Annotated in this window: 54 protein-coding genes, 1 tRNA gene, 1 pseudogene and 1 riboswitch (1 of these 57 running past the window's edge); of the genes and pseudogenes, 25 read left to right on the top strand and 31 right to left on the bottom strand. The window is 71.0% G+C overall.

Features of this window, described 5'->3' with window-relative positions:
* Positions 1-511 carry the 3' portion of an RdgB/HAM1 family non-canonical purine NTP pyrophosphatase gene (gene rdgB / locus AB0N90_RS10770; RefSeq protein ID WP_361668632.1) on the top strand. 92 nt of this gene lie to the left of the window's left edge, so only the last 511 of its 603 coding nucleotides appear in the window; the start codon falls outside the window, past its left edge; the stop codon is at positions 509-511.
* A gap of 52 nt (positions 512-563) precedes the next feature.
* Here the strand turns inward: rdgB and AB0N90_RS10765 are convergent.
* The 4 genes from AB0N90_RS10765 to bcp all read right to left on the bottom strand — a co-directional run bounded on the left by AB0N90_RS10765 (position 564) and on the right by bcp (position 2,595).
* Positions 564-639 (bottom strand) — tRNA-Leu (locus AB0N90_RS10765).
* A 25-nt stretch (positions 640-664) separates the two neighbouring features.
* The gene (locus AB0N90_RS10760) at positions 665-1,330 is read right to left on the bottom strand and encodes an HNH endonuclease signature motif containing protein (RefSeq protein WP_365194858.1); all 666 of its coding nucleotides are present in this window, start codon (positions 1,328-1,330) and stop codon (positions 665-667) included.
* The gene (locus tag AB0N90_RS10755) at positions 1,327-1,983 is read right to left on the bottom strand and encodes an HNH endonuclease (RefSeq protein WP_365194856.1); all 657 of its coding nucleotides are present in this window, start codon (positions 1,981-1,983) and stop codon (positions 1,327-1,329) included. The genes AB0N90_RS10760 and AB0N90_RS10755 overlap by 4 nt, the downstream gene beginning before the upstream one ends.
* Positions 1,984-2,127: 144 nt before the next feature.
* Positions 2,128-2,595 carry a thioredoxin-dependent thiol peroxidase gene (gene bcp / locus AB0N90_RS10750; protein WP_361668639.1) on the bottom strand — a complete coding sequence of 156 codons (468 nt, stop codon included), beginning with the start codon at positions 2,593-2,595 and terminating at the stop codon, positions 2,128-2,130.
* Between the two features lie 103 nt (positions 2,596-2,698).
* Between bcp and AB0N90_RS10745 the strand changes: the two genes are divergently transcribed.
* The 3 genes from AB0N90_RS10745 to AB0N90_RS10735 all read left to right on the top strand — a co-directional run bounded on the left by AB0N90_RS10745 (position 2,699) and on the right by AB0N90_RS10735 (position 3,961).
* The gene (locus tag AB0N90_RS10745) at positions 2,699-3,025 is read left to right on the top strand and encodes a DUF3618 domain-containing protein (protein WP_037651488.1); all 327 of its coding nucleotides are present in this window, start codon (positions 2,699-2,701) and stop codon (positions 3,023-3,025) included.
* A 75-nt stretch (positions 3,026-3,100) separates the two neighbouring features.
* The gene (locus tag AB0N90_RS10740; RefSeq protein WP_085564939.1) at positions 3,101-3,460 is read left to right on the top strand and encodes a co-chaperone GroES; all 360 of its coding nucleotides are present in this window, start codon (positions 3,101-3,103) and stop codon (positions 3,458-3,460) included.
* Positions 3,461-3,537: 77 nt separating this feature from the next.
* Positions 3,538-3,607, top strand: a riboswitch (guanidine-III (ykkC-III) riboswitch).
* A gap of 36 nt (positions 3,608-3,643) precedes the next feature.
* Positions 3,644-3,961, top strand: coding sequence for a multidrug efflux SMR transporter (locus AB0N90_RS10735; protein ID WP_085568544.1), 318 nt, complete (start codon positions 3,644-3,646; stop codon positions 3,959-3,961).
* A gap of 8 nt (positions 3,962-3,969) precedes the next feature.
* On the opposite strand, the gene AB0N90_RS10730 is transcribed toward AB0N90_RS10735, so the two are convergent.
* Positions 3,970-6,810: a transglycosylase domain-containing protein gene (locus tag AB0N90_RS10730; protein ID WP_365195774.1), complete on the bottom strand. Its 2,841-nt coding sequence runs from the start codon at positions 6,808-6,810 to the stop codon at positions 3,970-3,972.
* Positions 6,811-7,732: 922 nt separating this feature from the next.
* Between AB0N90_RS10730 and AB0N90_RS10725 the strand changes: the two genes are divergently transcribed.
* From AB0N90_RS10725 to AB0N90_RS10710, 4 genes are read left to right on the top strand one after another with little or no spacing between them, the layout of a single operon-like run.
* Positions 7,733-8,533 carry an ABC-2 family transporter protein gene (locus AB0N90_RS10725; protein WP_365194853.1) on the top strand — a complete coding sequence of 267 codons (801 nt, stop codon included), beginning with the start codon at positions 7,733-7,735 and terminating at the stop codon, positions 8,531-8,533.
* Between the two features lie 49 nt (positions 8,534-8,582).
* On the top strand, positions 8,583-9,347 hold the full coding sequence (locus AB0N90_RS10720) for an ABC transporter permease (RefSeq protein WP_365195771.1): 765 nt from the start codon (positions 8,583-8,585) through the stop codon (positions 9,345-9,347).
* A 6-nt stretch (positions 9,348-9,353) separates the two neighbouring features.
* Entirely contained in the window at positions 9,354-10,316 is a 963-nt protein-coding gene (locus AB0N90_RS10715) for an ATP-binding cassette domain-containing protein (RefSeq protein WP_365194850.1), read from the top strand.
* A 9-nt stretch (positions 10,317-10,325) separates the two neighbouring features.
* Complete coding sequence (locus AB0N90_RS10710; RefSeq protein ID WP_365194847.1) at positions 10,326-10,985, top strand: DUF1707 domain-containing protein; 660 nt, start codon at positions 10,326-10,328, stop codon at positions 10,983-10,985.
* A 25-nt stretch (positions 10,986-11,010) separates the two neighbouring features.
* On the opposite strand, the gene AB0N90_RS10705 is transcribed toward AB0N90_RS10710, so the two are convergent.
* The 3 genes from AB0N90_RS10705 to AB0N90_RS10695 all read right to left on the bottom strand — a co-directional run bounded on the left by AB0N90_RS10705 (position 11,011) and on the right by AB0N90_RS10695 (position 12,564).
* Entirely contained in the window at positions 11,011-11,397 is a 387-nt protein-coding gene (locus AB0N90_RS10705) for a hypothetical protein (RefSeq protein ID WP_365194844.1), read from the bottom strand.
* Between the two features lie 74 nt (positions 11,398-11,471).
* Positions 11,472-12,209: a ribonuclease PH gene (gene rph, locus AB0N90_RS10700; RefSeq protein ID WP_365194841.1), complete on the bottom strand. Its 738-nt coding sequence runs from the start codon at positions 12,207-12,209 to the stop codon at positions 11,472-11,474.
* Positions 12,210-12,330: 121 nt separating this feature from the next.
* Positions 12,331-12,564 carry a glucose PTS transporter subunit EIIB gene (locus tag AB0N90_RS10695; RefSeq protein ID WP_037651475.1) on the bottom strand — a complete coding sequence of 78 codons (234 nt, stop codon included), beginning with the start codon at positions 12,562-12,564 and terminating at the stop codon, positions 12,331-12,333.
* Between the two features lie 211 nt (positions 12,565-12,775).
* On the opposite strand from AB0N90_RS10695, the gene AB0N90_RS10690 reads away from it, so the two are divergent.
* The 5 genes from AB0N90_RS10690 to AB0N90_RS10670 all read left to right on the top strand — a co-directional run bounded on the left by AB0N90_RS10690 (position 12,776) and on the right by AB0N90_RS10670 (position 19,440).
* Positions 12,776-14,068 (top strand): PTS transporter subunit EIIC, encoded by a 1,293-nt coding sequence (locus tag AB0N90_RS10690; RefSeq protein ID WP_365194838.1) that lies wholly within the window; start codon positions 12,776-12,778, stop codon positions 14,066-14,068.
* Between the two features lie 190 nt (positions 14,069-14,258).
* Positions 14,259-15,524, top strand: coding sequence for a PTS transporter subunit EIIC (locus AB0N90_RS10685; protein WP_365194836.1), 1,266 nt, complete (start codon positions 14,259-14,261; stop codon positions 15,522-15,524).
* 236 nt (positions 15,525-15,760) lie between these two features.
* Positions 15,761-15,955, top strand: coding sequence for a hypothetical protein (locus AB0N90_RS10680; protein WP_365194834.1), 195 nt, complete (start codon positions 15,761-15,763; stop codon positions 15,953-15,955).
* A 63-nt stretch (positions 15,956-16,018) separates the two neighbouring features.
* Positions 16,019-18,142: an ABC transporter transmembrane domain-containing protein gene (locus AB0N90_RS10675; RefSeq protein WP_365194831.1), complete on the top strand. Its 2,124-nt coding sequence runs from the start codon at positions 16,019-16,021 to the stop codon at positions 18,140-18,142.
* Positions 18,139-19,440 carry a glycosyltransferase gene (locus AB0N90_RS10670; protein ID WP_365194829.1) on the top strand — a complete coding sequence of 434 codons (1,302 nt, stop codon included), beginning with the start codon at positions 18,139-18,141 and terminating at the stop codon, positions 19,438-19,440. Before AB0N90_RS10675 ends, AB0N90_RS10670 begins: the two co-directional genes overlap by 4 nt.
* A gap of 81 nt (positions 19,441-19,521) precedes the next feature.
* On the opposite strand, the gene AB0N90_RS10665 is transcribed toward AB0N90_RS10670, so the two are convergent.
* Complete coding sequence (locus AB0N90_RS10665) at positions 19,522-20,274, bottom strand: MBL fold metallo-hydrolase (RefSeq protein WP_365194826.1); 753 nt, start codon at positions 20,272-20,274, stop codon at positions 19,522-19,524.
* Positions 20,275-20,521: 247 nt separating this feature from the next.
* Between AB0N90_RS10665 and AB0N90_RS10660 the strand changes: the two genes are divergently transcribed.
* On the top strand, positions 20,522-21,049 hold the full coding sequence (locus AB0N90_RS10660; protein ID WP_365194824.1) for a type II toxin-antitoxin system PemK/MazF family toxin: 528 nt from the start codon (positions 20,522-20,524) through the stop codon (positions 21,047-21,049).
* Positions 21,050-21,066: 17 nt separating this feature from the next.
* Here the strand turns inward: AB0N90_RS10660 and AB0N90_RS10655 are convergent, their stop codons facing one another.
* The 8 genes from AB0N90_RS10655 to clpS form a co-directional block, all read right to left on the bottom strand.
* Positions 21,067-21,501 (bottom strand): hypothetical protein, encoded by a 435-nt coding sequence (locus AB0N90_RS10655; protein ID WP_361668665.1) that lies wholly within the window; start codon positions 21,499-21,501, stop codon positions 21,067-21,069.
* A gap of 168 nt (positions 21,502-21,669) precedes the next feature.
* Entirely contained in the window at positions 21,670-23,757 is a 2,088-nt protein-coding gene (locus AB0N90_RS10650; protein ID WP_365194822.1) for a putative Ig domain-containing protein, read from the bottom strand.
* 281 nt (positions 23,758-24,038) lie between these two features.
* Complete coding sequence (locus AB0N90_RS10645; RefSeq protein ID WP_361668669.1) at positions 24,039-24,989, bottom strand: cysteine synthase; 951 nt, start codon at positions 24,987-24,989, stop codon at positions 24,039-24,041.
* A 5-nt stretch (positions 24,990-24,994) separates the two neighbouring features.
* Complete coding sequence (locus tag AB0N90_RS10640; protein ID WP_085564952.1) at positions 24,995-25,339, bottom strand: MoaD/ThiS family protein; 345 nt, start codon at positions 25,337-25,339, stop codon at positions 24,995-24,997.
* A 187-nt stretch (positions 25,340-25,526) separates the two neighbouring features.
* On the bottom strand, positions 25,527-25,949 hold the full coding sequence (locus AB0N90_RS10635) for a M67 family metallopeptidase (RefSeq protein ID WP_365194818.1): 423 nt from the start codon (positions 25,947-25,949) through the stop codon (positions 25,527-25,529).
* Positions 25,950-26,093: 144 nt separating this feature from the next.
* Positions 26,094-27,527 (bottom strand): amino acid permease, encoded by a 1,434-nt coding sequence (locus AB0N90_RS10630; protein ID WP_361668675.1) that lies wholly within the window; start codon positions 27,525-27,527, stop codon positions 26,094-26,096.
* 327 nt (positions 27,528-27,854) lie between these two features.
* Positions 27,855-28,460: a DUF2017 domain-containing protein gene (locus AB0N90_RS10625; protein WP_365194817.1), complete on the bottom strand. Its 606-nt coding sequence runs from the start codon at positions 28,458-28,460 to the stop codon at positions 27,855-27,857.
* A 12-nt stretch (positions 28,461-28,472) separates the two neighbouring features.
* A complete protein-coding gene (clpS, locus tag AB0N90_RS10620) occupies positions 28,473-28,790 on the bottom strand; it encodes an ATP-dependent Clp protease adapter ClpS (RefSeq protein WP_361668679.1) in 318 nt (105 codons plus the stop codon).
* 56 nt (positions 28,791-28,846) lie between these two features.
* Here clpS and AB0N90_RS10615 point away from each other — a divergent pair, with 56 nt between their 5' ends.
* Both AB0N90_RS10615 and AB0N90_RS10610 read left to right on the top strand, forming a co-directional pair.
* The gene (locus AB0N90_RS10615) at positions 28,847-30,193 is read left to right on the top strand and encodes a nicotinate phosphoribosyltransferase (protein WP_365194814.1); all 1,347 of its coding nucleotides are present in this window, start codon (positions 28,847-28,849) and stop codon (positions 30,191-30,193) included.
* A gap of 84 nt (positions 30,194-30,277) precedes the next feature.
* A complete protein-coding gene (locus AB0N90_RS10610; protein WP_361668686.1) occupies positions 30,278-30,871 on the top strand; it encodes an isochorismatase family protein in 594 nt (197 codons plus the stop codon).
* A 4-nt stretch (positions 30,872-30,875) separates the two neighbouring features.
* Here AB0N90_RS10610 and AB0N90_RS10605 read toward each other — a convergent pair whose 3' ends face one another.
* Both AB0N90_RS10605 and AB0N90_RS10600 read right to left on the bottom strand, forming a co-directional pair.
* Positions 30,876-31,196, bottom strand: a complete 321-nt coding sequence (locus AB0N90_RS10605) for a hypothetical protein (protein ID WP_361668688.1) — start codon at positions 31,194-31,196, stop codon at positions 30,876-30,878.
* Positions 31,197-31,317: 121 nt separating this feature from the next.
* Positions 31,318-33,675, bottom strand: a complete 2,358-nt coding sequence (locus AB0N90_RS10600; RefSeq protein ID WP_365194812.1) for an immune inhibitor A domain-containing protein — start codon at positions 33,673-33,675, stop codon at positions 31,318-31,320.
* Between the two features lie 317 nt (positions 33,676-33,992).
* On the opposite strand from AB0N90_RS10600, the gene AB0N90_RS10595 reads away from it, so the two are divergent.
* On the top strand, positions 33,993-34,232 hold the full coding sequence (locus tag AB0N90_RS10595) for a hypothetical protein (RefSeq protein ID WP_037651448.1): 240 nt from the start codon (positions 33,993-33,995) through the stop codon (positions 34,230-34,232).
* Positions 34,233-34,242: 10 nt separating this feature from the next.
* On the opposite strand, the gene AB0N90_RS10590 is transcribed toward AB0N90_RS10595, so the two are convergent.
* Positions 34,243-34,980 (bottom strand): RDD family protein, encoded by a 738-nt coding sequence (locus tag AB0N90_RS10590; protein ID WP_365194809.1) that lies wholly within the window; start codon positions 34,978-34,980, stop codon positions 34,243-34,245.
* 89 nt (positions 34,981-35,069) lie between these two features.
* Positions 35,070-36,662 (bottom strand): RDD family protein, encoded by a 1,593-nt coding sequence (locus AB0N90_RS10585; protein WP_365194806.1) that lies wholly within the window; start codon positions 36,660-36,662, stop codon positions 35,070-35,072.
* 245 nt (positions 36,663-36,907) lie between these two features.
* Here AB0N90_RS10585 and AB0N90_RS10580 point away from each other — a divergent pair, with 245 nt between their 5' ends.
* Positions 36,908-37,321 carry an SsgA family sporulation/cell division regulator gene (locus AB0N90_RS10580; protein WP_086809963.1) on the top strand — a complete coding sequence of 138 codons (414 nt, stop codon included), beginning with the start codon at positions 36,908-36,910 and terminating at the stop codon, positions 37,319-37,321.
* Between the two features lie 29 nt (positions 37,322-37,350).
* Here AB0N90_RS10580 and AB0N90_RS10575 read toward each other — a convergent pair whose 3' ends face one another.
* Positions 37,351-38,775 carry an FAD-linked oxidase C-terminal domain-containing protein gene (locus tag AB0N90_RS10575; protein WP_365194805.1) on the bottom strand — a complete coding sequence of 475 codons (1,425 nt, stop codon included), beginning with the start codon at positions 38,773-38,775 and terminating at the stop codon, positions 37,351-37,353.
* 92 nt (positions 38,776-38,867) lie between these two features.
* Between AB0N90_RS10575 and AB0N90_RS10570 the strand changes: the two genes are divergently transcribed.
* Positions 38,868-40,358: a tetratricopeptide repeat protein gene (locus tag AB0N90_RS10570; protein ID WP_365194802.1), complete on the top strand. Its 1,491-nt coding sequence runs from the start codon at positions 38,868-38,870 to the stop codon at positions 40,356-40,358.
* A gap of 101 nt (positions 40,359-40,459) precedes the next feature.
* Here AB0N90_RS10570 and hppD read toward each other — a convergent pair whose 3' ends face one another.
* Positions 40,460-41,608 carry a 4-hydroxyphenylpyruvate dioxygenase gene (gene hppD, locus AB0N90_RS10565; RefSeq protein WP_365194799.1) on the bottom strand — a complete coding sequence of 383 codons (1,149 nt, stop codon included), beginning with the start codon at positions 41,606-41,608 and terminating at the stop codon, positions 40,460-40,462.
* A gap of 122 nt (positions 41,609-41,730) precedes the next feature.
* On the opposite strand from hppD, the gene AB0N90_RS10560 reads away from it, so the two are divergent.
* The 3 genes from AB0N90_RS10560 to AB0N90_RS10550 all read left to right on the top strand — a co-directional run bounded on the left by AB0N90_RS10560 (position 41,731) and on the right by AB0N90_RS10550 (position 43,091).
* Positions 41,731-42,198 carry an Lrp/AsnC family transcriptional regulator gene (locus AB0N90_RS10560; RefSeq protein WP_037651437.1) on the top strand — a complete coding sequence of 156 codons (468 nt, stop codon included), beginning with the start codon at positions 41,731-41,733 and terminating at the stop codon, positions 42,196-42,198.
* A gap of 96 nt (positions 42,199-42,294) precedes the next feature.
* Positions 42,295-42,879: a helix-turn-helix domain-containing protein gene (locus tag AB0N90_RS10555; protein WP_365194796.1), complete on the top strand. Its 585-nt coding sequence runs from the start codon at positions 42,295-42,297 to the stop codon at positions 42,877-42,879.
* Between the two features lie 26 nt (positions 42,880-42,905).
* Positions 42,906-43,091, top strand: coding sequence for a hypothetical protein (locus AB0N90_RS10550; protein ID WP_365194794.1), 186 nt, complete (start codon positions 42,906-42,908; stop codon positions 43,089-43,091).
* 17 nt (positions 43,092-43,108) lie between these two features.
* Here AB0N90_RS10550 and AB0N90_RS10545 read toward each other — a convergent pair whose 3' ends face one another.
* The 7 genes from AB0N90_RS10545 to AB0N90_RS10515 all read right to left on the bottom strand — a co-directional run bounded on the left by AB0N90_RS10545 (position 43,109) and on the right by AB0N90_RS10515 (position 50,550).
* A complete protein-coding gene (locus tag AB0N90_RS10545; protein WP_361668714.1) occupies positions 43,109-43,900 on the bottom strand; it encodes a S16 family serine protease in 792 nt (263 codons plus the stop codon).
* 168 nt (positions 43,901-44,068) lie between these two features.
* Complete coding sequence (locus AB0N90_RS10540) at positions 44,069-44,710, bottom strand: helix-turn-helix domain-containing protein (protein WP_365194791.1); 642 nt, start codon at positions 44,708-44,710, stop codon at positions 44,069-44,071.
* A gap of 302 nt (positions 44,711-45,012) precedes the next feature.
* Positions 45,013-46,803, bottom strand: a complete 1,791-nt coding sequence (locus AB0N90_RS10535; protein WP_365194788.1) for a DEAD/DEAH box helicase — start codon at positions 46,801-46,803, stop codon at positions 45,013-45,015.
* Between the two features lie 112 nt (positions 46,804-46,915).
* Entirely contained in the window at positions 46,916-47,341 is a 426-nt protein-coding gene (locus AB0N90_RS10530; protein ID WP_365195770.1) for a type II toxin-antitoxin system death-on-curing family toxin, read from the bottom strand.
* Positions 47,342-47,415: 74 nt separating this feature from the next.
* Positions 47,416-47,616, bottom strand: coding sequence for a hypothetical protein (locus AB0N90_RS10525; RefSeq protein WP_365194785.1), 201 nt, complete (start codon positions 47,614-47,616; stop codon positions 47,416-47,418).
* Between the two features lie 42 nt (positions 47,617-47,658).
* Positions 47,659-49,107: an MFS transporter gene (locus AB0N90_RS10520; protein WP_365194783.1), complete on the bottom strand. Its 1,449-nt coding sequence runs from the start codon at positions 49,105-49,107 to the stop codon at positions 47,659-47,661.
* A gap of 168 nt (positions 49,108-49,275) precedes the next feature.
* Entirely contained in the window at positions 49,276-50,550 is a 1,275-nt protein-coding gene (locus AB0N90_RS10515; protein WP_365194780.1) for a helix-turn-helix transcriptional regulator, read from the bottom strand.
* 253 nt (positions 50,551-50,803) lie between these two features.
* Here AB0N90_RS10515 and AB0N90_RS10510 point away from each other — a divergent pair, with 253 nt between their 5' ends.
* Genes AB0N90_RS10510 through AB0N90_RS10500 form a run of 3 tightly spaced genes read left to right on the top strand, consistent with a single transcriptional unit; the run spans position 50,804 to position 54,199 of the window.
* A complete protein-coding gene (locus AB0N90_RS10510) occupies positions 50,804-51,826 on the top strand; it encodes a dTDP-glucose 4,6-dehydratase (protein ID WP_365194778.1) in 1,023 nt (340 codons plus the stop codon).
* The gene (locus AB0N90_RS10505) at positions 51,819-53,045 is read left to right on the top strand and encodes an ATP-grasp domain-containing protein (protein ID WP_365194776.1); all 1,227 of its coding nucleotides are present in this window, start codon (positions 51,819-51,821) and stop codon (positions 53,043-53,045) included. The genes AB0N90_RS10510 and AB0N90_RS10505 overlap by 8 nt, the downstream gene beginning before the upstream one ends.
* Positions 53,042-54,199: a DegT/DnrJ/EryC1/StrS family aminotransferase gene (locus AB0N90_RS10500; protein ID WP_365194773.1), complete on the top strand. Its 1,158-nt coding sequence runs from the start codon at positions 53,042-53,044 to the stop codon at positions 54,197-54,199. The genes AB0N90_RS10505 and AB0N90_RS10500 overlap by 4 nt, the downstream gene beginning before the upstream one ends.
* Positions 54,200-54,261: 62 nt before the next feature.
* On the opposite strand, the pseudogene AB0N90_RS10495 reads toward AB0N90_RS10500, so the two are convergent.
* Positions 54,262-54,515, bottom strand: a pseudogene (locus AB0N90_RS10495) (hypothetical protein); the annotation flags it as partial.

Genomic DNA, 54,515 nt, shown 5'->3' with positions numbered 1-54,515 from the left:
CGGCGCCGATGCCTACCCCGAGATTCCCGACGTCAAGGAGACCGGCGTCACCTTCGCCGAGAACGCCCTGCTCAAGGCCCACGCCCTGGCGCAGGCGACCGGGCTGCCGGCGATCGCCGACGACTCCGGCCTGTGCGTGGACGTCATGAACGGCGCCCCCGGCATCTTCTCCGCCCGCTGGGCCGGCCGGCACGGCGACGACAAGGCCAACCTCGATCTGCTCCTCGCCCAGATCGCCGACATCGCCGAGGAACACCGCGCGGCCCACTTCGCCTGCGCCGCCGCCCTGGCCCTGCCGGACGGCACGGAACGCGTGGTCGAGGGCCAACTGCGCGGCACCCTGCGGCACGACCCCGCCGGCACGAACGGCTTCGGCTACGACCCGATCCTCCAGCCCGACGGCGACACCCGCACCTGCGCCGAACTGACCGCCGACGAGAAGAACGCCATCAGCCACCGCGGCAAGGCGTTCCGGGCACTGGTGCCGGTGGTGCGGGAGCTGCTCGGCTGACTTTACGAATCGGCCCCGCACCTTGGAAACGAAGGTGCGGGGCCGATTCTGCTGGTGCGCCCGGTCGGATTCGAACCGACAAACACGACCACCTAAAGATCGCCGCTCGGCCGTTGGCGTACGGGCGCGTGGACCGCGCTCCACTGTACTGTGCTACGCCGTTCGGCGTCCGCCCCCTCTGCACCAGGTACTGGTCGTTGCGTGGCAGTTGGGGCACAGCAGCCGTAAGTTCTCCTGCCGATCGTCGGACCAGTTTCCGTCGATGTGGTCGACCTCCAGCGTCATGGGATCTCCGAGCCACTCAGAACCGACGCCGCACTCGGTGCACTGCTCCGGTACGCCCACCTCGCGCAGCGCGCGACGCAGCAGGCGGGTGCGTGTCCGACGTCGGCCGTCGTGCTTGACCAGGATGTCCTCGGGGCGCTTCGCGCGCACTGTGCCGGTCCTGCCTCTGTGATGCGCCTGCCCCAGGAAGTGCGCGGTGGAGATGCCCGCCTCGGCGATCCATCTTCGCAACAGCGCGCGCTGTACGCAGGTATCCGAGCGCCGAAGGCGGCGCAGCGTCCCGGCGATGGAGATCGACTCGGCCACCGCCGCACGCAGTTCCTGGGCGGCAGGGCGGCCCTTGCGCCCGGTCAGGGCGCCGCGGTGGTCGAAGTGCGAAATGTCGATCCCGAAGTGGGCGAAGCGCCTGGCGAGGTGGCGGCGCGCATTGACGTACGGCCGGGTGCCGAAGAAGGCCATCACCTCGTCCAGGCTCGTGCACTGCTCGGCGGCCTCTGCCAGCCGCTCACGGGTGTACCGCACGCCGCTGCTCATGGGGCGCCCGGCGTCGTGTGACGCCCCTTGCCCCGACCCCGGTAATTGTCCGTGACCGAATGGCAGTTGGGACAGAGGAACCGGAGGTTCTCGATGCGGTTGTCCCGCCAGTTGCCGTCGATGTGGTCGACCTCCAGGGGCAGCGGGCGGCCCCGCCACACCGGATCCGTGCCGCAGCGAGCGCAGCGTTCCGGCACCCCGAGGGTCGTCATCGCCCGCTTGAGGCGGTCGCCCTGGATGCGCCGGGCCTGGCCGGCAGGCTGCTCGGCGAGCAGAGCCTCCGGTGTGCGGGCACGGCAAGCCTTCCCTCGCTGCGTCGGCATCCGGAAGTGCGAGGTATCGATCCCGTACGCCTTGATCCTGCGGCTGATGTGCGTGTGGTGGCCGCCGACGACTTCCAGACCGAGACGGCGCAGCACCTCGCACATGTTCGTGGAGGCGGCGACGGCTTCCTCAAGCAGTTCCTTCGTCCATTTCACCCCCTCCCGCTCGAAGTGAGAGACGTCGACGCCGAGTTTCTTCATCCGCCCCAGGAGGTACCGCCGCGTCGAACTCCCCGGATCCACCCCCAGCCTCTCCAACGCCTCCGACAACGTCCGTGCCCCGCGAGCCGCCTCCTGCAGCCGCTCCCTGGTGTACGCGCTGGTCCTCATCGAGCCCCCCTCCGGTCCGGGCAGGTGTTCGTAGCCCGCATGGATCAACGAACCGGCTGTCGGACGGTCACGGGGGGAGACGGAAAGCGGCCCGCGCCAGAACGAGCTGGTGCGGGCCGCCGTCGAAGGCAGAGGTGGAACGGATCAGATACCCAGATCCTTGATGATCTTGGCTACATGGCCGGTCGCGCGGACGTTGTAGAAGGCGTGGGAGATCTTGCCGTCCTCGTCGACGACGAACGTGGAGCGGATGATGCCCATGTAGGTCTTGCCGTAGTTCTTCTTCTCGCCGAAGGCGGCGTAGGACTCGGCGGCCTTCTTGTCGGGGTCGGCGACGAGGGTGACCTTGAGGGACTCCTTCTCGCGGAACTTGGCAAGCTTGTCCGGGGTGTCCGGGGAGATGCCGATGACGTCGTAGCCGGCGCCGGCCAGCAGGTCGAGGTTGTCGGTGAAGTCGCAGGCCTGCTTGGTGCAGCCCGGGGTAAGCGCCGCGGGGTAGAAGTACACGATGACCTTGCGGCCCTTGTGGCCCGCGAGGGAGACCTCGTTACCGTCGGCGTCCGGAAGGGTGAAGGCGGGGGCCACGTCCCCCGGCTGGAGTCGCTCGCTCATCGGACCAGCGTAACCGGGGCCCCTTGCGGTGCGGCGCGGGCAGGAGCTGACAGACTGTCCGGAACAGGACAGCAGGATTTCGGCAGACTTCGGAGGCCGTACGGTGGCGGACACGGCGGACACCAGAACCCCGGCGCAGATCGAGGCGGACATCAGGCGCCGCCGCGAAGTGCTGGCCGAGACGCTCGACGAGATCGGGGTGCGGGTGCACCCGAAGACGATCGTCGGAGATGTGAAGGCCAAGGCCGTGGCCAATATCGACCACACCGTCGGACGTGCGTATGTGCAGGTCAACCGGGTGGTGAGCGAGGTCAGGGCGCAGTTCACGGATGAGGATGGCCGGCTGCGCGCGGAGCGGGTCGTGCCGGCCGCGCTCGTGGTCGTCGGGGTGGTGGGCCTCGTCGCCCTGTCCCGGCGGCGCGGGCGCTGACCCCGCGGGCGACCGGGTGCGGACGATGGCCACCCAGGGGGCCACGGGTGCGTGGAAGGCAGGTAGGTTCGAGGCGTGAGCGCCAAGAGACACGAGCAGAGCACCCCGCAGCACGACAAGCTGCCCATCCGGATGCTGCACGACCGGGTGCTGGTCAAGCAGGAGACCGGTGAGGGCGAGCGGCGGTCGGGGGGCGGCATCCTGATTCCCGCCACCGCGGCGGTCGGACGCCGGCTGGCCTGGGCCGAGGTCGTCGCGGTGGGCCAGAACGTACGGACCGTGGAGCCCGGCGACCGCGTCCTGTTCGACCCGGAGGACCGGGCCGAGGTCGAGGTGCGGGGCACGGCGTACGTGCTCATGCGCGAGCGCGACCTGCATGCCGTGGCCGCGGACCGGTTCGAGGGCTCGGAGGACTCGACCGGGCTCTATCTGTGAGGCCGCGGCAGAGGCCGTAGGGCCCAGAACCATGAGGAAGAGGGCTGGTGACCATGGTCACCAGCCCTCTTCCTCATGGTTTTGCTAGGTTCGGGAGTGAGCCCGACGAGACGCGCCGTACCGGGATGCAGGCAAAGACGACGCACCGGAAGAGAAACGTCGTACGTCTCGGAGGTGGCCGTCGTGGCCTGGGTTCTGCTTGTCGTGGCCGGTCTGCTGGAAGTGGGCTGGTCGATCGGGATGAAGTACAGCGAGGGTTTCACCCGGCCGGTGCCCAGTGTGCTCACCGGTGCCGGGATCGTCGCCAGCATGGTGCTGCTGTCGTACGCGGCCCGGTCCCTGCCCATCGGTACCGCCTACGGGGTGTGGGTCGGTATCGGCGCGGCCGGGGCGGCGGTGCTCGGCATGGTGGTGCTCGGTGAGCCGGTCACCGCCGCCCGGATCTTCTTCGTGTGTCTGCTGCTGGTCGCCGTGGTGGGGCTGAAGGCGACCAGCGGCTGACGCTCGGCTCAGGTGCCGGGGCCGCCGCCGGGGTTGCCCCCGGCGATGGTGCCGGTGCCGCCGCCCGCGGCCGTGCCGCCGCCTCCTGTCGCCGTACCGCCGCCGCCCGGGGCGCCGCCCGCCCCGGCGGCGCCGCCGGTGGTGGGATCGCCGCCCGTGCCGCCGCCGACGGTGGCCGGGTCGGGGCCGGTCGTGCCGCCGCCCGTGGTGTCGCCGCCGGTGGTGTCATCGCCGGTCGTCGCGCCGCCGTCGGTCGGGGTGCCGGTGGTGCCGCCGTCGGTGGGGCTGCCGCTCGGCGATCCGCCGGGCTCGGTGGAGCCGCCGGTGTCGCCGCCGTCCGTGCTGGCGGACGCGCTGGGGTCGCCGGGGCCGGGCGGCTGCGGCTGGTCCGCGCCCTCCTGGAGCTGGAGGTCGAAGGACGAGGCCGGGGTGTTCTTCAGCGCGTCGTGGGTGTACTGGGCCCAGATCTGGGTGGGCGGGCCGCCACCGTTCATACGGGCCTGGCCGAGCGCGCCGTACAACGGCATGTGCTTGGCCGTCACCGGGTCCTGGCCCATCACGGAGACGACCGTGGCGAGGTCGGGGGTGTAGCCGGCGAACCAGGCGGCGGTGTCGTTCTCCGCGGTACCGGTCTTACCGGCCGCCACCCGGCCCGAGGCCTGCGCGGCGGTGGCGGTGCCGCCCTGGACCACGCTCTTCAGCATGGCGGTGGTGGTGTCGGCGGCGGCGCGGCTGACGGCCTGCTTGACGGTGTTGTCGGGCAGCTTGACCTCGTCGGTGCCGTTGCGGGTGATCTTCTTGACCATGGTGTACGTGCCGTGCTTGCCGTGGTTGGCGAGCGTGGCGTACCCCTCCGCCATGTCCAGGACGCTGGCGGTGGCGGGGCCGAGCGCGATGGACGGGTAGGGCTGGAGGTCCGGGGTGTCGGCGGGGATGCCCAGGTCGATCGCGGTCTGCTTGACCTTGCTCGGGCCGACGTCGACGGCCATCTGCGCGTACACCGCGTTCACCGACAGGTCGGTGGCCTTGGTGACGGTGATCTGGCCGTACGACTTCTGGTCCTCGTTCTGCGGGGCGTACGCGCCGCCGCTCCAGCCCTGTACGGGGCGCTCGTTGGTGCCGTCGTACTGGGTGTTCGGGGTGATGCGGCGGCCGTCCTGGGTGGTGGACCCGTTCTGCACCGCGGAGGCGAAGACGAACGGCTTGAAGGTGGAGCCGACCTGGAAGTCACCGCGGGTCGCGCCGTTGGTGTACTGCTTCACGTAGTCGATGCCGCCGTACATGGCGACGACCTGGCCGGTCTTGGGGTCGACGGAGGCGCCGCCCGCGCGGACGTAGTTGTCGGCCTTGAAGGTCTTCTTGTCCAGCTTGGAGACCAGCTGGTCGTTCACGGCCTTGACGAAGGCGTCCTGCTTGCTCTTCTGGATGGTGGTGGTGATGCGGTAGCCACCGGCCTCCAGCTGGTCGGAGTCGAGGATGTGGTTCGCGATCAGGTAGTGCTTGACGGCGTCCACGAGGTAGCCGCGCTGGCCGGACATGCCGGTGGACAGCGTCTGCTCCTTCGGCATCGGGAACTTCATCCCGGTGCGCTCGGACTGGCTGAGCCAGCCCTGCTTGACCATGCCGTCCAGGACGTAGTTCCAGCGGGCCACGGCCGCGGACTTGTTCTCCGGGTGCGCGACGACGTCGTACTCGCTGGGCGCGTTGACGAGCGCGGCGAGGTAGGCGGCGCGGGCCGGGTCGAGGTCCTTGGCGTCGCGGCCGTAGTAGGCCTGGGCGGCGGCCTGGATGCCGTAGGCGTTGCGCCCGAAGTAGCTGGTGTTGAGGTAGCCCTCCAGGATCTCGTCCTTGGACTTGTTCCGGTCGAGCTTGATCGAGATGAAGAACTCCTTGGCCTTACGGGTGACCGTCTGTTCCTGGGCCAGGTAGTAGTTCTTCACGTACTGCTGGGTGATCGTGGAGCCGGACTGCTTGCCCTTGCCGGTCGCGGTGTTCCAGGCGGCGCGGAGCATCGCCTTGGGGTCGATGGCGGACTCGGTGTAGAAGTCGCGGTCCTCGGCGGCCAGTACGGCGTGCTGGGCGTTCTTGGAGATCTCGGCGAGGGTGACCTTCTCCCGGTTCACCTGGCTGTCGCGGGTGTCGCGGGCGATCTGGGAGCCGTCGGCGTAGAGGTAGACGTTCGCCTGCTTGGTGGCGAGGGCGTTGGCGGGCGGGATGTTGACGAGCGAGTAGCCCACGAAGAACAGGCCGACGACCGCGAGCACCAGGAGGACGAAGGTGCCGAGCACCATCTTCCAGGTCGGCACGAGGCGCCGCCATCCGGTGCGCTTGGGCTTCTTGGCCTTCTTCTTGCCCTTGCCCTTGCCGTCGTCCGCTCCGTTGCCGGTGGCGGCGTCCGAGGCGGCGGGGGGCGTCTGGCCGGGGGTCGGTCCGGTGCCGGTACGGGGGCCGGAGGCGGCGCCGGCGGCAGCGTTCGCGGCGTTCGCGGCACCGGCGAATCCCGCGGCACCCGCGGCACCGGCCGTGCCCGCCGCCTTCGCGGTGCCGGCGGCGCCCACGGCACCTGCGACACCCGCGGCGGCCGCGCCCGCCGCGCGGGGGGAGGGGCGCCGGGAGCCGGTCGTGTGGCCGGTGGGTCCGCTCGCGTTCGACCCGGTCGTGGACGTGCCCGCCGTGGCGGGGCCGCCGGGCTCGCCCTTGCGCGGGGCGTTGACGCGGCGGAGCACCTGGGTCGTCTCGGGTGCGGGGGTGTCCTGCCCCGGCTTGCCGGGCTGACCGGGCTGACCGGGCTTGCCGGATCCCTTCGCGGGGTCCTGGGGTTCCCGGGGCGGCGTGATCCGGCGCAGCACCTGGGTGCTCTCGGCCGGCTGCTCGGGGGTACGGGCGCCCGGGACCTGCGGCTTGCCGGTGCCGGTGGGCCTGCCGGTCCCGTCGCGCTCGGCGGTGCCCTCGCCCTCGGCGGCCGGGGCCGCGCCCTTGTCGGTGCGGGCGTCGCGCGCCGCCTGGCGGGCGCGGGCGACGGAGGCCGTACGGTCCTGGGGCGCGGGCACGGAACGGCGCGCCGCGTCCGCGGCCGCCGCCCCGGAGTCCCGGGTCGCCCCTCGGTCACCGGTGGGCGCGTCCTCGCCCTGGGTCTTGCCCGCGCCCCGGGTGCCGTCGGCGCCCTGTGTCTTCCCGGCCGATCCGGCCGTGCCGGAGCCCTCGGTCCGCGCGGCGCGCTCGCCGGACCCGGCCCGGTCGCCGCCCTCGGTCCGGGACGCGTCGGACTTCCCAGCGCGCCCCTCGGCCCGCTGGGGCCCCTCGGGCTTCCCGGCGGTCCGCTCGGACCCCTCGGCCCGCTCAGCGCCCTCGGGCCTCCCGGTCTTCCCGGATCCCTCGGGCCGCCGCGCTGCCTCGGCCGTCTCCGACTCCTCGTCCCTCCCCGATTCCTCGGTGTCCTTCACTCGGCCGGCCCCCTCCGACGGGGTGGTGGGAGCTCCCGGCGTCGGGGTCCCGGGCCTCGCAGCCGGCAGCGGCTCATCCGGTGCCACGCCTTCCTTCGGCTGCTGCGGCTGTGGCTCGTCGCTCATGTCGTGCACGGACTCCTGTTTCGCGTCGTACGTTCCCGTACGCCTCGTACGCCTTCTGCGCCCCCCGTTTGAAGACTCTCGCACCTGGCGTTCCGTTCCCGGATTCCGGCACGCTTCGGCCACAAAATGCGTGGCAGGCCGCCGGGCCTCCGGACTAGGCTCCTGCGCTTCGGTGTCGAGCGGTCCGAGGAGGTCGACTGACGTGGGCGCGGGACGGTTGTACGCGGCCGTCGCGTTGGGGGGATTCAGACGGTACGCGACGTATAAGGCCGCCACTGCGGCAGGGGTCTTCACCAACACGGTCTTCGGGCTCATTCTCGTCTACACCTACAAGGCCCTATGGGACCTGAAACCGCATCTGGGGGGATACGACCAGGCGCAGGCCGTCACCTATGTGTGGCTGGGTCAGGCCTTCCTGTCGACGCTCGCGATCAGCGGCGGGGGCGTCGAGGACGAGCTGATGGAACGCATCCGCACGGGGGACGTGGCGATCGATCTGTACCGGCCGGCCGACCTCCAGCTGTGGTGGCTCTCCGCCGACCTGGGCCGGGCGTTCTTCCAGCTGCTGGGGCGGGGCGTGGTGCCGTTCGTCTTCGGCGCGCTGGTCTTTCCGGCGTACCTGCCGGCGGACCCGGGCACCTGGGCCGCGTTCCTGCTGGCCGTGCTGCTGGCGATGCTGGTGGGCTTCGGTATCCGCTATCTGGTGGCACTGAGCGCGTTCTGGCTGCTGGACGGCACCGGGGTGAGCCAGATGACGTGGCTGCTCGGCTACTTCTGCTCGGGGATGCTGCTGCCGCTGAACGTGTTCCCGGGGGCGCTCGGCACCGTCGTACGCGCCCTGCCCTGGTCCTCGCTCCTGCAGGCGCCCGCGGACATCCTGCTCGGACACGGGGATCCGCTGCGCACGTATCTGTTCCAGGGGGCGTGGGCCGTGGCGCTGCTGGGCGCCGGACGGCTGCTCCAGTCGGTGGCGACGCGGCGGGTGGTGGTGCAGGGTGGCTGAGCGCGGGCGGCTCGCGGAGGGGGTGCGGGCGTACGGGCTGATCGCCGGGATGTGGATCCGGTCGACGATGGCGTACCGGGCGTCGTTCGCCATGACCACGTTCGGGAGTTTCGCGGCGACCTTCTTCGACTTCGTCGCGATCATGCTGATGTTCTCGCGGGTGCGTGCCCTCGGCGGCTGGACGCTGCCCGAAGTGGCCTTCCTGTACGGCCTGTCGGCGGTCTCCTTCGGGCTTGCGGACCTGGTGATCGGCTCGATGGACCGGCTGGGCAAGCGGCTGCGGGACGGCACGCTGGACGCGCTGCTGGTGCGGCCGGCACCGATACTGGCGCAGGTCGCGGCGGACCGGTTTGCGCTGCGGCGCCTCGGCCGGGTGACCCAGGGCTCGCTGGTGCTGGGCTGGGCGCTGACCCGGCTGGACGTCGACTGGAGCGTGGGCCGGCTGCTGCTGATGCCGGTGGCGCTGCTCGCGGGCTGCGGGATCTTCTGCGCGGTGTTCGTTTCGGGGGCGGCCTTCCAGTTCGTGGCGCAGGACGCGGCCGAGGTGCAGAACGCGTTCACGTACGGCGGTACGACGCTGCTCCAGTACCCGCCGACGGTGTTCGGCAGGGAGCTGGTGCGCGGGGTGACGTTCGTGCTGCCGCTGGCCTTCGTCAACTGGCTGCCCGCGAGCTACCTCCTCGGGCGGCCGTATCCGCTGGACCTGCCGGGCTGGGTGGCCTGGACGACCCCGCTGGTGGCGGCGGGCTGCTGCGCGCTGGCCGGGCTGGCCTGGCGGGCGGGACTTCGTTCGTACCGGAGCACAGGGAGCTAGGACCACATGGACGACTTCATCGTGCTGGAAGAGGTGGAGAAGGTCTTCTCGGTGCGCCGCAGGACCGGTTTCCTCAAGCGGGAGCGGCACGAGGTGCGGGCGGTGGACTCGCTGTCGTTCACCGTGGCGCGCGGGGAGATGGTGGGCTACATCGGGCCGAACGGCGCCGGGAAGTCCACCACGATCAAGATGCTGACCGGCATCCTGACGCCGAGCGGCGGCCGGCTGCGGGTCGCGGGCATCGACCCCTCGCGGGAGCGGGCGCGCCTCGCGCGGCGCATCGGGGTGGTGTTCGGGCAGCGCACCACGCTGTGGTGGGACCTGCCCCTGCTCGACTCCTACCGGCTGGCCCATCGCATGTACCGCATCCCGGACGCCCGTTACCGGGAGAACCTGGACCGCCTGGTCGAACTCCTGGAGCTGCGCGCCCTGTTGGACACCCCGGTGCGCCAGCTCTCGCTGGGGCAGCGGATGCGCGGGGACATCGCGGCGGCGCTGCTGCACGACCCGGAGGTGCTGTACCTGGACGAGCCGACGATCGGCCTGGACGTCGTCTCCAAGGCCAAGGTGCGGGGATTCTTGCGGGAGTTGAACGCCGCGAGCGGTACGACGGTGCTGCTGACCACCCATGACCTCCAGGACATCGAGCAGCTGTGCTCCCGGGTGATGGTGATCGACCACGGCCGGCTGATGTACGACGGTCCGCTCACGGGGCTGCACGAGGCCGGGGAGAGCGAGCGGACCCTGGTGGTGGACCTGGAGCGGGAGCTGCCGCCGGTGGCTGTGCCGTCGGCGCGGGTGGTGCGGGTGGAGGGGCCCCGGCAGTGGCTGGCGTTCCCGGCGGGGCAGTCGGCCGCGCCGCTGGTCGCGGATCTCGCGGCGCGGTATCCGCTGGTGGACCTGTCGGTGCGGGAGCCGGACATCGAGGCCGTCATCGCGAAGATGTACGCGGAGAAGGCGGTCTCGTAGGCTGCTGCCATGACCGACGACGCACGTCCCGAACTCCGCGCCTCCGACACCGACCGGGAACGGGTCGCCGAGGTGCTGCGCGACGCCCTCGCCGAAGGGCGCCTCGACATGGGCGAGTTCGAGGAGCGGCTGGAGGCGACGTACGCGGCGCGTACGTACGGCGAGCTGGTCCCGATCACCCGCGATCTGCCCGCGGGCTCGGCCCCCGCGCCGGTCTCCTTCAGCAAGGCGCCGGTTCAGGACGACGGCTGGGCCTCCCGCATCGTCGGCGGCGAGGGCTCCTCCTCGGGCGGCATCGCCATCCTGTCCGGCTTCGAGCGCAAGGGCCGCTGGACCGTGCCCAAGCGCTTCAGGTGCTTCGCGTTCCTGGGCGGCGCCAACCTCGACCTGCGCGACGCGAACTTCGCCGACGCCGAGGTGGAGATCAACATCGTGGCCCTGCTGGGCGGCGCCCAGATCACCGTGCCGCCGGGCGTCGAGGTCGTCGTGCGCGGTCTGGGCATCATGGGCGCGTTCGAGCACCCGCGGGACGAGGGCCTCTCAGAGCCGGGCGCCCCGCGGGTGGTCATCGGGGGCTTCGCGTTCTGGGGCGGGGTGGGGGTGGAGCGCAAGGCGAGCAAGCGGTCGCTGAAGCGCGCCGAGAAGGAGCGCAAGGAGCTGCGCGACTAGAGGGCCCTGTCCGACCCGCGGCCGGCTACTTCGCGCACCCCTTCGTCAGCTCCCCCGCCGCATCCGTCACCGGCCCCACGTCGGGCGTCCGGTCACCGTTCTTGATGGCCGTACGAACACCGCCCACCGCCTTGTTCAGATCGTCCACCGCCTTGTTGACGTCGGTGTCGGCCGTCTTGTCGCCGATCTTCCGCACGTTCTTCTCGATCGCGTCGAGCGCGGAATCGGCCCGCCCGGGGTCGTGCGCGGCGTTCTCCACCGCCTGCTGAAGATCCGTGACGCTGTCGGCGATGGTGTCGGCGGTGTGCACACAGTCCATCGCCTTGTGCACGGCGCCGCAGCCGCCGACGAGGCCTGCGGTGAGCGCGGCGGTCGCCATGACGGCGGCGAGACGGCCTCGGCTGGCGGCCATGATGATGTTCCCCTCCCCGGATGTCCCTCTACTGCGTAGAGGTAGGACGCGGGGAGGGGCCGCCGGGTTGCCCGTCAGGAGGCGAGCGCGGCTTCCAGGGCCGCCCGCTGGTGCGCGGCCAGCGCGTCGCAGCCGCCGACGGCGAGGTCGAGCAGCGCGTTCAGCTCGTCGCGCGCGAACGGTTCGGCCTCGGCGGTGCCCTGGACCTCGACGAAGCGGCCGTCGCCGGTGCAGACGACGTTCATGTCGGTCTCGGCGCGCACGTCCTCCTCGTAGCAGAGGTCGAGGAGGGGGACGCCGCCGACGATGCCGACGGAGACCGCGCTCACCGTGCCGGTCAGCGGCTGCCGCCCGGCCTTGATCAGCTTCTTGCCCTGCGCCCAGGCGACGGCGTCGGCGAGGGCGACGTACGCGCCGGTGATGGCCGCCGTACGCGTGCCGCCGTCGGCCTGGAGGACGTCGCAGTCGAGGACGATGGTGTTCTCGCCGAGCGCCTTGTAGTCGATGACGGCGCGCAGCGAGCGGCCGATGAGGCGGGAGATCTCGTGGGTGCGGCCGCCGATGCGGCCCTTGACCGACTCGCGGTCGCCGCGGGTGTTGGTGGCGCGGGGCAGCATGGAGTACTCCGCGGTGACCCAGCCCTCGCCACTGCCCTTGCGCCAGCGCGGGACGCCCTCGGTCACGGAGGCGGTGCAGAAGACCTTGGTGTCACCGAAGGAGACGAGGACGGAGCCCTCGGCGTGCTTGCTCCATCCGCGTTCGATGGTGACCGGGCGGAGCTGATCGGGGGTACGGCCGTCGATGCGAGACATGGCATGGAGCCTAGCCGTAGATACGGAAGGGGCTCCTCCCGCGTCGGGAAGAGCCCCTTACCGGTGAATCCCGGCGGAACCCGCAGCGGAACCCGTACGGGTCCCGCACGGATCCCGGGGTTCACATCATGTCTTCGATCTCCGCGGCGATCGGGTCGGCGTCGGTGCCGATGACGACCTGGACGGCGGTGCCCATCTTGACGACGCCATGGGCACCGGCGGCCTTCAGGGCGGCGTCGTTCACGAGCGAGGGGTCCGACACCTCGGTGCGCAGGCGGGTGATGCAGCCCTCGATCTCCTCGATGTTGTCGATCCCGCCGAGGCCGGCGACGATCTTCTCAGCCTTGCTGGCCATGTTGCTTCTCCCCTGATCCGAACCGCTTTGTCGCAGTAACCCACAGTTGGCCCATCTTCGCGAGCGGTCATGCCGTCCGTGCCGAAAGATGGCGTTCACGACAGCGGAACCGTCCGGGCAACTGGTCTACACCAGCGGAGGGACGGTCGCCAAACCACGGTCGCGGCACCGCGCCCGAGTCGAGTGGCCGCCGAGTGGCCGGAGGACGCCCATGAGCGAGGGGAGCGCGACGGGGGGCGCGGCACGGGAGCGCTGGGGCCGGCTGTTCCAGGGGCTGCAGAAGATGGGGCGCAGCCTCCAGTTGCCGATCGCGGTGCTGCCGGCGGCGGGGCTGCTGATCGGGCTCGGGCAGCAGGGCGTGGTGGGCGCGGACGGGCTGGGCTGGACGACGGTCGCGAAGGTGATGCGGGGTGCGGGCGGGGCGCTGCTGGACGGTTCGCTGGGGCTGCCGCTGCTGTTCTGTGTGGGCGTGGCGATCGGGATGGCGAAGAAGGCGGACGGCTCCACGGCGCTCGCGGCGATCGCGGGCTTTCTCGTCTACTACGGGGTGCTGCACCAGTTCCCGCAGGACTGCCCGGCCGGTTCGACGGCGCTGGCGGGGGTCGGCTGCCGGGCCGGGGACGGGACGGTTGCGGCGTTCACCTTCCAGAATCCGGGGGTCTTCGGCGGGATCGTGCTGGGGCTGCTGGCCGCGTTCCTGTGGGCGCGGTTCCACCGGACGCGGCTGGTGGACTGGCTGGGCTTCTTCAACGGACGTCGGCTGGTGCCGATCCTCATGGCGTTCGCGGCCATCCTCTTCGCGGCGCTGTGCCTGTGGGTGTGGCCGCCGATCGGCGCGGGGCTGGAGAGCTTCAGCCACTGGCTGCACGCGGCGGGGGCGTGGGGGGCGGGGCTGTTCGGTGTCACCAACCGGGCGCTGCTGGTGGTGGGCCTGCACCAGTTCCTGAACGTGCCCATCTGGTTCCAGTTCGGCAGCTACACCCAGCCGGACGGGACGGTGGTGCACGGTGACATCAGCATGTTCCTGGCGGGTGATCCGCATGCGGGGCAGTTCACCTCGGGCTTCTTCCCGATCATGATGTTCGCGCTGCCGGCCGCGGCGCTGGCGATCACGCACTGTGCCAAGCCGCATCGCCGCAAGGAGGTCGGCGGGCTGATGCTGTCGGTGGCGCTGACGTCGTTCGTCACCGGGATCACCGAGCCGATCGAGTACTCGTTCATGTTCATCGCGCCGGTCCTGTACGCGATCCACGCGGTGCTGACCGGGGTGTCGATGGCGGTGACATGGGCGCTCGGGGTGCACGACGGTTTCAGCTTCTCGGCGGGGCTGATCGACTACGTCATCAACTGGCACCTGGCGACCAAGCCATGGCTGATCATCCCGATCGGCCTGTGCTTCGCGGTGGTCTACTACGCCGTCTTCCGCTTCGCCATCACCCGCTTCGACCTCAAGACCCCGGGCCGCGAGCCGGAGGCGGAGGTCGAGGACGTGACCGGACTCTGACCTCCCCGGCCCGCCCGTGCGGCGTCGGCCTCGCCCTGCACGGCGCGTAGCGCTCCGGTCGCGGAATTCGTGGTTCCTTATGGCACCTTCATCGTGCTACAACAGGTCTACACCAGTGAGTGGTGTAGACCAGAGACGCTGCCGTCCCCTTCCATGGTTCCCGGGCGGCGCCTTGCCTACTGGAGGAACAGTGACCACGGCGACCACCGCTCCGGCGGCCGAGAAGAAGAAGGGCGCCGGCGTGATGGCTGTGCTGCAGCGCATCGGCCGCAGCCTGATGCTGCCGGTGGCGGTGCTGCCGGCCGCCGCCCTGCTGGTCCGCCTCGGCAACACCGACATGCTGGGCCGCTCGGACTTCCCGGCGTTCCTGACGAAGATCGCGTCCTTCATGTCGGCGGGCGGCAACGCCATCCTCGACAACATGCCGCTGCTGTTCGCGGTCGGCATCGCGATCGGCTTCGCCAAGAAGTCGGACGGCTCGACAGGGCTCGCCGCGGTGGTCGGCTACCTGGTCTTCAAGAACGTGCTGGGCACGTTCACCGACAAGAGCCTGCCGAAGGTGGCCACCGCCGTCGACGGCAAGGTCGTCATGGTGGACGCCACGGCGGACGCCAAGGTCCTCGGCGGTGTGGTGATGGGCCTCGTCGTCGCCCTCATATACCAGCGGTTCTACCGCACCAAGCTGCCCGACTGGGCGGGCTTCTTCGGTGGCCGCCGGCTCGTCCCGATCCTCTCGGCCTTCGCCGGTCTGGTGCTCGGTGTCGTCTTCGGTTACATCTGGCCGGTCCTCGGTACGGGTCTGCACAACTTCGGCGAGTGGCTGGTCGGGTCGGGCGCGATCGGCGCGGGCATCTTCGGTGTCGCCAACCGTGCGCTGCTCCCGATCGGCATGCACCACCTGCTGAACTCCTTCCCCTGGCTGCAGGCCGGCGAGTACCACGGCAAGAGCGGCGACATCGCCCGCTTCCTGGCCGGTGACCCGACCGCGGGTCAGTTCATGACCGGCTTCTTCCCGATCATGATGTTCGGCCTGCCGGCCGCCTGCCTCGCCATCGTGCACTGCGCCCGCCCCGAGCGCCGCAAGGTCGTCGGCGGCATGATGCTCTCGCTCGCGCTGACGTCCTTCGTCACCGGCGTCACGGAGCCCATCGAGTTCACGTTCATGTTCATCGCCCCGGCCCTGTACGCGATCCACGCGGTGCTCACCGGTGTCGCGCTGGCGCTGACCTGGGCGCTGGGCATGAAGGACGGGTTCGGCTTCTCCGCCGGCGCGATCGACTTCCTGCTGAACCTGGGCATCGCGAGCAACCCATGGGGCCTGGCCCTGGTCGGCCTCTGCTTCGGCGCCGTCTACTACGTCGTCTTCCGCTTCGCCATCACCAAGTTCAACCTGCCCACCCCGGGCCGCGAGTCCGACGAGGAACTCGCCGAACTCGCGAAGGCCGAGGCCAAGTAAGGCTCCCGGAAACCACTTCCGCGCCGAATTCCCCGGCCTGTCGACAGGCCGGGGAATTCGGCGTACCCGCATATACGCTGCCGGCCGTTTCCCCCTTCTTCGTCAGACGGAATTCCCGGCCCCGAAGATCCAGTGATCATGCTCACCGATCCAACTCCCTTGATCGTTCCGGAATTCGGTGCCTAGGGTTTTGACCAGGCCGAACACGGCCGTGACCGACAACCAGTGGGGAAAATATGAGCCTTCAAGCTCTGCGTGACCTGAAGTTCGCCGCGCTCACCGACGAGGAGGCCGCCGCCGCCTCCGGCGAGGGCAAGAAGCCGAGCCGCGCCCAGTGCGAGTGGGTCTTCGCCCAGATCGGCAACCCGATGTCCTGCAGCTACGGGGACTACTACAAGCTCTGGAAGTCGATGGGCTGCGACAAGCTGTAGTGCGAAGCCGCGCCCGCCTCGTCCCGAGGCGGGCGCGCTCTTTCCCCGGCCAGGAGTTCTTCAGTGAAGTGGCAGAGATACCACACCCATCAGTCGGGGGACACCGACTGCGGGCCGGCGTGCCTGCGGGCCGTCCTCATGCGGCACGGAATCGTGGTCGACGCGGCGATCCTGCGCGAGTCGACGGGCCTGGGCGAGCGCGGCTCCCATCTGCTCAGGCTGCGGGAGGTCCTGCGGGGATACGGCGTCGACAGCGAACTCCTCCGGTTGGACATCGACCAGTTGCGCGAGGCCGTACGGATCGCGGGACCGGCGATCATCCTGTTGGCGGAGGACGGCCACCGGCACTTCGTCGTCGTCCACGAGGCCACCGACAGCGGCGATTTCATCGTGGGTGACCCGCTGCTGCACCGTCCGATCCGGCTGGCACCCGAGATGCTGGCCGCGGTGTTCCACGGGGAGGCGCTGGTCACCGACCGGCCGAGCGCACGGCTGCCCCTGGGGGCCAGGATCCGCTCCCGTTCCCGGCAGAGCCTGGTGTGGGGGACCGTCCGCGGTCACCGGGGACGCCTTCTGCTCGTCCTCGCCGCGACCGCCGTCGTAGCCCTGGTCGCCCTGCTCAACAGCCTCTTCGTCCAGCTGGCCGTCGACCGAGTCCTGCGGGACGGCTCCCGGCGGGCGCTGGCGGTGATGTCCGCCGAGTTCATCGGGATCGCCCTGGCGGCGGCCGGGATCCAGTACGCGCGGGGCCGCGTCATCGTGGCGCTCAGCCAATCACTGCAACGACAGTTCTCGGAGCGCTATCTCCACAAACTCCTGCGCCTGCCCGCCGATTACTTCAAGGGCCGCAGAGCCGGCGACCTGGTGAGCCGGATCGACGATGTGCAGGAAATCCAGGCTCTGGTCACGGCCGCCTCCGTCCGGGCCGCCATCGACCTCTGCGTCGTCCTCTCGGTCGGCGGATATCTGCTGGCGACCGACCCCGTGCTCTTCCTCCTCCTGATTCCGCCCGCGGCCATCAATGTGCTCAGCTCGATGCTGCTGTACCCGCACATCAGGAACGCCGCCGAGGAGGCTCTCCAACGGGACGCCACACTGAAATCCGAGACGCTCAACTCCCTTCGCGGACACACGGAGTTGACCGGCTATGGAAAGCGTGAATACGCCTTCGCGCGCATGAGCCGCACCTTGGAGCGCCGGATCGAGTCGGAAACCCGGCTGGGCCGGCTGGAGAACATCAATTCCGTGATCAAGACGGCCTGCCAGACCGTCTTCACGGTGGTGGCGGCCTGGGCCGCGCTGATCCGGATGCTGTCCGGCTCGCTCACGGTCGGCGAGGTCTTCGGCTTCCTGACGATGGCCGGCTACTTCCTGGGTGCCATGGACTCCGTCGCCTCCCTCCAGGTCACGGCCCAGCGCACCGCCGCGGCCCTCAACCGCTACCGGGACGTGGTGCTCCAGCAGGACGACGCCCGGCTCGCGCTGACGGCCGCTCAGACGGAGTGCCCCGTGGGACCGGCCGACATCTCGGTCCGGTCCCTGCGCTTCCGCCACCCGGGAGCCCGGTACGACACGCTCACCGGAGTCGACCTCGACATCCCGTTCGGCACGACCATGCTCCTGCGGGGCGGCAACGGCTCGGGCAAGAGCACGTTCCTCGCCCTGCTGGCGGGCACGCACCACGGCTACACGGGCAGTGCCACCCTGGGCGGGGCCGAGATCGCGCGGATCGCCGCCGACGAGCTGCCGCGCCATGTCCTCTACGTGCCGGAGAACCCCGTCCTGCTGACCGCCTCCGTGCGCGAGAACCTCACCCTCGGCGCCCCGCACAGCACGGCCGACATCCTGCGGGCCTGCCGTATCGCCTGCTTCCAGGAGGTCCTCGACACCCTCCCGGAAGGGCTCGACGAGCCGGTACGGGAGACCGGCGCGGGACTGTCACGCGGACAGATCCAGCGCCTGTCGATCGCCCGCGCCGTGCTGCACGCCCCGCAGGTCTATCTGTTCGACGAGACCTTCAGCGGTGTCGACCGGGACACCTCCGCCCGGATCTGGGCGGAACTCCGTCATGTCCAGGGCACCAAGATCATGGTGTCCCACGGGCACCTCCAGGACATCGCGTTCGACCTGGAGCTGTCCTTCGCCCTCCCGACCGGCCCGCGCACCGAAAGCCCTCTTTCGCGATGAAGTTCTCCGACCTGCTCGATCTCTGCCATGTACCCGGCGCCCTCCCCGCCTCCGGCCTGGCCTCCGACCTGGCGCTGATCACCTCCGTGTCGCAGGACCTCGCCGACGCCGTGCTGCCGTCCTCGGACCCCGCGGCCCTCGCGGCGGGGTACGCCTCCCGCCGTCCCCGTCCCGTGACCGCGGTGGTGCTCACCGCGGACGAGGAAGACTCCATCGCCGCCTGCCTGACCGCGCTGTCCGACGACATCGACGACTGCCTGCTGATCGACTCCGGGTCCACGGACGGCACCGTCGAGCAGGCGCTGCGCGCTCGCCCTGGCACCCGGGTGCTGTCCGCACCATGGGCGGACGACTTCTCCCACCAGCGCAATCTCGCCTTCGCAGAGGCCGCCGAGGGCTGGCTGTGCCATGTGGACGCCGACGAGGTCCTCGTGCCCGCGCACACGGGCAGGCTGCGCCGTGCCCTGTCCCTGCTCGACCATCTGCTGCCCGGGCACGATTTCGTCGTCTCCCCGGTCATCGCCGACATCGGCGGACCGGTGTACACCAGCACCCAGCGCTGGCTGCGGGCGGACGGCCCCTTCCGGTTCCGGGGCCGGGTCCATGAGCACCCCTACACCGAGGACGGCCTCGCCCCGCCGCGTGTGCAGGTCGATGTCCGCTTCGACCATTCCGGATACCTCCCGGAGGTGATCGAGAGGAAGGGTAAGCGCGAGCGGTACGTCGCCCTGGACAGGCTGGGCCGCGCCGAGGAGCCGGACAATCCCAAGTGGGTCTACTACGAGGTGCGCGACGGGCTCGGTCCGTCGATGTCCGAGCAGGAGGCGCGCGCGGCCTTCACGATGCTGGCCGCCGCGACCGCGGACGCGGCACCGGAGGAGCCCGGCTACCGGACCGAGCGCACCGTCGATTCCTGGAGCCTGCTGTGCGAGCTGGCCGTCCGGCTCGGTGACGCGGACGCCCTGCGCACATACACGGACCTGCTGGCGCGGGCCGGACGGATGGTGGAGGCCACGTACTACCGCACCCTCGTGGAGGCCGGCAGGCTCCTGGGCAGGCTGTCCGTGCTGGTCGACGGCGTCACGGCGGTGGAGTCGGCCGAGGATCCGTCGAACCGGCATCTCATGGGACGGCTGTTCGCACTGCAGTCGACGCTCGCGCTCGCCAGTGGCCGCTACGAGACGGTGCTGCCCGCCTACCGGAAGGCGGACGCGCGCGGTACCGGCCGGAGCGTGGCCGAGGACTTCGAGATGCTCGCCCGAGTACTGGCCCAGGCGCGGGAACAGGACACGGTCTGACCCCGTCCCGGCCGAAGGCCCCGGAATCGACCAGGCCCCGGAACCGTCCAGGTTCCGGGGCCTTCGGGTATGTGCCGTCCCTCAGATCTCGTACACCGCGCCCCGGGCCGCCAGTTCGACCGGGCCGGGGAAGGCCTCGCGGGCGTCGCGGAGGTTGACCTCCGGGTCGGTCCAGGGGGCGATGTGGGTCAGGACCAGGCGGCGGGCCCCGGCGCGGGTGGCGGTTTCGCCGGCCTCGCGGCCGTTGAGGTGGAGATCGGGGATGTCCTCCTTGCCGTACGTGAACGCGGCCTCGCACAGGAACAGGTCGGTGTCCCGGGCCAGCTCGTCCAGTACGGGAGTGACCCCGGTGTCCCCGGAGTACGTGAGGGATCTGCCCCCGTGCTCGATCCGGATCCCGAACGCCTCCACGGGGTGGCGGACCCGGTCGGTGTGCACCGTGAAGGGGCCGATATCGAACGTGGCCGGCTTGACGGTGCGGAAGTCGAAGACCTCGCTCATCGAGGAGGCGGCAGGCGTGTCGCCGTGCGCCGTGGTCAGACGCTGCTCGGTGCGCTCGGGGCCGTAGACCGGCAGTGCCTCGCAGCGGCCGCCGTCATGGCGGTAGTAGCGTGCGACGAAGTACCCGAGCATGTCGATGCAGTGATCGGCGTGCAGATGGCTGAGGAAGATCGCGTCGAGGTCGTAGAGACCGCAGTGGCGCTGCAACTCGCCCAGGGCGCCGTTGCCCATGTCGAGAAGCAGCCGGAAGCCGTCGGCCTCGACGAGGTAGCTCGAGCAGGCCGATTCCGCGGACGGGAACGACCCCGAGCAGCCGACGACGGTGAGCTTCATGAAGCAGAAACCTCCGTAGGCGAAGACAGGTGGGTCGAGGGTCCTCACAGAGCCGAGGAACCTCGAAAAGGGCTGACGGGGGTCGTGCGGTCCGTCGAGCGTACGGCGCCCGGGCGCGGGCCGCTCCTCTGCCAGGGGCCGTTGTGGGCGAACTCACCTGTGCTGTCACCGGTTCGGCTGGACCCCGGGGCGCACGGGATCCGTACAAGGGCGCGCGTCCCGCGCCGCGCGCCGGTAACGTCGTCGTATGGACACGTCCTGGTGGCTGGCGCTCGCCGCGGTGGTGCTGCTCGCGCTGGTGGCCACGGTCGTCGACGGCTGGGGCCGCGGGCGCCGGCCCGCCGGGCGGCGGCTGCGGCCACCGGGCCGGGCGGGCACCAGGCAGCGGCATGCCGCGACGGTCCGCGGCGGGCGCCCGGCACCGGGTGACATCTGGTGGGCGAATGTGCCGTATGAGGACCGCGCGGAATCCAATGGGGCCGCGCGCAGCGCGTCGGACAGGGTGGTGGCGGGCGACGGGCGGGCGAAGGACCGGCCGTGTCTGGTGCTGGCCGTGCGCGGGGACCGGGCCACGGTCGCGAAGATCACCACCAAGTACCACGACGAGCGCGCCGGGGTGATCCCGCTGCCGCCCGGCGCGGTGGGCGACGCGCGGGGCCGCCCGAGCTTCCTGCAGACCGACGAGCTGCGCGAGGTGCCGGTCGGCGACTTCCGCCGCCGGGTGGGGGTGGTCGACCCGGTCCTGTGGGACCAGGTGCGCCACCTCGCCCGCTGAAGCCCGCCGGAACCGGGTCAGCCGCTCTTCACCGTCACGGTGACCGTCCACTCCTGGATGCCCTTGCAGGACATCTGGCCGGGGGTGGTCGCGCACATGGGGCGGGAGGACGTCAGCTTCCCGGTGCCGGGCGCGCTCGCGTGGTACGCGGCCTCGGCGTTGCCCGGCCGGATGACGAGGCCGGAGTTGATCGCCTTGAGGGCGCCGCCGGTGACCGTGACCGGCTTCCAGGGGCGCTCCTTCGTACCGCCGAGGCTCAGCCGTACCTCTCCGCCCTTGGCCACGCAGACGGTACGACCGCTGTCGGCGGCCGTCAGCCGGACGTCGTTTCGGCACACCGGGCCCCCGGGGGCCGCGGAGACCTTTTCGCTGCCGGTGGAGCTGGTGTGGGTGCCGCAGCCCGCGAGGAGCAGCGGGGTGGCCGCGAGGGCGAGAAGTGTCGTACGGCGCATGGGGGGACCGCCTTTCTGCGGGGCCGCCGGTTGGCCCGCCTGGTACGGATGGGACGTACCGCGGCCGCGAACGGATCCCGCCATCAGGCAAAGTACCGGCCAACGAACGGATCCCGCACGCGGAGTTCCGCGTGCGGGATCACAGGGTGGTTCAGGTGATGCGGGTGATCAGCTGGTGGTCACGGACGCGTCGTCCACGACGAAGCTGGTCTGCAGCGAGGAGTCCTCGACGCCGTTGAACTTCAGGGTGACCGTCTGGCCCGCCAGCGAGGACAGGTCGAAGGTCTTCTGGACGTAGCCCGTCGCCTTGTTCAGGTTCGAGTACGAGGCCAGGGTGGTCGAACCGGCGGTGACCGTCAGCTTGTCGTACGCGGTGCTGGTGCTGGTCTCCGCGGTGTCGATGTGCAGGTAGAAGGACAGGGTCGCCTTGCAGCCCGCGGGGATCGTCACCGACTGGGACAGGGAGTCGGTGTGCGAGGTGCCGTAGCCGTCCATCCACGCCTTGTACGAGCCGCCGTGCGCGGCCTCACCGGTGTCGTTGGTGATGACACCGCTGCTCGCGGTCCAGCCGGTGTTGCCCGACTCGAAGCCCGGGTTGGCCAGCAGCTGCGAGGAGGTGCAGCCGCCGCCACCGCCGCTGGTGCTCACGGTCCAGGTGAAGGAGGCGGAGCCGGTGGCGCCGGTGGAGTCGGTCGCGGTGACGGTGACCTGGTAGGTGCCCGCGGTGGACGCGGTACCGGAGATCACGCCGGTGGAGCTGTTGATCGACAGGCCGGTCGGCAGGCCGGAGGCGCTGTAGGTCAGGGCCGCGCCCGCGCTGTCGGAAGCCTTCACGGAGAGGCTGACGGAGCCGCCGGTCGTGGTGGACTGGTTGCCCGGGTTGGTCACGGAGACGGTGTTGCCACCGGTGCTGCCGCCCGAGGTGAAGGCGGCGGTGCCGTTCGGGGTGCCCCAGCCGGTCGGACCGTCGTAGCCGGTCTGCGCCTTGCAGTAGTACGCCGTGGAGCAGGAGCCGTTGGAGCCGCTCGTCACGTCGTTCAGGTTGCTGGTGTGGCTGTAGGGGTACTTCGCCGGGTAGTCACTGGAGCCCGGGGTGCCCGCGAGCGCGTAGACGCTGGCGATGATCGGCGAGGAGGCGCTGGTGCCGCCGTAGACCGCCCAGCCGCCGCTGTAGGTGTCGTAGACCGCCACGCCGGTGGCCGGGTCGGCGACCGCGGAGACGTCGGACTCCATGCGCTTGGAGCAGCCCGTGTCGGTCTGCCAGCTCGGCTTGGCGTCGTACGCCGAGCAGCCGGAGCCGGTGCCCTCGGTGGAGCTGGTGTTCCACACCGACTCGCTCCAACCGCGGGAGTTGGAGGCGGTGTTGAGGGCGGTGCCGCCGACGGCGGTCACGTACTGCGAGGTCGCCGGGTACTCGGCACCGTAGCCCTCGTCACCGGCGGAGACGGTGATCGCGACGCCCGGGTGCTTGAAGTACTGGGTGTCCTCGCTGGTCTGCGAGGAGTCCTCGGAGCCGCCCCAGCTGTTGGAGACGAACTTGGCGCCGAGCGCGACGGCCTCGTTCTCGGCGGTGCCCAGGTCCGCGTCGGTGGCCGAGTTGGCCTCGACGAGGACGATGTTGCAGTTCGGGCAGACCGCGCTGACCATGTCGATGTCGAGCATCTCTTCGCCGGCCCAGCCGCTGTCGTTGGTCGGCAGCGAGGTGGTGGAACCGGTCTGGCTGACCTGCTTGAAGCAGCCGTTGGCCTTGGTGCAGGCGGAGAGGCCGTACTGGGACCGGTAAGTGGCCAGGTCCGACTCGGCGTTGGGGTCGTTGTAGGCGTCGACGATGCCCACGGTCATGCCCGAACCGGCCGCGGTGGGCAGGTTGTAGGCGCTGTGCAGGTTGGCCGGGGAGAGGCCGGAGGGCGTGGCGTTGGGCGATATCGCCGCCGCCAGCTTGCTCTTGATGTCCGTGCGGCGCTGGGCGAAGCAGGACGCGTGGCCCGGCGTGTGGTCCGAGGCACACACATGGGTCGTGGGCACCTTCTGGCCGGCCTTGCCGGTCGAGTGGAACGTCTGGCGCTGGGGGTCGGTCAGCGCCTTGTTGTTCGTGGTGACCTTGCTGGTTTGCGGGTGGGCCGCGACGGCGGACTGGGCCGCGCCGGCCGTCGGCGCGGCGGCGAATCCGGCGACGGTCAGGGAGAGAGCGGGAAAGGCGACGGCCAGAAGTCTTCGTGCACTTCGGGTTCGCCCGCTCGGGCGTGACTCACGCATGTGGGTACTGCCTCCATCGGGAAGTGGGGTTTCTCGCACTGGTTGGCAGCCCGTGACGCGCGTAGCGGCGACCACGCAGTCATGAGCATGACATCTCAGGCACCCCCCATGTCGCTGAACGTGACATGACAGGGTGCGGGAGGAACCTAGCCCCGGACACCGACCAGCGGGCAGTGCCGGACGGATTTCTTTGCTTCCCCATAGGAACGGCTTAGCCCCCTCGTGAGAGGGGGCTGGTGATCACTTGAGACGTAACGCGGCCGAAATCCGCACCCGGGGACCTACGCCCAGAGCTGGCCCTGAAGGGTGTCGATGGCGGCTTCCGTCGTGGTGGCCGTGTAGACGCCCGTGGAGAGGTACTTCCAGCCGCCGTCGGCCACGATGAAGACGATGTCGGCGGACTCCCCCGCCTTCACCGCCTTGTTGCCGACACCGATCGCGGCATGGAGGGCCGCGCCCGTGGAGATGCCCGCGAAGATGCCCTCCTGCCGCAGGAGTTCACGGGTGCGGGTGACCGCGTCGGCGGAGCCCACCGAGAAGCGGGTGGTGAGGACCGAGGCGTCGTACAGCTCGGGCACGAAGCCCTCGTCCAGGTTGCGCAGGCCGTAGACCAGGTCGTCGTAGCGCGGCTCGGCGGCCACGATCCTGACGTCCGGCTTGTGCTCGCGGAGGTAGCGGCCCACGCCCATCAGGGTGCCCGTGGTGCCGAGGCCCGCGACGAAGTGGGTGATCGAGGGCAGGTCGGCGAGGATCTCCGGGCCCGTCGTGGCGTAGTGCGCGCCCGCGTTGTCCGGGTTGCCGTACTGGTAGAGCATCACCCAGTCCGGGTGCTCGGCCGACAGTTCCTTGGCCACCCGCACCGCGGTGTTGGAGCCGCCCGCGGCCGGCGAGGGGATGATCTCCGCGCCCCACATGCCGAGCAGGTCCCGGCGCTCCTGGGAGGTGTTCTCCGGCATCACGCACACCATCCGGTACCCCTTGAGCTTGGCCGCCATGGCCAGCGAGATGCCGGTGTTGCCGGAGGTCGGCTCCAGGATGGTGCAGCCGGGGGTGAGCCGGCCGTCCTTCTCGGCCTGCTCGATCATGTGCAGGGCGGGCCGGTCCTTGACCGAGCCGGTGGGGTTGCGGTCCTCCAGCTTCGCCCAGATCCGGACCTCGGGGGACGGCGACAGCCGCGGCAGGCGCACCAGAGGGGTGTTGCCCACCGCGGCGAGCGGGGAGTCGTAGCGCATTGCGTTCAGCGACCGATCAGCGCATGCCCGCCCGTCGCCCGACCGCCAACCCCGGTCGGACGCGGCTCCGCCGCGGCAGATCCTCCTGCCACGGCCGGCAGGATCGTCACGCTGTCGCCGTCCGACAGCTTGGTGTTGATGCCGTCCAGGAAGCGGACGTCCTCGTCGTTCAGGTAGACATTGACGAACCGGCGCAGCTGGTCGCCGTCCACGATGCGGGCCTGGATGCCCGCGTGCCGGCTCTCCAGGTCGGTGAACAGCTCGGCGAGGGTGTTCCCGCTGCCCTCCACGGCCTTCTGGCCGTCGGTGTACGTGCGGAGGATGGTCGGGATGCGGACCTCGATGGCCATGGTTGCGGGCTCCTGTCGGAAGGGTCTTCGGGGGCTGCGGGCTCGGTACGTCAGCCGAGGGGCACGCCACCGTCAGAAGCCGAGGGCGCGCACCACAGTCGTAACCATGGGCTCATCGTATCGATTCCCGGTCAGTGGACCGGAATGTGATCCCAACTGGCGGACGGATCCCGGTCGGATGCTGAGATCAGTAGCTTTCGACGACCCTGACCTCCTCCTCGGTGACCTCTCCGTCCACGATCCGGAAGGATCGGAACTGGAAGTCGCCGAGGCCGTCCGTGTCGGCCGTGGACACCAGGACGTAGTGGGCGCCGGGCTCATTGGCGTACGAGATGTCCGTGCGCGAGGGGTGTGCCTCGGTCGCGGTGTGCGAGTGGTAGATGACCACCGGCTCCTCGTCGCGGTCGTCCAGCTCGCGGTAGAGCTTGAGCAGATCGCCGGAGTCGAACTCGTAGAAGGTCGGCGACATGGCCGCGTTCAGCATCGCGATGAACCGCTCGGGGCGGTCCGAACCGGCCGGGCCCGCGACGACGCCGCACGCCTCGTCGGGGTGGTCCTTGCGGGCGTGGGCGACGATCTGGTCGTAGAGGGCCTGGGTGATGGTCAGCATGCGGTCAGGATAAGCAGAGGGCCGTCTCGTACCGAGGGATGGTACGAGACGGCCCGCATGCTGGACGTCCTTGAGCGGCGGCCGCCGGGGGCGCCACGAGTGCTCCCGGCGGCCGGACGTCCCGGTGAGGGTCCGGCGGTGGCGTCAGCGCTTGGCGAAGGCCGCGGCCTCCGGGTTGCGGCGCTTGAGCACCGCGTAGGAGACGCCGAGGATCACACCCCACAGCGGCGCGCAGTACAGCGAGACCCGGGCGTCCTTGTCGATGCCCATCAGCACGATCACCATGCCGATGAACAGCAGGGAGAGCACGCTGGCGTACGGGGCGCCGGGGGCCCGGAACTCCGAGCGGGGCAGGAGCCCGCGGTCGGAGGCCCTCCGGTAGCGGATGTGGCAGATCAGGATGACGATCCACGCCCACATGCCGGAGATGGTCGCGAAGGAGACGACGTAGTCGAACGCCTTGCCCGGCCACTGGTAGTTGATCCAGACACCGACGAGCATCAGCGCGGCGGAGAACGTGGTGCCGACGAGCGGGGTACCGCTGCGGGTCAGCCGGGTGAACAGCTTGGGGCCCTGGTTGTTGAGCGCCAGGTCACGCAGCATGCGGCCGGTGGAGTACATGCCGGAGTTGCAGGAGGACAGCGCGGCGGTCAGGACCACGAAGTTGACGATGCCGGCGCCGACCGACAGGCCCATCTTCTGGAAGGCGGCCACGAAGGGGCTGACCCCCGGGTGGAACTCGGTCCACGGCACCACCGACAGGATCATGATCAGCGCGCCGACGTAGAAGACGGCGATCCGCCACGGGACGGTGTTGATCGCCTTGGGCAGCACCTTCTTGGGGTCCTTGGACTCGCCCGCGGTCACACCGACCAGCTCGACGGCGAGGAAGGCGAACATGACCATCTGGAGCGTCATCAGGGTGCCGCCGACGCCGTGCGGGAAGAAGCCGCCCTGGTTCCACAGATGGCTCACCGAGGCGGTGTCGCCGGCGTCGGAGAAGCCGACCGTCAGGATGCCCGCGCAGATCAGGATCATGCCGATGATCGCGGTCACCTTGACCATGGAGAACCAGAACTCCAGCTCACCGAAGAGCTTCACGGAGATCAGGTTGGCGGCGTAGAGCACGAACGTGAAGATCAGTGCCGAGGCCCATTGTGGAATGTCGAACCAGTACGTCATGTAGGCGGCCGCGGCGGTGACCTCGGTGATGCCGGTGACCACCCAGAACAGCCAGTACGTCCAGCCGGTGACAAAGCCCGCGAAGGGGCCGATGAACTCGCGCGCGTATTCCGAGAAAGAGCCGGAGACCGGGCGGTACATCAGCAGTTCGCCGAGCGCGCGCATGATGAAGAAGATGACGAGGCCGGCGACGGCGTACGCCAGGATGAGGCTGGGTCCCGCCTTGGAGATGCCCTTGCCCGCGCCGAGGAAGAGACCGGTGCCGATGGCACCGCCGATGGCGATCATCTGGATCTGGCGGGAGCCGAGCCCGCGCTGATAACCCTCGCCCTCGCCGCCCTCCGCCGACGCGGGCTCCGTGCCGTCGGGACGCTGGTCGACCTGCGCTGAGGTCATGGTGGTGCGCCTTTCTCCATTCCGATCCGTGCCTTTCGTCGGCCGCGGACCGGGTTTCGAATCCCCCCGGATTGATGGAGTTGGTGCCTGGCCGACGGTCGTCGGCTCGGTGGCGCACCCGGCGGACAAGGGTGGTGTTCGCCGGGCGGTCGTGAAGATTTATCACGACCGCAATATTGATCGCGGGGTGGGAATGTGGCGCGCTTCACAGGGAAAAGCGGACAAAGAGCGGGTGAATACGGCAAACCCGGCCGCAAGGGTGACGGGATCGTTATCCGGATTTGAGCGTCCGCTGAGCGGACGCATAAACCACCGAGATCGCCGGAATCACGACATAAGAGTCGACACCAGGGTCTCCTGGAGGCCGCCCAGCCACAGATAGGCCATCACCATCGGCTTGCGCGGGTCCTCGTCGGGGAGCCGGTAGAGCAGCTCGGTGTCGTCGTCGTCCGCGATCTCCAGACGGGAGCCGATCGCGAGGCGCAGATCGTTGAGCGAGCCGAGCCAGCGCCGGGACTCCTCGGGCGACAGCTTCAGTACGGCGCCGCCCTGGTCCACCGGGGCGAGCGCGTCGAGGCTGTGGATCACCGCGAGGGCGTTCTCCCGCTTGCCGGCCCTGAGGTCGTTCTCCGTGAAGCGGCGGAACTCGGCGGAGTGCGCGCGCCGCTCCTCGGCCTGGGCGGGCGAGTCCGGGGCCTTCTCCGGGTCGCTGTACGCGTCCGGGAAGAGCCGGTGCAGCACCGGGTCGGCGGGCGGCTCGCTCGGGCCCTCCGCGAACAGCTCGGCGAGCGGGTCGCGGGAGGCGTCCTCGCCGGGGCCCGGTCCGATCAGCTCCAGGAGCTGGACGGCCAGCGAGCGGATGATGGAGATCTCGACATCGTCGAGTGCGACGGCCGCGCCGCCGCCGGGAAGCGGTTCGAATTGTCCGGGCATGGATTTGGGTCGCTACTTCCGGTCCTGCTGGAGGGTGGCCCACAGACCGTAGCCGTGCATCGCCTGCACGTCGCGCTCCATCTCCTCGCGGGTTCCGCTGGAGACGATCGCCCGGCCCTTGTGGTGGACGTCGAGCATGAGCTTGTTGGCCTTGTCCTTGGAGTAGCCGAAGTACGTCTGGAAGACGTACGTCACATAGCTCATGAGGTTGACCGGGTCGTTGTGCACGATGGTGACCCAGGGGACGTCGGGCTCGGGTACGGCGAAGGCATCCTCCGCCGACTCGGTGCGTTCGATCTCTACGGGCGCGGGTGACGTCACAGTGCCCATGCTGCCACGTGGCCCGGAAATCGTCACACTGACGAATAGGGGGTACCATCCTCGCCATGAACACAGCGGACCTTGGGCTGCCGGTGGATGTTCCGTCGACGGCGCTCTTCACGGACCAGTACGAACTGACGATGTTGCAGGCCGCGCTGAAGGCCGGTACGGCCGAGCGGCGCAGCGTGTTCGAGGTCTTCACCCGGCGGCTGCCGGAGGGACGGCGCTACGGCGTGGTCGCGGGCACCGGGCGCGTCCTGGACGCGGTGGAGAACTTCCGCTTCGACGAGGGCCAGCTCGGCTTCCTGCGCGAGCAGCGGATCGTCGACGAGGAGACCCTGGCGTGGCTCGCCGGGTACCGGTTCACCGGGGACATCTGGGGCTACCCCGAGGGCGAGGTGTACTTCCCGGGCTCCCCGATCCTGCGGGTGGAGGGCAGCTTCGCCGAGTGCGTGCTGCTGGAGACCGTGATGCTCTCCATCCTCAACCACGACTCGGCGATCGCGGCCGCCGCCTCCCGGATGGCCTCCGCCGCCGGTGAGCGCCCGCTGATCGAGATGGGCGCCCGCCGCACCCATGAGCTGGCGGCCGTCGCCGCCGCGCGCGCCGCCTATGTCGGCGGTTTCGCCACCACGTCCGACCTCGCGGCCGGCTTCCGCTACGGCATCCCGACCGTCGGCACCTCCGCGCACGCCTTCACCCTGCTGCACGACCACGAGCGGGACGCCTTCCGGGCCCAGGTGGACACCCTCGGCCCCGGCACCACGCTGCTGGTGGACACGTACGACGTCGCCGAGGCGGTCCGTACGGCGGTGGAGGTGGCCGGGCCCGAGCTGGGCGCGGTGCGCATCGACTCCGGCGATCTGCTGCTGGTCGCGCACCGGGTCCGCCAGCAGCTGGACGAGCTGGGCGCGACGGAGACCAGGATCGTGGTCACCTCGGACCTGGACGAGTACGCCATCGCTTCGCTGGCCGCGGCCCCCGTGGACGCGTACGGGGTGGGCACCCAGCTGGTGACCGGTTCCGGGCATCCGACCGCGTCCATGGTCTACAAGCTGGTCGCGCGCGCCGAGACCGCGGATCCGGGGGCGCCGCTGGTGCCGGTCGCGAAGAAGTCCAGCGGCGGCAAGGCGTCCGTCGGGGGCCGCAAGTGGGCGGCGCGGCGGCTGGACGCGGACGGGGTGGCCGAGGCGGAGGTCGTGGGCACCGGACCGGTGCCGGCACAGCTCACCGAGCGGCAGCTGCTGGTACGGCTGGTCGAGGGCGGCCGGGTCGTGGCGCGCGAGCCGCTGGACGTGGCGCGCGAGCGGCACATCGCCGCGCGGGCGAACCTCCCGCTGTCCGCGACGCAGCTGTCGCGGGGGGAACCGGTCCTTCCGACGGAGTACGTCCACGAGCGCTCGGGTAGCTAGAGCGGGACCGTCGTCCGCCCCCCTCCCCTACGGGCCCGTCATTCTCTAGGCTCGGGTACTTCACACCAGTAGAAGGACACCATCATGCGTCGCGCGTTGATCGTCGTGGATGTGCAGAACGACTTCTGCGAGGGGGGCAGCCTCGCGGTGGCCGGGGGTGCGGATGTCGCCGCCGCGATCACCGAGCTGATCGGGCAGGCGGGGGGCACCGGGTACCGCCATGTGGTGGCCACCCGGGACTGCCACATCGCGCCCGGCGGCCACTTCGCGGACGACCCGGACTACGTCCGCTCCTGGCCGGCGCACTGTGTCGCCGGCACGGAGGGGGTGGGCTTCCACCCGAACTTCGCCCCGGCGGTCGCCTCCGGCGCGATCGACGCCGTCTTCGACAAGGGCGCCTACTCCGCCGCGTACAGCGGTTTCGAGGGCGCCGACGAGAACGGCACCCCGCTCGCCGACTGGCTGCGGGCCCGTGAGATCGACGAGGTCGACGTGGTGGGCATCGCCACGGACCACTGTGTGCGCGCGACCGCCCTGGACGCCGCCCGGGAGGGCTTTCGCACCCAGATCCTGCTGGACCTGACGGCGGGTGTCTCCCCGGCGACGACGGAGCGGGCCCTGGAGGAGCTGCGGGACGCGGGCGTGGAGCTCACCGGCAAGCCCGTCGTGAGCGGCTGATCCGCTACTGGACCACCGCTGACCTGCGCAGCAGCGCCCGGATCGGATGCCAGAGCTCCGGCGGCAGGACACCGTTGTCCGCGGGTGCCGTGCGCCATATCAGGCCGTCGGGGTGGTGCAGGACCGCCGTGATCTCGTCCGGCGTCGGGGGCGCGGTGTTGCCCCGCAGATAGATCGGCCGCAGGCCCAGATTGCGCAGCCGGGTCAGGGCGCGGGCGCGGTTGCCTGCGTGCACCAGGACCCGGACGCCGGCGGCGTCGTCGGGCAGGTTCAGCGCGACGACGACCGTGCCGTTCGGCAGTTTGCAGAAGCCTCCAGCGGCCATGCGGTCACATCCCCGTTCCGGTCGGTGTCAATAAGCGAGTCACAGAACGCACCTAAACACGATCGGCGGCGACCCGCCAGGGGGTTGCCGCCGATACGCGTTTGACCTGCGAAGATGCCGGTTACTTCACCGCGGGTCCGACCTTGACCGAGATCGTCGAGCCGTCCTTGGCCTCGCGGACGATCGAGATCTTGGTGTTGGTGTCAGTTACCTTCACGCCGCCGGCCGGGTTCGCCGGGTCGTAGTAGTCGCTGGTGTGGTCGTTGAAGACCGAGACGCCCCTGGAGGACTTGATCTTCGTCGCGACGTCCGCGTTGTGCAGCGTGAGGCCGTCCGTGCGGTACAGGCTGAACGGGGAGTCGTACGCCTGCATCCGGTTGCGCATCAGCGTGCCGTCACTCCAGCGCAGCGCGGTCGGGTGCGAGTCGATCGGCAGGATCTGGCCGACGCCCGGGTGGTCCTTGGCGTTGGTGTTGTTGTCCGCCTGGGACAGGTCCCACTTCCAGATCAACAGGCCGTTCTGGTACGGGTAGTGCTCCACCCAGTCGGGCCGCGCCTTCGAACCGAAGTTGTACGGGCCGGTCTTGAGCGTGGTGTCGTACGACACGTACTGCCGGTTCTCGGCGATGTAGTACTGCGGGTAGTCCTTGGTGAAGGACGCCCCGATGCGGGAGAACCCGTTGGAGGTCCAGGCGTTGTCCGCCGACTCGGCGTCGTCCGAGAAGAGCGCGGCGCCGTCGGCGGTCACGGTGATCTCGTCCGCGGTGAAGCCGTTCTCCGCGACGCCGCCGTCCGTGAGGTAGCGGAAGCGCAGCTGGATCTTCTGGCCGGCGTAGGCGTCCAGGGAGTACGACAGCTTCTTGTCGGTCTCCGAGAAGCCGGTCAGCGCGGGCTTGTCGCCGCCGTCACGCGGGATGGCCTGGCCGTCCGCGGTGCCGTCCAGGGCGGTCCAGTTGGCGCCGCCGTCGGTGGACACCTCGGTGTAGAGGTAGTCGTAGTTGTCCTCGATGGCCCACCAGCCGTCCAGGCTCAGCGTGGCCGAGGACTTGCCCGTGAGGTCGACGGACCGGGTCAGCGTGTTCTTCAGGTCGTTGCCGCTGCCGCTCCACCACTGGGTGGCACCCTGCGCGGGCTGGGTGATCTCGGTGGTGACCGCCTTGTCGGGCAGGCTGACCACCAGGGCCTGCTTGTTCTTGGTGTTGTACTCGGCGACGCCCAGCTTGTGCGAGGACTTCTTGCCGGCCTTGGCGGTGTCGTAGTTCAGCCAGCCCAGCTGCAGCTTGTCCCAGGCGTTCATGTCGCCGGGCAGGTCACCGATGGACTCCTTGCCGGTGCCCAGCCAGGAACCGGAGGACATCAGGGTCCAGAAGCCGGTGGAGTTGTCGCCGCCGTCGGTGTCGTACTCGTCCGGCAGGCCGAGGTCGTGGCCGTACTCGTGGGCGAAGACGCCGAGTCCGCCGTTCTCCGGCTGGATGGTGTAGTCGCCGACCCAGACACCGGTGTCGCCGACCTGCGCGCCGCCGAGCTTGTTGGCATCGGGGCCGGTGGAGCCGGCGTCGGTGCCGAAGGCGTACCAGCGGTGGGCCCAGATGGCGTCCGTGCCCTGGGCGCCGCCGCCCGCGGACTCGTCCTCACCGGCGTGCACCAGCTGGAAGTGGTCTATGTAGCCGTCGGGCTCGTTGAAGTTGCCGTCGCCGTCGTAGTCGTAACGGTCCCACTGGTCGTACTTGGCGAGGTCCTTCTTGATGTCGGCCTCGGACTTGCCGGCCGCCTTCTGCTGGGCGACCCAGGAGTTCAGGCCGTCGCTGACCACGTTCCAGACGCTGGTGCAGTTGGTGGAGCCGCACGCGTCGTTGCCGTAACGGGCCTCGTTGTAGGGGACCTTGACCCAGTCGGAGACCTCGCCGTCCACGGAGTAGCGGCCCGAGGACTGCTTCTCGTAGTACTTCTTCAGCGACTCGGTGTTCTTGCCGGTGCCGAAGTAGAGGTCCTGGAAGTGCTTCTGGTTGTAGTCCTTCTGCCAGGCCGTGGAGTTGTCCTGCTTGCGGTCCGGCGCGGCGATCGTGTTGTGCAGCGGCCCGGGGGTGCCGCCGAACTTGGGATCGGTCTGGTCGCCGAACTCCACCAGGATCGTGAAGATCTTGTCGGTCTTCTCGCGGCTGAGCTCGACGTACTTGCTCTTGCCCTTGCCGCTCTTGAGCTTGACGACCTTGGAGCCGTCGCGCTCCTGCGGGCTGGCCTTGCCCGCGATGATCTGGTTGAGCGCCTCTTCGCGCTGAGCCTTCTGGGTCTTGCTCAGCGGGCCGTCGAGGTCGTGCGACTTCTGCTGCACCGGGGCCGGGTCGTGCCGGTGCACGGCGCTGGCCGGGGCCTGCCCGGTGCTCGCCTCCGCGACCGCGAAGGTGGCGAACGTGGCGGAGGCCGCCGCGATCGTGACACCGATCGCGGCCGCTCTGAACGTCCAGGATCTGCTGGTCACTTGAGTTCCTCCCCCGCGCCCCGCGCGCGGACAGGGGGTTCCCGTGTTCGGAAGTCCGTGCGCGCATGACAAGCGCGTGTTCAAGTGACGACATTTGACTAGAGGTTTAGAAGAAAAGACAGATCTTGACTCGGTAAGGCTCGGTGCACTATGCGGAGTTGACACCGGCTTTAGACAGAGCGTGCTTCCTGTGCGCCCCCCGTGCATCGGCGGCGTGGGTTAGGTCACGCTTACCGGAGCGCCGGCTCGGGCATGCAGGCGAGGAGAGAGTCGAACGGCCACCCCGACACCCGAAGACCTCCGAGGACACGATTGCCATGCCTCGTCCGACCGTCGCCCAGCTCGCCTACGGCGCGAGCACCGTGATCTTCTCGACCCTCGCCATGCTGCTGCTGTCCCAGACGAGTTCGGGCGTCGGGATCGCCGTCATCGCCCTCGCGGCACTCGCGCTCGGACTGCTGGTCGCGATGACGGTGCCGGTGCCGGGGGCCCGCGGCGCACAGCAGGAGGCCGCCGGAACGGCCCCGGAGGGGGAGCGCGTCCCGACGGCCCTGTGAGGCCGGCCGCTCAGCGGCGCGGTTCGGTCTCGGTGCTGACCACGACCGTCTTGGCCGCCTTGTCGTGCAGACCCTGTTTGTAGGGCTTGTCGAAGAAGCTCCAGCCGCCGCAGATCACGGTCCAGATGCAGGCGCAGCAGAAGGCGAACGGCAGCCACAGCACCAGCGCGCGCAGCAGTGAGGTCTGCGCGCTGGGGGTGGCGCCGTCGGACAGGTTGGCCACCCGCATGTGCAGCCACTTCTTGCCGAGGGTCTGGCCGGCCTTGTGGATGAAGAAGGTGTCGTAGGCGATGTAGAGCACGGCGGCGATCACGGACTGCCCCAGGGAGCGGGCGGCGTCGATCCGGTCGCCGTTCACGTCGTACTCGCGCACATTGAACGCCCAGGTGAGCAGGTAGACGACGATGCCGACCAGGATCATGTCGATGATCCGGGCGAGGGTCCGCTTGGCGCTGTCGGCGAGCGGGGGCATGCCGGCCAGCGGATCGCCGGGGTAGCCCCCGGCGCCGTGCGGGCCGCCCCCGTAAGGGCCGCCGGGGGGCGGGGGTTGCTGACCCCCGTAAGGGGGTGGCTGCTGGCCTCCGTAGGGAGGTGGTTCCTGGCCTCCGTAGGGAGGCGGTTGCCGCTCGCCGCCCGGGGGCGGGGAGTCGTACGGCGAGCCCTGCCCCTGGTTCGGCGGGGGCGGCTTCCTGAACGGGTCGTCCTCGGGTGGCTGCTCTCCGGAGCCGGGGGGCGGTGCGCTGCTCATGGCCCGAGTGGATCGCGAACGCCCCGGCTCCGCATCCGACGGACGGCCGTACGGGGTACGGGGCACGGCCGATCCGCCGACGCCCCGGGTCAGCCCGCGACGAAGGTGTGCGCCGCCTTGTCGTGCCAGCACTGGTGCCAGGGCCGGTCGAACAGGCACCACAGCACGCCCACGATCCCGATGCCGAGCAGCCCCGGAACGCTGTACACCAGCCAGCGGCGCAGCGCCGGGGCGAAGGCCGGGGGCTCATGGCCCTCGATGTCGCGCACGTCGAGGCCGCACAGCTTCTTGCCGAGGGTGCGGCCCCATTTGACGGTGGGCAGCACCTCGTAGAGGACGCCGAGGACGAGCAGTACGGCGAGGACGATGCCGAGGCTGGTGCCGGTGGTCCCGTCGAGCAGCCAGACGGTGACCTCGTGCCCGGACTGCCGGGCCGTGTCGACCTTCTGCTGGATGTGGTCGAGGGCCCGGGTGCCGAGGGGGACGGCCGCGACGGCGGTCACGGCGCCCACGACCACGGTGTCGATCAGCCGGGCCGCGAGCCGCTTGCCGAGTCCTGCCGGGCGGGCGGCGGCCTGTCTGCGCGCCGCCGCCTGGAAGACGTCCTCCACCGGCGGCTTCCACGGCGCGACGGGCTGCTCCTCCGCCGTGCCCCCGGCCAGCTGGTGCACCTGCTGCGCCCAGGATCCCTGTCCGGGCCCGCCCTGGGGCGGCACCTGCGGAGCGGCGGGCGCGGGCCCCCGGTTCTGGGGCGGCTGTACGGCGCCGAAGCCGGACCCCGGGGCGGGGGCCGCGGGCGTGGCGGGTGCCGGGGGCGTCGCGGGGGTGGGCGCGGCGACCGGGCCCTGGGCGTGGAAGCCGGGCGCATCGGCCTGCTTCGGCGGTACCGGGCGCATCGTCATGGTGCCGTCGTCCGTACGACCGGTGACCGGGCGCCGGAAGACGAAGGTGCCGGGGTCGGGGGCGTCGCGCTCGGCCGGCGGGATCGCGGCGGTGCCGTCGGTGCGCTCCGCCCGCCCGTCGGGCTGCGCGGGCTCCTCGGCGGGCACCCGGGGGTCGGCACCCCAGGGGGCTCCGGCCTGTGCGGGCACGGACGCCTGCCGCGGATCGGCGGGCCCGGCCTGCTGCCCGGCGGCGGCACTCTGGTCCCAGGGGCCGCCCTGCCCCGATCGGCCGCCCCACTCCCCCGCGGGCCCCGACACGCCCGCCTGGCCGGTCTGTTGGCCGGGCACGCCCACGCCCGGCTGTCCCCCTTGCCGAGCGGGAGCGGCACCCGGGTGGCCCAGCTGCCCGGCCGCTCCGGCGAGTTGGCCGGAACCACCCGCGTGGCCCCCTTGACCGGGCACCCCCGCCCGGCCCTGGGCACCGGTCCCGTCCGCCGCGGGCCAGGGCCCGGGGGCGCCGGAACCCCCCGCGTCCGGCGCGGAGTTGCCCGTGACCGCCGGGCCCGAGGCGGCCGGACCGCCGGGTTCCTCGTCGAAGAAGTGCGGGCCCGTCTCCTCCACGGCCGGGGTGACACCCGGGGGCGGGGCGAGCGTTTCGCCGTCCTTCGGGGCCGGGCGGCTGGTGCCGGGCACCCAGGCGGCGCCGTTCCAGTACCGGACGTAGCCGGGGATGGACGGGTCCGGGTAGTAGCCCTCGCGGGGCCGGTCGTCACCGGGGGCCGGGGTTGGGGCGCTCATGTCCGTCGTCCCGTATCTGCTCGTGGGTGGGATGGGGCCTCCCACATCTATCAGACGCGGGCACGCGCCACCGCCAGTCCCGCAGGACCCACTCCATCCGGGCAACGCCGCACGCGCCGCCCGGACCGGGCCGAAAAAAATTTCTCCGGACCCGCGTAATGCACGGGCCGTTGCCCCCTCTCCCCTGGTACGGGCCCGCACCGAGCGGCCCCGCGCAGTCCCCGGCACGAAAGGAAACCCAGGTCATGCAGCACACCGTGGTGGAGCGGGAGCTCGAACTCAAGCTGATCCTGTCGCCCGAGCGGAGCATCCCGGTCCCGGCCCGGCTCGTCTACCGCTCCGACGACCCCTACGCCGTCCATGTCGTCTTCCACATCAACTCCGAGTTCCCGGTGCACTGGACGTTCGCCCGCGATCTGCTGGTGGAGGGGGTGTTCCGGCCGTGCGGGCACGGGGACGTGCGGGTGTGGCCGACGAAGTCGGCGGGGCGCAGCGTCGTCCTGATGGCGCTGACCTCGCCCGACGGGGACGCGCTCCTGGAGGCGCCGACCCCGCAGGTCTCCGCCTGGCTGGAGCGCACCCTGCGGGTGGTCCCGCCGGGCACGGAGGGCGGGCAGCTCGGCATCGACGACGCCCTCGACCAGCTGCTCGCCCGGTGAAACCGGCCGGAGCGACCCGCCCGGCGGCCTCAGAAGAGCTTGCCCGGGTTGAGGATGCCGAGCGGATCGAAGACCTGCTTCACCGATCGCTGCATCTCCACCCCGACCGGCCCGATCTCCCGGGCCAGCCAGTCCTTCTTCAGTACCCCGACGCCGTGTTCGCCGGTGATGGTGCCGCCCAGTTCCAGGCCGAGGGCCATGATCTCGTCGAAGGACTCGCGGGCCCGGCGGGACTCGTCCTCGTCCTGGGCGTCGAAGCAGACGGTGGGGTGGGTGTTGCCGTCGCCCGCGTGGGCGCAGACGCCGATCGTCAGGTCGTACTTCGCCGCGATCCGGTCGATGCCCTCCAGCATGGCGCCGAGCCTGGAGCGGGGTACGCACACGTCGTCGATCATCGTCGTGCCCTTGACCGCCTCCAGCGCGGTCAGCGAGAGCCGCCGGGCCTTGAGGAGCAGCTCGGACTCGGCCGCGTCCTCGGCCGGGACGACCTCGGTGGCACCGGCGGCCTCGCACAGGGCGCCGAGGGCGGCGAGGTCGGCGGCCGGGTCCGGGGTGTCGAAGGCGGCGAGCAGCAGTGCCTCGGTGGTCTCCGGCAGGCCCATGTGGGCCAGTTCGTTGACCGCCTTGACGGTCGTACGGTCCATCAGTTCGAGGAGGGAGGGGAGGTGGCCGCCGGCCATGATCCGGCAGACGGCGTCGCAGGCGCTCGCGGCGGAGGGGAACTCGGCGGCCAGCACGAGCTGCTGGGGCGGCTTGGGCTTGAGGCCGAGGACCGCGCGCACCACGATGCCGAGGGAGCCTTCCGAGCCGACGAACAGCCGGGTGAGGTCGTAGCCGGCGACGCCCTTGGCGGTGCGCCGTCCGGTGGACAGCAGCCGGCCGTCGGCGAGGACGACGTCCAGGCCGAGGACGTACTCGGCGGTCACGCCGTACTTCACACAGCACAGGCCGCCGGAGCCGGTGCCGATGTTGCCGCCGATGGTGCACATCTCCCAGCTGGAGGGGTCCGGCGGGTAGTACAGGCCGTGCTCCTCGACGGCGCGGGAGAGGTCCGCGTTGATCACGCCCGGTTCGACCACGGCGACCCGGTCGACGGGGCTGATCTCCAGGATGCGGTCCATCTTGGTGAGGGACAGCACGACGCAGCCGTCCGAGGCGTTGGCCGCGCCGGACAGTCCGCTGCGGGCGCCCTGGGGGACGACGGGGACGCGCAGTGCGGTGGCGGTGCGCATGACGTGCTGCACCTGCTCCACGGTGCGCGGCAGGACCACGACGGCGGGGGCTCCGGCGGGGCAGAAGCTGGCCATGTCGTGGGCGTAGGCGGCCGTGACGTCGGGGTCGGTCAGCACGGCCTCGGGGGGCAGTCCGGCCAGGAGCCGGTCGGTGAGGCTGCCGGTTGCTGCGATGGCTTCGATGGCTTCATCGCGACGTGCTTCGATGCGGCTCATGATCACAGGTTCGCACTCACGGCCATCGGTGTGAACCCCGTCAGCCTCTCGCCACGCCCGGCGCGATCTTCTTGTCATATTGACGCACAGTGAGCGCCATGGACAACCGAGTGAGCGAGCCGGGAACGCCCCTGCCGAGCGGGCCGCCCGCGCCCCGCCGTTCCCGGCGGTTGCTGCGGCGGGTACTGGTCACCGCGCTGAGCGGCGGTGTGGTCGCGGGAGCGGTCCTTGCCATCTGGCCGGGGATCGGACCCGGGGCCCCGAGTCAGCCCGCCCCGGGGCCCCGGGCCCACCGGGCGCAGCTGCGCGCCCCGGTACAGGCGGCGCAGGCGCTGACCGCGCTGACCTCCGGGATGCCGGCGACGCTGCCGGCCCTGACGGCGCTGATCGGGCAGCAGGAGCAGCGGGTGCGGGCCCAGCCGCAGGACGCGAAGGCGTGGGCGGTGCTGGGGACGGCGTACGTCGAACGGGGGCGCGCCACCGCCGGGGCGGCGGACTTCCCGCGGGCCGAGAAGGCGCTGGAGACCTCGCTCCAGATGGTGGACGAGGAACAGAACCTCCAGGCGCTGGACGGCCTGACCGCGCTGTCCCTGGCACGCCGTGACTTCACCGAGGCGAAACGTTACGCCGAGCAGGCCCAGGAGCTGGCTCCGGCGCGGTGGTCGTCGTACTCCCAGCTCATCGACGCCGATACCGGGCTCGGCGACTACGACGCGGTCGGCGACTCCTTCGACAAGCTGATGGCGCTCAAGCCGGGCGCGGCCGAGCGTCCCGCGGTGATGGCGCGGGCCGCCGCGGTCTACCGGAACCGGGGCTGGCGCGAGGACGCGGTGGCCCAGCTGACCGACGCGGCCGCCGCCGCCCGCACCCCCGCCGAACAGGCCGCCTATCTCACCCAGTTGGGCCAGCTGGCCTTCGAGCGCGGCGACCTCCAGGACGCGCTGCGGCACTATGACGCGGCCCTGCGCCAGGACGCCGACCAGCCGGCCGCGCCGGCGGGGCGGGCCCGGGTGCTGGCGGCGCTGGGCCGTTCGACGCAGGCGGTGACCGCGTACCGCACCGCGCTGGCCCGCCGCCCGGACCCGCGCGACGCGCTCGACCTGGGCGAGCTGTACGAGTCGCTGGGCATGGCCAAGCAGGCCCGCGAGAGCTACGACCAAGTGCGGGAGCTGGCCCGGCGGGAGACGTCGAACGGGGTCGACGACGAGCTGGTGCTCGGCCGGTACGAGGCCGATCACGGGGACGCGCAGCAGGCCGTGGAGCGGCTGCGCGGCGAGTACGACCGCCAGCCCGGCACCGAGGTGGCCGACGCCCTCGGCTGGGCGCTGCACCGGGTCGGCGAGGACGACGAGGCCCTGGAGTACGCCACGACGGCCACGGACGGCACGAAGGGCGGGGGCGTGCGCAGCGCGCTGTACGCCTATCACCGGGGCGCGATCGAATCCGCCCTGGAACTGGACGGGCCCGCCCGGCGCAGCCTGCAGGAGGCGCTCCAGATCAGCCCGGCGTTCTCCCCGCTGTGGGCCCGCGAGGCGAAGTCGGCCCTCGCGGCACTGGGGAATCCGCCGGATGTGGCGGTGCCGGGCTGAGCCATGACGGGGACCGGCCGGTGGGTGCGGCACCGGGCGGTCCCCGTCATGAGGGGGGTGGCGGTCGCTCTCTCCAGAGGTTGCCGTCCAGAGGTTGCCGTCTAGAGGTTGCCGCGCTTCTCCTGCTCGCGCTCGATCGCCTCGAACAGGGCCTTGAAGTTGCCCTTGCCGAAGCCCATCGAGCCGTGCCGCTCGATGATCTCGAAGAACACCGTCGGACGGTCCTGGACCGGCTTGGTGAAGATCTGCAGCAGGTAGCCGTCCTCGTCGCGGTCGACCAGGATCTTCAGCTCGCGCAGGGTCTCCACCGGCACCCGGGTCTCGCCCGCCCACTCGCCGAGGGTCTCGTAGTACGAGTCCGGGGTGTTGAGGAACTCGACGCCGGCCGCGCGCATGTCGCGGACGGTCTGCACGATGTCGTTGGAGTTCAGCGCGATGTGCTGGACACCGGGACCGCCGTAGAACTCCAGGTACTCGTCGATCTGGGACTTCTTCTTGGCGATCGCGGGCTCGTTGAGCGGGAACTTCACCTTCAGGGTGCCGTCCGCGACGACCTTCGACATCAGCGCGCTGTACTCGGTCGCGATGTCGTCGCCCACGAACTCCTTCATGTTCGTGAAGCCCATGACCTTGTTGTAGAACCCGACCCACTCGTTCATCTTGCCGAGTTCGACGTTGCCGACGCAGTGGTCGATCGCCTGGAAGGTGCGGCGCTCGGGCTGCGCGACGATCGGCTTGGCGGCCACGAAGCCGGGGAGGTAGGGGCCCTCGTAGCCGGTGCGCTCGACCAGGGTGTGGCGGGTCTCGCCGTAGGTGGCGATGGCCGCGAGGACGACGGTGCCGTGCTCGTCCTTGACCTCGTACGGCTCGTCGATGGAGCGGGCGCCCTGCGCGACGGCGTACTCGTACGCGGCGCGGGCGTCCGGGACCTCGATGGCCAGGTCGATGACGCCGTCGCCGTGCTCGGCGACGTGCTGCTCGATGAAGCGGCCCCACTCGCTGGACTGCTTGATCACCGAGGTGAAGACGAACCGGGCCGAGCCGTTCTCCAGGACGTAACTGGCGGTCTCGCGGCTGCCGTTCTCCGGTCCGGAGTAGGCGACCAGCTTCATGCCGAAGGCGGAGGAGTAGTAGTGCGCCGCCTGCTTGGCGTTGCCCACGGCGAAGACGACCGCGTCCATTCCCTTGACCGGGAAGGGGTCGGCCTGCCGGGCGGTCGCGTCGGGAGTGTGCTGTGTGGTCTGCGTCATAGCGGAAGGGTGACCGGACTCTGCAAGGTGCGCAATAGTTCCCGCATTCACTGGGCAATTTGTTAAGCGGAACGGCCCATCGGCCGGACTTTCTGTACATGATGACCACCCCGGGAGGGGCTGTGGCGATCGATCATCTGGACGGGCAGATCATTGTGCTGCTGGCACGGGAGCCGCGTATCGGCGTGCTGGAGATGTCCCGGCGGCTCGGGGTCGCCCGGGGCACCGCGCAGGCCCGGCTCGACCGGCTCCAGTCGAACGGGGTGATCCGCGGCTTCGGCCCCCAGGTGGACCCCGCGGCCCTCGGCTATCCGGTCACCGCGTTCGCCACGCTCCAGATCCGGCAGGGCCAGGGGGCCGACGTACGGGCCTACTTGACCACGGTGCCCGAGGTGCTGGAGCTGCTGACCACGACCGGCAGCGGGGACATGCTGTGCCGTCTGGTGGCCCGCTCGAACGCCGATCTGCAACGGGTGATCGACCGGGTCGTCGGCTTCGAGGGCATCGTGCGGGCCTCCACGGCGATCGTGATGGAGAACCCGGTGCCGCTGCGGGTGATTCCGCTGGTGGAGCAGGCGGCGGAGGAGTGAGGGGCGGGGCGGGCAGGTCCGACGGGCAGTCGATGCAAAGAAGTTGATGCAAAAGAGGCGTTGCAAAGGAGGCTTTGCATAGCTATCTTTGTATGCATGACGGAGCACGAGACACCGAAACAGCGCCGGCTGGACGCCCGCTCACTGCGCGGGCTCGCCCATCCCCTGCGGATGCAGCTGCTGGACGCCCTGCGGGACCACGGCCCCGCCACCGCGTCCCAACTGGCCGAGCGGCTCGGTGAGTCCAGCGGCGCGACCAGCTACCACCTGCGCCAGCTCGCCGACCACGGCTTCGTCGAGGACGCGCCGGAGCTGGGCAGGGGCCGGGAGCGCTGGTGGCAGGCGGTCGCCCAGGGACTGGCGTACGACAGCACGGACTTCGAGGACGCGAGCCCCGAGGTACGGGGGCTCACGGAGGTCTTCCTCCAGGAGGGCGCCGCCCGGCACGGCCGTGAGCTGGCCGCCTGGCTCAGCACCCGCGACGAATGGTCCCCGGCGTGGTCCCGGGCCACCGACATGAGTGACATGAAGCTGCGGCTCACGCCCGACCTCGCGCTCGAACTCATCGAGAAGATGCACGAGTTGATCGACGGCTACCGCGACCGCGAGATCGCCGCGGACGCTCCCGAGGCGGAGCAGGTCCGCGTCCACACGCACCTGTTCCCCATCAACGCGAAGTAATCCGACCCGAAGTGAGAGGCACCGCCATGGAGATCAACACCCAGCTCGCCCGGCAGCACCGCGCCGACCTCCGCGCCCGGGCCACCGCCCACCACCTCGCCACCGCGGTGAGGCCGGCGACGGAACTGCGGACCCGCGTCGGCTGGACCCTGGTCGACCTGGGGCTGCGGCTCGTCTCCACCCCGCGCCCGGCGGTGGCGCTCGCGCGCTAGGGCCCGTCGGACAGGTCCTAGCAGCTCGGTACCGAGCCCTTTCCGGTCTCCAGGGCATGCAGGGAGTCGACCGCGCTCTTCAAGGTGGTCACCGGGACCAGGCGCAGGCCCTTGGGGAGGTCGCCGCGGGCGTCGGCGCACTCGGCCCTCGGGACCAAGAAGACGGTGGCACCGTCCCGGCGGGCGGCCTGCGTCTTGAGGCCCACCCCGCCGACCGCGCCCACATTGCCCGCCTCGTCGATCGTGCCCGTACCGGCGACGGTACGGCCGCCGGTGAGATCGCCGCCGTGGCCGTCGCCGTGCAGCTTGTCGATGATCCCCAGCGTGAACAGCAGGCCCGCGCTCGGGCCGCCCACGTCCGCCAGCTTCAGCGTGACCTTGACCTTGTCGGGGCTCAGATCGAGGTACTTGAGCGCCGCGCTGGTCGCCGCGTCCTGCGACTGCCGCATCTGCGCCGTGTTGTGCTGCTCGATCTCCTTGAGCGTGTTGCCGCTCGGGTACACCGCGCCGCGGGGCATCACGGCCCGGTCGGTACGGAACCAGTCACCGGCCAGGTCCGAGAGGGTGAGACGGGCGTCGGGGCCGGTCGCCTCGATGGTGACCATCCTCAGCTGTCCGCTCGTCCGGCGGGTGTCGGCGCCCTTGACCGTGATCACCTGCGCGCCCCGGTTCGAGCCCAGCACGTTCGCCGTCATCCCGGGCTGCGCCACGGAGAAGGGCAGCGGCGCGAACACCGCGGTGGCGAGGAGCGCGACGACGGGAAGCGCGCACAGGGTGAGGGCCTGGGGGCGCGTGAGACGTGAGAGCACGGATTCAATTTACGTGACGTGTGCCCTCCGGCGGCCCGGCGGTGACCGACAGGGCGCACGGCATCGTTTTCGGCCGCCGCTGAGTGCGGCCTCGGCGCGCGGTTCCCCGCGCCCCTCAAGGGGGCGCCGCGGTGCCCTCGGCCGCGACGCGCACCGGAGCCCCGCGGCTCAGCGCAACGCCTCCGCCACCTCCCGGGCCGCCTCCACCACCCTCGGGCCGACGCGTTCCGGGACGGAGTCCGCGAGCATGACGACGCCCACGCTGCCCTCCACCCCCGTGACCCCCACCAGCGGCGCGGCCGCCCCGCACGCGCCGGTCTCCAGCTCGCCCTGGGTCAGGGTGTAGGCGGGTTCCGCGACGGGGGCCCGGCGGGCGGCCAGGATCGCGCGGCCCGCCGCGCCCCGGTCCAGGGGGTGCCGGAAGCCCGCGCGGTACGCCACGTGGTAGTCGGTCCAGGTCGGCTCGACCACCGCCACCGCCAGCGCCTCCGTGCCGTCGACCAGCGTGAGATGCGCCGTCGCGCCTATCTCCTCCGCCAGCGACCGCAGCGCGGGCAGCGCGGCCTCCCGGACCAGCGGATGCACCTGGCGCCCGAGCCGCAGCACCCCCAGCCCGACGCGGGCCCGGCCGCCCAGATCACGTCGTACCAGAGCGTGCTGCTCCAGCGTGGCGAGCAGCCGGTACACCACGGTCCGGTTCACGCCCAGTTTGGTGGACAGCTCGGTGACGGTGAGCCCGTGGTCGGTGTCGGCGAGCAGCTTGAGGACACGCAGTCCCCGGTCGAGCGTCTGAGAGGTCTCCGCGGTCACGACGCCCACTCCTTCGGCGGTGAGGTCGGCGGTACCCCCGAGCGGGAAATGCGTCACCGAGTCCCGTCGGCGACGCGCTCCAGAGGCCGCCGATCGGCAGGACGGCCCGGCGGCTCCGGACCCTGTCGCTTTCACGGCTGCGCTCCGCGGCGGCGCTGCCACGGGGCGTTGCGTAGCGGGACAGTAGCGAAGCGGGTTCGCTGAGCGGAAGTCTTGGTCCAGAATCCGGGCAAGGACGAAGACGAACTGACGGTATACGTCCGGATACGTACGGCAGCGTAACCCGAGGCGTCAGCCGCGCGTCAGCGCATCCGGGTCGCCCACTCCTGCACCTTGGTGATCCGCTGCTTCAGCTGTCCCGCCGTCGCCTCCGCGCTCGGCGGTCCGCCGCACACCCGGCGCAGCTCGGTGTGGATCACCCCGTGCGGCTTGCCGCTCTGGTGGACGTAGGCGCTCACGAGCGTGTTGAGCCGCTTGCGCAGCTCCATCATCTCCTTGTGGGAGACCACGGGGCGCCGCTCGGCGGGCAGTTCGAGCAGATCGGCCTCGGTGTCCGGCTTCTTCTTGCTGTGCGCGATCTGCCGGGCCTGCCGCTTCTGGAGCAGCATCTGCACCTGGTCGGGCTCCAGCAGTCCGGGGATGCCGAGGTAGTCCTGCTCCTCCTCGCTGCCCGGGTGGGCCTGCATGCCGAACTCGGCGCCGTCGAAGAGCACCCGGTCGAAGACGGCCTCGGACTCCAGCGCCTCGAAGGAGAACTGCTCCTGCTCGCCGGTGTCCTCGTCCTGCTCCTTGTTCGCCTCCTCCATCTCCTTCTCGGACTCGGCGTACGGGTCCTCCTCACCCTCCTTCTTCGGCTTGTCGAGGGCGTGGTCCCGTTCCTTCTCCATCTCGTTGGCGAAGGTGAGCAGGTCGGGCACCGTCGGCAGGAAGACGGAAGCGGTCTCGCCGCGCCGCCGGGAACGCACGAAACGGCCGACGGCCTGTGCGAAGAACAGCGGGGTGGAGATGGTGGTGGCGTACACGCCGACCGCGAGGCGGGGCACGTCGACGCCCTCGGACACCATGCGGACCGCGACCATCCAGCGGTCCTCGCTCGCGCTGAAGTCGTCGATGCGCCGGGAGGCGCCGGTGTCGTCGGACAGGACGACCGTGGCCTTCGTACCGGTGATCTCGCGGATCAGCTTGGCGTAGGCGCGGGCGGAGTCCTGGTCGGAGGCGATGACGAGCGCGCCGGCGTCCGGGATGGCCTTCCTGACCTCGGTGAGCCGCTGATCGGCGGCGCGCAGCACGCTGGGCATCCAGTCGCCGCGCGGGTCGAGCGCGGTGCGCCAGGCCTGGCTGACCGCGTCCTTGGTCATCGGCTCGCCGAGCCGGGCGGCGATCTCGTCACCGGCCTTGGTGCGCCAGCGCATCTGCCCGCTGTAGGAGAGGAAGATGACCGGGCGCACGACGCCGTCGGAGAGCGCGGAGCCGTACCCGTAGGTGTAGTCGGCGGACGAGCGGCGGATGCCGGCGTTGTCCTCCTCGTACGTCACGAAGGGGATGGGGTTGGTGTCGGAGCGGAAGGGCGTACCGGTCAGCGCGAGCCGCCGGGTCGCGGGCTCGAACGCCTCCAGGCACGCCTCGCCCCAGGACTTGGAGTCGCCGGCGTGGTGGATCTCGTCCAGGATCACCAGGGTCTTGCGCTGCTCGGCGCGGTTGCGGTGCAGCATGGGCCGGACGCCGACGCCCGCGTAGGTGACGGCGACGCCGTCGTACTCCCGGCCGAGCGGCCCGGCGCTGTACTCCGGGTCGAGCTTGATGCCGACCCGCGCCGCCGCCTCGGCCCACTGCTTCTTCAGGTGCTCGGTGGGCGCGACGACGGTCACCTGCTGCACCACGTGGTGGTGCAGCAGCCATGAGGCCAGCGTCAGCGCGAAGGTGGTCTTGCCGGCGCCGGGCGTGGCGACGGCGAGGAAGTCACGCGGCTGCTCCTGGATGTACTTCTCCATCGCCCCCTGCTGCCAGGCACGCAGCTTGTTGGCGGTACCCCACGGCGCGCGGCCGGGGAAGGCGGGGGAAAGGTGGTGCGAGGAAGCGGCGGTGGTAGTCACGGTCTCCGTGGTCAGGTTCAGTCGGCTACGTATGACAACCGGGCCACCCTACCGGCGTCACCCTCCCCTCCCGCCCCGAACGACCCGGGGTCGGCGCCGGGTGGGACCCACGTCACAACTCCCGCAGCCGCCCCGCGATCACGCCCACGTCGCTCTGTGTCCCCGCCGCCACATCGATGACCAGCGCGTACGCCGCGTCCTGGTCGGCGCAGGCCAGGTCGACCCCGTTGAGCGAGAGGAAGGTGGCGGTGGCGAGCCAGGCGGTGCGCTTGTTGCCGTCGACCAGGGGGTGGTTCGCGGCGAGGGCGTGCAGCAGGGCGGCGGCCTGTTCGTACAGGTCGTCGTAGGCGGCGGTGCCGAACATCCGGGCGCGGGGGCGGTGCACGGCGGAGGCGAGCAGCCCCGGCTCCCGCGCCTCGGGCGGCCGCCCGCCGAAGGCGAGCGTGGCGAGGGCGGTGACGTCGGCGACGGTGAGGTGGCGGGTGGCGGGGGTGTCTCCGGTGCCGGCGGTGTCTCGGATGTCCGTGATGTCATGCATGTCGGCGGCGTCGGGGGTGACGGAGGTGTCTCCGGTGACGGTGGGGTCTCGGGTATCGGTGGTGTCTCGGGTGTTCATTCGCCGAGCCTCCTCAGCAGGTCGGCGTGGGCGCCCGCCAGCCGCTCGGCGGTCTCGCGCACGGCCGTCTCCTCCGTCGTCAGATACCGGCGTACGGCCTCCACCACCACCTGCTCGGATGTGTGCCCCTGTGCGTCGGCGAGGTCGCAGAGTGCCTGGTGGGTGGCGGGGTCGAGGTGCACGGTCAGTGGGCGCATGACGGCCAGCGTAGATGTGTGATCAGGGGCCGGACCACGGGATTACGAGCCCGCCGGGGCCGTCTTCCTGCTGGCCGGCCGGTCGCCGCTCCCGCACCGGGTCGCCACCCACACACCCGCCAGGGCGACCACCGCCATGGCGAAGAAGACGACGGCGAACGCGGCGGGGTGGGCGGCGGTGCCGCCGCCGAGGGCCGCGAAGGCGGCGCCCGCGGCGGCGAGGAGGAGGGCGTTGGAGAGGGCGTCGGAGATCTGGAGGGCGGCGGAGTTGGCGCCGGCTTCCTCGGGGGCGGACAGGCGCAGCAGCAGGACGCTGGTGGAGGAGATCACCAGGCCCATGCCGAGGCAGCCGAAGGCCCAGACGACGGCGACGATCCAGGCCGGTACGGCGGGCAGCAGCACGCTCGGCGCGGTCGCCAGGGCGGCGACGACCAGCACCATCCCGGCGGTCATCAGCGGCTCCCGGTACGGCGCGAGGCGCGGCCGGGACTGGAGCCAGGAGCCCAGCGCCCAGGTGCCGCCGCCCGCGGCCAGCGAGAGCCCCGCGAGCGTCGGCGACAGGCCGCGCTGGGTGACCAGCATCAGCGGCACGAAGGACTCGGCGGCGACGAACGATCCCGCGCACACCCCGCGCAGCAGAACGACGGAGGGCAGTCCGCGGGCGGCCCGGTAGGTGCCGCGCGGCAGCAGGCCGAGGACGGCGGGGACCAGCAGGGCGGCGCCGGCCGCGGCGGGGACGAGGGAGAGGGGGCGCAGGTCCTGGGCGGCGTACTGGACGAGCCCGGCGCCGAGGGCGATCCCGAGGGCGAGCCGGATGCGCCGGCGGTCGAGGGGGGCGGGGGCGGCCTCCGCGTCGACCGGTCCCGACGCCCGGCGGCGTATCTGGGGCAGGGCGAGGGCCAGCGGGAAGACGACGAGGACCGGGATGCCGAGGAAGACCCAGCGCCAGCCGAGCTGTTCGGTGACGGCGCCGGAGGCGAGGGGGCCGACGATGGACGGCACGACCCAGCCGGCCGCGAACGCCGCCATGATCGCGGGGCGCAGCCGCTCGGGGTAGGCGCGGCCGACGACCACGTACAGCGCGACGATGACGAGGCCGCCGCCGAGTCCCTGTACGGCGCGTCCGAGGATGAACACCCACATCGTCTGTGCGGTGCCGGCTATCACCAGGCCCGCGGCGAACGAGCCGATGCCAGTGGTCAGCGCGGCGAGCGGGCCGCGACGGTCGGCCCACTGACCGGCCAGGACCATGCCGAAGAGGCTGGTGGTGAAGAACCCGGAGAACGCGAAGGCGTAACTCGCCACGCCGTGCAGTTCGCGGGCCGCGACGGGCATGGCGGTGCCGACGGCGGTCGCCTCGAAGGCGATCAGGAACACGACGGACACGATGCCGACGCTCAACGCCCGGTGGGCCCGGCCCAGCACCCCGCCGCCCTGCTCGAAGCCTTCCTCCACCACGACGTCGTCGACACGGGACCCCAGCACACTCATGCCCGCCAGAGTAAGGCCCACAACCCCGAATGACTCCTGTCGAAGGTCCCCCTCCCCCTGCGACCTTGGACCTAGTGGCTCGAAGCCGTGAACCAGCTCCTGTCCATCGCGACCGGCCCGAGCCGGTTACCCCGGCCGCAGAGCAGCCGGGCCAGGACACCCGAGCGGTCAGGCCGCCAGAGCACCGGTGCGGGCCGCGAACTCGCGGACGCCCTCGATCCGGGTCGGCCCGTACAGCAGCCCGGCCGTCAGCGCCCGCAGCGAGGGCCGCCGCACCTCCTGCGGCGCTTCCTGCTCGACCCGCCGCAGCGCGGCGAACGTCTGCTGGCCGTCGCCGAGCGCGTTCCACATGCGGGCGACGTCGGTCCATGCCCGCGCCCGCCGCTCCGCCGTCGACATCCGGTCGACGTCCAGCCGGGCCGCGACCGGCACCGCCTCGTCCGGGGTGCCCAGCGCGTTCAGCACGCTGATCCGGTACTCGTCGACCTGCGTCCGGGTCGCCTCCACCGTGAACAGGCCGGGAACCGCAGCCCGCCGACTGGCCTCCTCCTCAGCCTCCTCCAGCAGCGACAGGGCCGTTGTCCTGTCCCGGCCGGTCGCCGCCGAGTATGCGCCGGTCAGCAGCAGCATCGTCCGCACCGCGCCGGTGTGGTCGCGGGAGGCGTCCAGGTCGGCGGCCTCCTTGGCCAGCAGGTGCACCGCGGCCGTGGACCGGCCCGAGCGGCGCATGGCGATCGCCAGCTGCCGGGAGGCCTCACCGACGGCCACCGGGATGCCGCTGCAGCGCGCGGCCGCCAACGCCCGGTCGGCGGCCACCCACGCCGCATCGCTGTGCTGCTTGGTCGCCAGCTCCGCCGCCAGCACGTACGAACGGGCCAGTGCCAGGTCGGCCTCCTCTCGGGGCCGGCCCGACACGGCGTCCCGTGTCGCGGTCGCCGCGGCGATCAGGCCGGGCAGCGCCTGCCCGAGCCGCGTGTACTGGGTGGCGCAGTAGTCCCGGCGTGCCGCGGCGATCTGCGCAACCAGCCGAGGCAGCGGCACCGGCGCCGCCTGCGGCAGCCGGAACAGCACCACGTCCAAATCCACAGGCTCGGCAGCGGCGGCCGGCTCGGCACCGACGACGGCCGCCGCCCCTGCTGCCACCGCTCCCGTCAGCAGCTCCCTACGACGCACCTCGTCCTCCTCGTCCGACCGGCAACCTCCAGCCACCGTAGCGACATTGGTCAGGCCGGGTACGGCAGACGCACACAGCTGCTCGGGCGGGATCCCTAAGAACGCCGCGAACTTCAGCAGGGTCGGGTAGTCGACGCTCATCCGCCCGCTCTCGATGCGGGAGACCGCCGACGCCGAATAGCCACAGGCATCACCGACCTGCGTCTGTGTCAGGCGCGCGGCACAGCGCGCCCCGCGTAACAGAGCGCCGATCCGAACATCCGCGCCCATGGGCACCTCCTTGGTCCCGGGGTGGGGTGGTAGAGAACCTAGCGGCGCGTGCGAGGCGTTGGCAGGGCGCGCGGATGCACATCGTGTGCCGGATCCGCACACCGGTTGCCGATGCCCGTCCGGCCACTGCGCAGGGCCTGTGCAGGCCGCCATGGTGAAGACCGCACCCGGTAAACGCCGGGCGTCTCCTCGACCGGACCTCCAACTGCGGCACACCCATGCCGTCGGCCGGTCATCCTCATCGGAGGCACGTATGAAGCTGCTGGTCACCGGCGGCGCCGGTTTCATCGGCTCCCACTTCGTCAGGCGCATGCTTCGCGCCGACGACATCGAGCAGATCACCGTCCTCGACGCACTGACGTACGCGGGCAGCAGGAGCAACCTCGGGCAGGCATTCCTCGACTCGAAGCTGGTGTTCGTCGTCGGGGACATCTGCAACGTCGGCCTGGTCGACGACCTCATGGCCCAGCACACCGCGGTCGTCCACTTCGCCGCAGAGTCCCACGTCGACCGCTCGTTCACGACCGCCGGAACGTTCGTCACCACGAACGTCATCGGCACGCAGACCCTCGCCGACGCCGCCATGCGGCACGGCATCACCAAGTTCGTGCACGTCTCCACGGACGAGGTGTACGGGCCGCTGCTGGACGGCGCGGCCACCGAGGACTACCCGCTGCGCCCGACCGTCCCCTACGCCGCCTCCAAGGCCGCCAGCGACCTGGTCGCCCTCAGCTACTGGCACACGTACGGAGCGCCGGTCTGCGTCACCCGCTCCTCGAACAACTACGGGCCCTGCCAGCATCCCGAGAAGATCATCCCGTTGTTCGTAACCCGCCTGCTGCGCGGCGAGCAGGTCACCCTCCACGGCGAGGGCCAGCACATCCGTAACTGGCTGCACGTCGAGGACAACTGCGCCGGCATCGAACTCGTCCTGCGCCTGGGCGTGCCGGGCGAGGTCTTCAACATCGGCGGCGGCACCGACCTGTCCGGCAAGGAGCTGACAGGCGAGCTGCTGCGGATCTGCGGCGCCGACTGGGACCGCGTCACCTACGTCCGCGACCGGCTGTCCAACGACCGCCGGTACGCCATGAACTGGGGCAAGCTCGCCGCCCTCGGCTACAAGCCGGTCCACGAATTCGAGGCCGGGCTGGAGGAGGCCGCCGACTGGTACCGGCGCAATGCCGACCGGTGGGCACCGCTCTCCCGCAGCCCGCTGCCGGCCATGCCCTCCCCGCGCGTCACCCTTGACACGACCCTGGAGCCGCAGCATGCCTAAGCACTGGCCGCAGGACGCGCTGATCGTGCTCGGCGCGTCGGAGGAGCAGATCCCGCTGTACCAGGAGGCGCGGCGCCGGGGAATCCCGACCATTGCGGTGGACATGCGGTCGGACGCCCCCGCGCTTTCGTTCGCCGACACGGCCCTGAAGATTTCCACGCGGGACACCGACGCCATCGCCGATGCGCTGGGCGACGTCCACCCCGTCGGGATCGTCTGCGGCGCGAGCGACGCCGCGCTGGCCAGCTGGCATGCCCTGGGCATGCGGTACGGCACGGCCTACGTGTACCCCGAGAGCGCACTCGCCGCCTGCGACAAAGCCGCCTTCCACGCGATCGCCGCGTCCTGCGGCGTCACCGGATACGGATGGGTCGCGTCGGACGACCCGGCGCAGGTCGTCGCCGAGGCCGCGGGGCTGCGCTTCCCACTCGTGATCAAACCGGCGGACGGATCCGGCAGCAAGGGCGTCACCCGCGTCACCCGCCCTGACGAGCTGCCCGCCGCCGTCGCCAACGCCCGCTCCTACTCCGCCTCCCAGACCGTGATCGCTGAGGAGTTCGTCCAGGGGCGCCCGTTGACCATCGAGGTCTTCATGCGGAACGGCAGAGCGCTGAAGACCTACGTGGTAGACGAGGAGTTCGTCGACGGGAGTCTCGTGCTCGGGCGGCTGCGCACTGCTCAGCTGCCCCCTGCGACGCGCACCCGACTCGAGGCCACCGCCGAAGGGCTGTGCCGTGTACTCGGCATCGTCAACGGGCCGGCGAACTTCGACGTCGTCCTCGGTGAGGACGGACGGGGACGCTTCATCGAGGCCAACGCACGCCTCGGTGGCGCCGGCATCCCCCGGCTGCTCGCCGCCGCCTACGGCGTGGACGTCGTGCGTGCGCTCATCGCACTCGTACTCGGCGAGCCGTTCGGCGACCACCTGACGCCAACGCGCGCCGAGCATGCGGCGCTGGAGCTGATCGGCTCACCGCTCGCCGCTGAAGGCGAACTGGTCGCCTGGGAGGGCATCGCCGAAGCCCGCAGCGTCCCTGAGGTCACCGATGTCGAGCTGTACGCCAAGCCAGGCGACCTCGTACGGCCTCATGACCAGGGCGCCCACAAGATCGGCCTGCTCGTCGCCGCCGGGCCGTCGGCTGCGGACGCCGCTTTGGCCCTGGAGAAGGCCGGCGCGCTGATCCGACCGATCATCCAGCCGATCACGGAGGCGAAGTGACCACGCACACCAGCTCGCCCAGCCCGGACGCCGGGCGCAACGCCAGCCCGTACCTGTACGGGGGAGAGGCCGCCGCGGTCGCCGAGGTACTCCAGCGCGGACAGTACGGGCACACGGACGTCACCGAGCGGTTCGAGCAGAAGGTCGCCGAATTCCTCGGCGTCCGCGACGCCATCGCCGTCATGTCCGGCACCGCCGCCCTGCACACCGCGCTGCTCGCCGCCGGGGTCGGTCCCGGCCACGAGGTGGTCGTGCCGTCCATGACGTTCTGCGCGAGTGTCCAGGCGATCCTGGCCACCGGCGCCACTCCGGTCTTCACGGACGTCGACCCGGCCACGCTGTGCGCCACCGATCAGCTCGTCATGGAGGCCGTCACCGACCGCACCCGCGCCGTAATGCCGGTCCTGTTCGGCGGCCGGGCCGTCAACCTCTCCGGCGTCCGCAAGGAACTGGCCGGCCGGGACATCGCCATCGTGGAGGACGCCGCGCACGCCTTCGGCTCCCGCAACGGCGCCCGCCGCGTCGGCGCCACCGGAGACCTGACCTGCTTCAGCTTCGGCCCGGTCAAGAACCTCACCTGCGGTCAAGGCGGCGTCGTCATCCCGCGCAGCCTCACCGAGGCCGCCACGCTCCGCCGTCTGCGGATGCTCGGCGTCGTCCGGTCGCACGCCGAACGCGGCCATACCACCAGCTACGGCGTGGAGGGCTTCGGACTGCGCTACCAGATGTCCGGCATCAACGCCACGATCGGCCTCGTCCAGCTCGACCACTTCGACAAGGCCGAGACGACCCGCCGGATCCTGTGGCGCGCCTACCGGCGGGCCCTCGCCGCCCTGGACGGCGTGCGCCTGATCGACGTCGATGTCGACCGCTCCGTGCCGCACCTGTGCCAGATCCTCATCCCGAACAGGGACGAGGTACACAAGCAGATGAAGGCCCGCGGTGTCGGCGTGGGCGTCCACTACCCGCCGAACCACCTGCAACCCGCGTTCGCCCAGTGGCGCCGCGACTTGCCCGCCACCGAGCAGGTCGGGCGCGAGATCCTGACGCTGCCGTTCCACCAGCACCTCTCCGAGAACGACATCGACCAGGTCGTCACCGCCCTCGGGCAGGCCCTCAAGACCGCGGGAGCCGCATCATGCGCCAGGCCGTGATCGGGAGGCGGCAAGGCAGACCGTCGAGCCGGTGACCGCCGCCCGCCAGCACTGCGCGACCCTCATCGCGGCAGAGACGGCTCGCCACGTCGGCCGGCCCCAGCAGTGACCGGCCGGCCCGCCGCGGCGGCCAGGACCTCGTCCACCAGCCGGTCCGCCGCGTCCGGGCGGCCGTACATGCGGGCCCGCTCCGCCATGGCCCGCCGGAGGTGGGCGTCAGCCAGGAGGGGGCCCACCGCTGTCTGCAACCGGGCCGCCGTCACCTCGCCGGTCAGCGCGACCGCCGCCCCGGACTGCTCCAGATGCCGGGCGTTGT

This window comes from Streptomyces sp. NPDC093018 (genome assembly GCF_040684035.1).
GTDB classification, from domain to species: Bacteria; Actinomycetota; Actinomycetes; order Streptomycetales; family Streptomycetaceae; genus Streptomyces; species Streptomyces murinus.
The sequence above is the reverse complement of the archived record's forward strand: the minus strand, read 5'-3'. Positions and strand labels throughout refer to the sequence as shown.

Bases quoted from the DNA above. Each gene is read 5' to 3' on its own strand.
- AB0N90_RS10760 (WP_365194858.1), bottom strand. From the start codon at position 1,330: ATGAGCAGCGGCGTGCGGTACACCCGTGAGCGGCTGGCAGAGGCCGCC.
- AB0N90_RS10755 (WP_365194856.1), bottom strand. From the start codon at position 1,983: ATGAGGACCAGCGCGTACACCAGGGAGCGGCTGCAGGAGGCGGCTCGC.
- bcp (WP_361668639.1), bottom strand. From the start codon at position 2,595: ATGAGCGAGCGACTCCAGCCGGGGGACGTGGCCCCCGCCTTCACCCTT.
- AB0N90_RS10720 (WP_365195771.1), top strand. From the start codon at position 8,583: ATGTGGATCCGGTCGACGATGGCGTACCGGGCGTCGTTCGCCATGACC.
- AB0N90_RS10715 (WP_365194850.1), top strand. From the start codon at position 9,354: ATGGACGACTTCATCGTGCTGGAAGAGGTGGAGAAGGTCTTCTCGGTG.
- AB0N90_RS10710 (WP_365194847.1), top strand. From the start codon at position 10,326: ATGACCGACGACGCACGTCCCGAACTCCGCGCCTCCGACACCGACCGG.
- AB0N90_RS10705 (WP_365194844.1), bottom strand. From the start codon at position 11,397: ATGGCCGCCAGCCGAGGCCGTCTCGCCGCCGTCATGGCGACCGCCGCG.
- rph (WP_365194841.1), bottom strand. From the start codon at position 12,209: ATGTCTCGCATCGACGGCCGTACCCCCGATCAGCTCCGCCCGGTCACC.
- AB0N90_RS10695 (WP_037651475.1), bottom strand. From the start codon at position 12,564: ATGGCCAGCAAGGCTGAGAAGATCGTCGCCGGCCTCGGCGGGATCGAC.
- AB0N90_RS10690 (WP_365194838.1), top strand. From the start codon at position 12,776: ATGAGCGAGGGGAGCGCGACGGGGGGCGCGGCACGGGAGCGCTGGGGC.
- AB0N90_RS10680 (WP_365194834.1), top strand. From the start codon at position 15,761: ATGAGCCTTCAAGCTCTGCGTGACCTGAAGTTCGCCGCGCTCACCGAC.
- AB0N90_RS10670 (WP_365194829.1), top strand. From the start codon at position 18,139: ATGAAGTTCTCCGACCTGCTCGATCTCTGCCATGTACCCGGCGCCCTC.
- AB0N90_RS10665 (WP_365194826.1), bottom strand. From the start codon at position 20,274: ATGAAGCTCACCGTCGTCGGCTGCTCGGGGTCGTTCCCGTCCGCGGAA.
- AB0N90_RS10660 (WP_365194824.1), top strand. From the start codon at position 20,522: ATGGACACGTCCTGGTGGCTGGCGCTCGCCGCGGTGGTGCTGCTCGCG.
- AB0N90_RS10655 (WP_361668665.1), bottom strand. From the start codon at position 21,501: ATGCGCCGTACGACACTTCTCGCCCTCGCGGCCACCCCGCTGCTCCTC.
- AB0N90_RS10650 (WP_365194822.1), bottom strand. From the start codon at position 23,757: ATGCGTGAGTCACGCCCGAGCGGGCGAACCCGAAGTGCACGAAGACTT.
- AB0N90_RS10645 (WP_361668669.1), bottom strand. From the start codon at position 24,989: ATGCGCTACGACTCCCCGCTCGCCGCGGTGGGCAACACCCCTCTGGTG.
- AB0N90_RS10640 (WP_085564952.1), bottom strand. From the start codon at position 25,339: ATGGCCATCGAGGTCCGCATCCCGACCATCCTCCGCACGTACACCGAC.
- AB0N90_RS10635 (WP_365194818.1), bottom strand. From the start codon at position 25,949: ATGCTGACCATCACCCAGGCCCTCTACGACCAGATCGTCGCCCACGCC.
- AB0N90_RS10630 (WP_361668675.1), bottom strand. From the start codon at position 27,527: ATGACCTCAGCGCAGGTCGACCAGCGTCCCGACGGCACGGAGCCCGCG.
- AB0N90_RS10625 (WP_365194817.1), bottom strand. From the start codon at position 28,460: ATGCCCGGACAATTCGAACCGCTTCCCGGCGGCGGCGCGGCCGTCGCA.
- clpS (WP_361668679.1), bottom strand. From the start codon at position 28,790: ATGGGCACTGTGACGTCACCCGCGCCCGTAGAGATCGAACGCACCGAG.
- AB0N90_RS10615 (WP_365194814.1), top strand. From the start codon at position 28,847: ATGAACACAGCGGACCTTGGGCTGCCGGTGGATGTTCCGTCGACGGCG.
- AB0N90_RS10610 (WP_361668686.1), top strand. From the start codon at position 30,278: ATGCGTCGCGCGTTGATCGTCGTGGATGTGCAGAACGACTTCTGCGAG.
- AB0N90_RS10605 (WP_361668688.1), bottom strand. From the start codon at position 31,196: ATGGCCGCTGGAGGCTTCTGCAAACTGCCGAACGGCACGGTCGTCGTC.
- AB0N90_RS10595 (WP_037651448.1), top strand. From the start codon at position 33,993: ATGCCTCGTCCGACCGTCGCCCAGCTCGCCTACGGCGCGAGCACCGTG.
- AB0N90_RS10590 (WP_365194809.1), bottom strand. From the start codon at position 34,980: ATGAGCAGCGCACCGCCCCCCGGCTCCGGAGAGCAGCCACCCGAGGAC.
- AB0N90_RS10585 (WP_365194806.1), bottom strand. From the start codon at position 36,662: ATGAGCGCCCCAACCCCGGCCCCCGGTGACGACCGGCCCCGCGAGGGC.
- AB0N90_RS10580 (WP_086809963.1), top strand. From the start codon at position 36,908: ATGCAGCACACCGTGGTGGAGCGGGAGCTCGAACTCAAGCTGATCCTG.
- AB0N90_RS10570 (WP_365194802.1), top strand. From the start codon at position 38,868: ATGGACAACCGAGTGAGCGAGCCGGGAACGCCCCTGCCGAGCGGGCCG.
- hppD (WP_365194799.1), bottom strand. From the start codon at position 41,608: ATGACGCAGACCACACAGCACACTCCCGACGCGACCGCCCGGCAGGCC.
- AB0N90_RS10555 (WP_365194796.1), top strand. From the start codon at position 42,295: ATGACGGAGCACGAGACACCGAAACAGCGCCGGCTGGACGCCCGCTCA.
- AB0N90_RS10550 (WP_365194794.1), top strand. From the start codon at position 42,906: ATGGAGATCAACACCCAGCTCGCCCGGCAGCACCGCGCCGACCTCCGC.
- AB0N90_RS10530 (WP_365195770.1), bottom strand. From the start codon at position 47,341: ATGCATGACATCACGGACATCCGAGACACCGCCGGCACCGGAGACACC.
- AB0N90_RS10525 (WP_365194785.1), bottom strand. From the start codon at position 47,616: ATGCGCCCACTGACCGTGCACCTCGACCCCGCCACCCACCAGGCACTC.
- AB0N90_RS10520 (WP_365194783.1), bottom strand. From the start codon at position 49,107: ATGAGTGTGCTGGGGTCCCGTGTCGACGACGTCGTGGTGGAGGAAGGC.
- AB0N90_RS10515 (WP_365194780.1), bottom strand. From the start codon at position 50,550: ATGGGCGCGGATGTTCGGATCGGCGCTCTGTTACGCGGGGCGCGCTGT.
- AB0N90_RS10510 (WP_365194778.1), top strand. From the start codon at position 50,804: ATGAAGCTGCTGGTCACCGGCGGCGCCGGTTTCATCGGCTCCCACTTC.
- AB0N90_RS10505 (WP_365194776.1), top strand. From the start codon at position 51,819: ATGCCTAAGCACTGGCCGCAGGACGCGCTGATCGTGCTCGGCGCGTCG.